The organism is Pseudonocardia sp. 2-7 (assembly GCF_056341085.1).
Genome location: NZ_CP094508.1, coordinates 1 through 56,953, shown reverse-complemented (window position 1 = coordinate 56,953; position 56,953 = coordinate 1). Strand labels below are relative to the sequence as shown.

Sequence of the window (56,953 nt, the reverse complement as noted above, 5' to 3'; positions counted from 1 at the left end):
AGGGTCTGAACTGCGGCGATGAGCGCTGCGGCCTGGTTCGGGCTGGAGCGGATCTTGCGCAGGACCTTCCAGGTCTTCAGCTCGGCGTTGACCCGCTCGCCCGGCCCGCGACGGCGGGCGTGCGCGGCGTTGACCGCCTTCTGGTTCACCGACAAGGGTCGGTAACGACCGGTGTCGGGGTCGAGGCGCCGACGGCGCTGCGGGACCGCGACCGTAGGCCCGGCACCCTGGTAGGCGGTGTCGCCGGCGGCCGGGATCGCGTACTCGGTGAGCGCGTCGATGATGCCGTGCTCGCGGGCTGCGCCCATGTCGTGACGGGCCCCGGGCAGCGGCGGGGAGATCCACACCAACCGGCCGACCGGGTCGGCGATGACCTGCACGTTCAGCCCGTGGCATTTGTGCTTGCCCGAGTAGAACCCCCGGTCATAGCCGCTCGCCATGCCGACCCGGTCGATGCGCAGCAGGGTCCCGTCGATGATCACGAACGCTTTGCGCGCCGCGACCTGCATCGCTTGCTCCAGGGTCGGGGCCATCGCAGCGAGCAGGTCGATGGCCTCGCGCAGGTAGCGGTACACCGTGGAGGTCCCGACCTTGAATCCGCAGGCCAGCTGGGCGTAGGTGTCACCGGTGCGCAGGTGCGCCACGACCAGCAGGGCTTGACGGCCCGGGGTGAGCCTGCGCCAGCGGGTCGCGCGTTCGCGGCGGTGACGACGCAACAGCGTGCTGACCATCTTCAGCGTGTGGGTGGACACGGTCATCCCGGACGGGGGGTCCTGACCCCGTTCCGTGGACACGTTGATCCCCGCACGGTCGGGGAAAGCGAGATGATGTCTGACCATGGCCCGCAAGAACTACTCCGACGAGTTCCGTCGGCAGGCCGTCGAGTTGTACGAGTCCACGCCCGGGGCGACGGTGAAGGGCATCGCCGCTGACCTGGGGATTGAGCGCACGACGCTGCGCTTGTGGCTCGACCGGCACGGCAGCGGCACCCGCACCACCGCGGACGGCACCACGACCCGAGACCCGCGATCGGGCCGTGACCGGACACCGAACCGCGCGGCGGCCCCGGGCCGCGATGAGACACCCGAGCAGCGCCTGGCCCGTCTCGAGGCCGAGAACAAGGCGTTGCGGGCGGAGAAGACCAAGCTCGAGACCGAGCGGGAGATCCTCCGCCAGGCGGCCAAGTATTTCGCCGGGGAGACGCGCTGGTGACCCGCTTCCAGTTCGTCGCCGACCACCGTGAGACCACCTCCAGGCCCCGTGCGGGCTGGACGGTGAAGCGGCTGTGCGCCCTGCTCGATGTGCGGCGCTCCTCGTTCTACGCCTGGCTCGCGGCTGCGCCCGCGCGGGCGCAACGCGAAGCGGCCGACATCGCCCTGGCCGAGCGGATCCGTGTCGTGCACGAGGGCGACCGCACCTGCGGACGGCCACGGATCACCGCTGAGCTCAACGACGGGGTCGCACCCGAGCAGCGGGTGAACCACAAGCGCGTCGCCCGCGTCATGCGCGAGTACGGCATCACCGGCTACCGCCGACGCCGCCGGGTGCGCACCACCATCCCCGAGCCCGCCCAGAGCCCGGTGCCCGACCTGCTCGGACGCGACTTCACCGCCGCCGCCCCGAACACCGTCTACGTCGGTGACATCACCTACCTGCCGCTGGCCGACGGGCGCAATCTCTACCTGGCCACCGTGATCGACTGCTACTCCCGGCGGCTGGCCGGGTGGGCCTTGGCCGACCACATGCGCACCGAGCTCGTCGCCGACGCTCTGCGCGCAGCGTCCGCGGACCGCGCAAGCCTTGCCGGGGCGATCTTCCACTCCGACCACGGCTCGACCTACACCAGCCGCGCCTACGCCGAGCTCTGTGACCGGCTCGGCGTCCGCCAGTCCATGGGCGCGGTCGGGTCCAGCGCCGACAACGCCCTGGCCGAGTCGTTCAACGCCACCCTGAAACGGGAAGTGTTGCAGGACAACCCGTTCTGGCCCGACGAAATGACCTGCCGCCGAGAACTGTTCCGATGGATGACCCGCTACAACACCCGACGGCGACACTCCTACTGCCGCTACCAGACCCCGAACAACTACGAGGCGAGCTACGCAACTACCGTCCCAGCAGCCGCGTAATCCACCCCGTGTCCACTATCCGGGGTCAAGGCCCGGGTAGGACAGCACCTTGAAGCTCCTGGTCGGACGGATTGGTCTCAGCAACCGCTCGTCTACCAGGAGCTTCACCCCTTCGAGGTCACGCCACGCCGCACACGCTCTGACCTGCCCGTCCGTCAGGTTGGCAAAGGCTCAGTGCCTGCACCTCGAAAGTTCGATGCGGAGACGCGTGAGCGCGCTGTGCGCCTGTACGCCGACCGTCTGCGTGATCACGGTGAGTCCAAGCTGGCTGCGCGCCGGCACGTGGGTGAGTTGTTGGGGATCAATCCGGCGACGATCCGGAATTGGGTCGAGGCCGAAGAGGGCCCGTCAGTGACGGCGGCACCGGTGGGTGCGGGCGTCGATGCTGAGGAAGTGCGGCGGCTGCGGCAGGAGAATGCGGAGTTGCGGCGGGCGAACGAGATCCTGAAGACGGCGAGCTTGGACTCAACCCGTCAGCGCAACAGTGCTTCGAATCTATCAGCCGGGGTGTCGAAGTCGAGGGTCTTACGGGGGCGCGTGTTGAGTCGGTGGGCAATCTCGTCGAGCTGGGCCTGGGTGACGTCGCCGAGGCTGGTGCCCTTCGGGAAGTACTGCCGGAGCAGCCGGTTGGTGTTCTCGTTCGTGCCGCGCTGCCAGGGGCTGGCCGGGTCGGCGAAGTAGACCTCCAGCCCGGTCCGCTCAGTGACGATCTTGTGTCGGGCCAGTTCCATCCCGCGGTCCCAGGTCAGCGTGCGGCGCAGCTGCTCGGGCAGCCGGCACATCTGCTGCGACAGCGCCCAGGTGACGGTGTCCATGTCGCGTCCCTGCAGGGCGACGAGCACGGTGAACCGGGTGGTGCGCTCGACCACGGTGGCGATCTGGGTCGTGCCGCGCCCGAGCAGCAGGTCGCCCTCCCAGTGCCCGGGCACCGCCCGATCGGCGACCTCGGCGGGGCGCTCGCGGATCGAGACCGCGTCGGTGATCTGCGAGCGCCACTGCCCGGTGGTGGTGTTGTGCACGTTGCGCCGGATCGGCCGCCCCGACCGCAAGTGCTTCTGCAGGGTCTTGGCCAGTACGCCGCGGGTCTGCACGAACAGCGACTTGTAGATCGTCTCGTGCGACACCCGCATCCCTGAGCCCGGCTCGAAGTGCTTGGCCAGGTGCCCGGCGATCTGCTCGGGCGACCAGTCCTCGCCGAGTCTGTCAGCGACAAACCCGCGCAGCAGCGGACGCCGCGCGAGCAGGCACACCTTCGGGCGCCGTGCCCGGCGCCAGGCACGATCCTCGGCGTCGACCGCCCGGTACTTGCGCCGGCCCTTGTTGCGGGCGATCTCGCGGCTCACCGTCGAGGCGGGTCGGCCGATCTCGGCCGCGATCGCGCGCATCGACTTGTTCTGGCCCAGCCCGCGCGAGATCTCCTCGCGCTCGGCGGCAGTCAGCGTCCCCGGTCGGCGCCGGCGTGGCGGCGGAACATAGCCCCCGCTCGACTTGAGCACCGTGAACACTGAACCCGGGGGCCGCTCGATCGCCCGAGCGATGTCACTGATCGACTCCCCGCGCCCCCAACGGACCCACAGATCAGTGCGGTCCTCATCGGACATCCCCGGCCTGCCCAAGCGTGCCATCGCCCACCCCTATCATGATCAACTACCTGTGGGGTGTTGCGCTGACCGGTTGAGTCCAAGAGCGCGTTTTTCGCCCAGGCGGAGCTCGACCGCAAACTTCGCTGATCTGTGAGTACGTTGGCGGTCACCGTGACCGTTTCGGAGTCGAGCCGATTTGCGCCGTCCTGAGCGAGTACGGGGTGCAGATCGCTCCGAGTACCTACTACAAGTGGCGGGTGTGTCCGGTGCGGCCGACTGAACTCGAGGAAGCGTACCTGGTGAACGCGATCGTCGATCTGTTCCGGAAGAACAAGCGAGTGTACGGGGTACGGAAGTTGTGGCGTGCCGCCCGCCGCGCCGGCTTGGACGTCGGACGGGACCAGGTCGGCCGACTGATGCGGATCGCGGGCGTTCAAGGGGTGCGGCGCGGGTCGCACCGGGTGGCAACCACGACCCGAGACCCGCGGGCACCGCGACACCCTGATCTGGTCGGACGCGGCTGGAGCACGCCGACGCGGCCGGATGCGATCTGGGTCGCGGATTTCACGTATGTGTGGACCGCGGCCGGTTTCTGTTATGTGTCGTTCGTGACTGACGTGTACTCGCGTCGAATTCTCGGATGGAAGGTGTCGACGGCGAAGACGACACCACTGGTGCAGGGCGCGCTCGGTCAGGCATTGGCGACCCGACGTCGCGAGTCGGCCGAGTTCACCGCTGACGGCTTGATTCATCATTCGGATGCGGGATCGCAATATACTGCACTGGCGTTTACCGAGGAACTTCGCGAGGCGGGTATCGCCGGCTCGATCGGGACGGTCGGTGATGCGCTCGACAACGCGTTGATGGAGTCGACGATCGGTCTGTACAAGACCGAGCTGGTCGGACCGTACGCGGTCGACCGGAACTGGGACGGACTGCGCGAGCTCGAACGCGAGACAGCCGAGTGGGTTCGATGGTACAACCATGAGCGACTTCACTCATCCATCGATTACGATTCGCCTATCGAACGTGAAATGCTGTACGCTGACACGATCGCCCAACGGGGCGTGGCGGCCTGAACCTCAGCCTCTCGCGAACCCAGGACGGTTCACCTCAGCGGTAGGGTTGGGGCGGTCGAGCTTCACGAAAGATCTGATGCTCCAGCTCTGTTAGGTGCTCGGTTAGCTCAACCGTTGTGTCGAGCAGCACGGCAGTGCGTACCTGATCGTGAGTCCAGCCTGCGGCGAGTGCGCACTCGATAAACATCATCTCCTGCTGTTGAGCCAGACGACGCGAGCTGTCGATGAACCACGGCCACAGGCGTAGCGCTTCAGCCGATTCCGTTCCGGGTGGCCCTCGTCGAATGGCCAGGCGCGCGGCGAGGACGACCGCGACCTGTGGATCGACATGCTGTGCTACGTCGATGCCAACTTCGGCGACGATCCAATGCCACAGGTCCGCAGGTACATTTCCCGGTCGACGTGGCAACGAGTCCGCATCCTCGAGCACAGACACCTCCGAAACAACAGGATCAGCGGGCCACAATCATTTGATACCGCCTCGGATACTCAAACGAGCGACTGCACGGACGGGGGTACCACATCCAGCGGTTCGGCACCCGGTCGCCGACGTTGGGCGGTAGCCCCCCAATCGCGGATCGTCGAATCGGGCGCGTTCGACATCTGCGTGCTGACGACTGCCGCGGTCGATAGCGTGGCTGGCGGGGACCGTCCGCGTTCGACAATTTGTTAGCTCGGGGGCGATGACGCCGGGACGGGTTGCGCCTCGCCTGCTCCTACGGCTCGGCATGGATCAGACGACCAGCAGGCCGCCCGCGACGGTGACCGCCACGGCGCTTGCCACGACAATGATGGCACGGCCGTATCGGGTGTTCCGCGGTAGTGATCGCAGGGGAAACACGAGCTGGCGTGCGAGTAGGTAGGCCGCAAGTGTGGCGACGAACAGGGCGCCGACCGGCGCCGGTCGTGCTGACCAAGCCACTGTTGCGGCCGCCAGTCCGATCCCGGCAGCGGCGCTTGCTTCGATCAACTGCGCAGGGACTCGCCGCATCCCGAGGCGGCGATCAGAGGACCACAGACCCCAGCGCGACGCTGTCGGTCGCCCAGCGCAGCAGCCCCCGAACCAGCATCCGAGCCGGCCGATGCCTGCACCGATGACGAGGGCGGGAGCGCTCAGATCGAGGACAGCGAGGACCGGCACTTCGCCGACGACACTACCGATGATCATCGTTGCCATCGCGGCGAGCACGAACCCCTGCAGGCACATGCCCGTCCATCGAGCCGGCCCTGTGCGTGGCCGATCTCGGTGTTCGACCAGATAGTAGACCTTGGCGCCGACGAGCCCGACGAAGCAGGCGAGCAACGACGTGCTCAGCACCGCCACCATCGGCAAACCGCTGCGCAGCACCAACGCCGACTGCAGCCCCAGGGCCACGACCGCACCGAGCCCAACCAGCCCCGGCCAGGAGCCCAAGCGTGTCCCGGGCGCCTTCGCCGAGACGACCGGGGCGTAGCCCGTGCGGCCGGACGCTGTGGCGGACGAGGCCCGTCGCAGGTCTGCGGGCCCCGCGACGATGGAGGCTGTCACGTCCCATTCACCGGAAGGGATGTTCTCGACACGGCGGGTGAGCGTGATGGGCCCGGCGCTGGGCAGGACCGGGTCGATGACGTCGTGTGTGGTGAAGGTGTCTGGCGCCCCGGCGGTCGAGGAGCGGTGAACACCGTCGAACTGGACCGTGACCGGTCCGGGCGCACCGCTGGACGGGGCGCGGAAGGTGTAGCTCAGGCCCAACGACTGAGGGTCTGTGTCATGCAGTTCTTCGCACCCGACTCTCGTGACCTCGAGCGCGCTGGGCCCGCGGCTCGGACTGCCGTCGTCGACGTCGAGTGCGGCCGCTCCTGACGCGCTGGCGGCCTCGACACCACTGCCGTCGGTCACCTTCGGCGCTGCTACTGGACGGCGGCGCGGGCCACCTGTCGACGGTCGGGCCGAGCTGATCAGCTCCGACGACGGAGCAACGCTGCCAGATTGGAAGCCAGGAGCCAGGTCGACCGCCGTCGCCCCAGCGCGACCGGACTGCTTCGCCCGCCGAGCGGCACGACGCTTCTGTTTACGTCCCATGCTGATCATGCCTCCAAGCCCCAACTCCTACGCACCATAGTAGTTGGAGGTGCACTTGGGCGTGAGAGCGGAGAAGTCGAGGGCGTTGACCAGGGCGTGGCGCCGAGTACCTGCTCGAAGACTGCATCGTTCGGGCCGACCCGCCTGCAGGGCGCCGCGACGCGATCTACTACGCTCCGTAGGATACGCTGGCATGGGCACACCATTTCGATGCGCTGCCGAGGGGCGGTGCTGCCCGCGTTGCCGGCACCGACCACAGTGCACACAGAGGAGTACTCGGCGATGGACGCGGCCGACATGCCGTCGAAGGATCCTGCGGACTGTCCACGGAGACAGCCAGGCCAGGGGGCTCGGCGATGAACCACGACGCCGGGAGCAACGGTCGGCGCAGTGCTACCACCTGGAGTCGCCGGCGATTCTTGGGCACCACCGGCGGTGTTGGAGCGGGCCTGCTACTGACCGGCTGTGGCGAGTCGGTGGCGAGCCCCCGAACCGTCGCGCTGACCGATCGCATCGGCCCGGGCGGTCTAGAGGTCGAGGCTACCGAGCAGGCGCGGCGAGCCACGGCTGGCCGAACTCTGGCACGCACCCTTCAGGCGCAGCCCAGCACGGTCGACATCGGCGGACGCACGGTGTCGACGTGGACCTACAACGGCGCTCTGCCCGGCCCGGAGATCCGTGCTCGGGTGGGAGATACGCTGAAGGTGCGCCTGGAGAACCAGCTGCCCCAGCCGACAACCGTCCACTGGCACGGTATTGCCCTGCGCAATGACATGGATGGCGTCCCCGTGTTGACCCAGCCCGAGATTCCCCCCGGCGGCTCGTTCGAGTATCTCTTCACGCTGCCTCATGCGGGTACCTACATGTTCCACCCGCACGTCGGTACCCAGCTCGACCGTGGGTTGTATGCGCCACTCATCATCGACGACCCGGCTGAGCCCGGGGACTATGACCTCGAGCACGTCGTGATCTTCGACGATTGGATTGACGGCACGGGACAAGATCCTGACCAGGTTCTGGCCGGGCTGCTCCGCAACGGCATGGGCGGGATGGGGGGAATGGGTGGGGACCATGGTGGGATGCAGATGCCGACGTCGTCCGTCCTCGGCGGGGATGCCGGCGACACCACCTATCCGCACTACGTCGCCAACGGCCGCACACGTTCCGCGCCGACCACCCTCGACGTCCGTCCCGGTCAACGTGTGCGCTTCCGGATGATCAATATGGGCGGCGACACGGCTTTCCGTGTCGGTGTCCCTGGCGCTCCAATGACGGTGACCCACACCGACGGATTTCCCGTTGCCCCTACCGACGTCGAGGCAGTGGTGATCGGAATGGGCGAGCGAATCGACGCTGTCGTCACCATTCCCGAGGCCCCGGCTGTGCTGATCGGGATCGCCGAAGGCAAGAACGACCATGCTGCGGTGAGGCTGTCGACTCCGCAGAAATCGCCGGTGGACACCGAAGCTGCGGCCTCCGCACTGATGTCCCGGTCAGCGGTTCTGTCACAGACCTTCGCTTCCGCCGAGCCGGTGACGCTACAGCGGCGCTCGCCCGATGTGGTGCACGATCTGGTGTTGGCCGGCCCCGGGGACCTCTACGATTGGACGATCAACGGAGAGCGATACGATCCGGCTCGCGGCCTGCCGATCTCAAGTGGCCAACGTGTGCGCCTTCGCATGGTCAACACGACCACGATGTTCCATCCGATGCATCTGCATGGACACACCTTCCAAGTGGTCGGCCCCGACGGCCGGGGTCCCCGAAAAGACACTGTGTTGGTGCTACCCAACCAGACTGTCGAGGTGGACTTCGATGCGGACAATCCCGGTCAGTGGCTGACGCACTGCCACAATATCTACCACGGAGAAGCAGGCATGATGACCGTCGTCTCTTACGTCGCCTGACTGGACCGTGAGTACCTCGGCAGGCACGTGCAAGTTCCAGCCTGCCCATTCGTTCATCAAGGAAAAAAACTTGGTTCCGGGTACTGCTCGCCGAGCAACCACCATGGGTTGCCGAGCGTCATAGCAACTGAGCCCCTACTCCTGGTCTCAGAAAAGAGGGATCCATGACGCGCCACTTTCGTAACGGCACCAAGTTGATGGCGCTCGCCGCCACTGCCGCGGCTGCGCTCGCGGTGGTGGTGACTGCAGGTAGCGCCGGCGCCGATGCGGCGCCCGACTCGAACACCGCGGCTGCCCAGGCACATCAAGAGCCTGCCGCCCCTGGTACGCCGTGTTCGGTCTCGACCCGCGCCTGCGTCGATCTCGAATCACAACAGGCCTGGCTCATCGGTGACGGGAAGGTGATCCGCGGGCCGGTACGCATCGCTACCGGTGGTGCTGGACAGGAATCGCCAATCGGGCACTCGTTCCGGGTGTACCGCAAGGAAAAGGACCACGTAAGCGGCGAGTTCAACGGTCCGGACGGCCGTCCTGCACCGATGCCGTTCTCGGTGTTCTTCGCAGACGGTGGCGTCGCCTTCCACGGTGGAGACCGTTCCCGGTCATCTGCGGGATGCATCAAACTCGAGCTCGGGGACGCCGAGGCCTGGTTCAATGAGTTGCAGACCGGGGACAAGGTGCAAGTGGTCAACGCGTCCGAGGAGAACAAGGAGCGTGCACGGGCGCGCCAAACCGCAGGAGTCTGACCAGAGTAGCCGCACCATTCCTGGGGAGCGCCTTCCACGTCCGTAGGACGGACAAATCGTCGGCTGCCCGAAACGGACAGCCGACGGTCGTGCCCGTATAAACCGTACGCCCCGCGGCCGTCCGACACGTGTTACGTCAGCTATGACGGCTCGATCAGTGCTGTCCGGTCAGACACCGTGCTGACCGGGCAGTACCGGTCCATACGCGTGTCTATCTGGTTCGAGGGGAGTCACCCGGACCCCGGGCCCGTGCCTGTTCCAACGCATTGTCGGGTCAGCGATCCCGCCTGCGCGATCGTCGGGTGCTCATGACACTTCAGCCCAGCAATCGATAAAAGGCGGCTGCGTTAACGGTGCGCACGGGAGCGCCGAGAACGGCGCCTCAACACGGCTACCGACCAGATTGCTCCGAATAGAACCACCACAGCAATCCCGGCTCCACGTAGATCAATATCAGCCAGGAAGGTGAGAGTTTCGGTGGAAGCGTCAAGCTGGTCACGAAGCAGGCCGGCCAGTACGATGGTTCCCACGACAAGAGCCACGACGACCGAGAGCACCGTCACGGTCAAATTGTAGGCGAGTTTCCGCATCGGATCTGTGAACGACCAGCCGTAGGCCCGAGCCATGAATGTGCCGTCCGCGGTGTCGCACAGAGTCATACCAGCGGCGAATAGGACAGGTAGCACCAGAATCGCGTACCACGGCACCGTCCAGGCTGCGGTGCCAGCGGCGAGCACCAAGAGCGCAACCTGGGATGCGGTATCGAATCCCAGCCCCATGAGTAGTCCGACTGGATAAAGCTGCCGTGGCGAGCGGATCCGATCGATCACGCCGCCGAGCAAGGGAGCTACGAGGCCCCGGTGACGGAGGTGCTCCTCCAGTCGGTTGTCTTCGAGCCGGCCCCGGCGCGCAGCCCTGTACATGCGGGCGATGCGGATCGCTGCGCTGAGGTTGGTCACGCCGAGGAGAATCAGAAAGACCGCAGCGGCGACCGTGCCGATGAACTCGAAGGTCGCGATCGTGCTGGAGCCGCCGTCCTGAACGGCACCGCCGATCCCACGCAGGCCGAAGGCAAGCGCAATGCTCAAGCCGAACACGACGCTCGAGTGGCCCAGCGCGAACCAGAACCCGGCGGTCTCGGCGCGCCGACCGTCCCCAACGAGTTTGCGTGTGGTGTTGTCGATCACCGCGATGTGATCGGCGTCGAAGGCATGTCGAACGCCGAGCAAGTAGGCGGTGAGTCCCACCCCGATATCGAACACTCCCTCCGATCCGAGGCTGAGGTTCTGCGGAACCACCGCGACGATCAGCACCCCCCACCCCACCAGGTGGAGACCTCCCACCACGTAGACGGAACCGAGAAGTGAACCCCGCGCCCGGCGCGGTGCTGCAACGGCCCACCGGCCACCCTGCGTGTCGATCATGCCTGCAAGCATGAGCCATCATTGGGCTATTGCAAGGCACATGCGTCTGCGGCCTGGGCGTCCGGAGGGGCCGCAGGCGTGAGGACGAATCGCACCACCCGCTCGCCGACGTCCCTTCGGAGTCGGTGCGGTGGTGGTCGCTAGCATGTGGGGGTCAGTCGGCCCAGTCGCCGACGATCCAGGGCAGGGAGCGTGGTGTGACGACGTCGATTCTGCTGGTCGCCGGAGCCCTGCTGACCGCCACGTTCGCACCACGTGTTCTGACGCGTCTGGAGTCGACCAACAGCGACCCGCTGTGCTTGCTGTGGCTGTGGTGGTCGATGGTCCTCGGCAACCTCACCAGCGCCGGTCTCGCAGTCGCCGTGCTGCTCATACCGGGCCATGCCGGGCCCGCACCGGTGATGTGGTTGGTCGAGCAGTGCCGCATGATCTTGCGCCTGACCAGTGCACACCAGGACACGGGCGTGGGGATCGGCCTACTGGGGGCGCTGACACTTCTCACCTTCCGCTTTGGGCAGCGCGTCCGGCGCGGGACCGTGGCCAGCCGCGATCGCTCGACCACGACCATGCAGACGCTCGATCTGCTCGGACATCGTGAGCATGATGTGTTGTGGGTGAAACATGCCGGCGCGGTTGCTTTCAGCGTGGGTGGTCGGGCCAATGCGATTGTTGCGACCACGGGGCTACGCACCAGGTTGACAGTGGCTGAGGTCGATGCGGTACTGGAACACGAGCGGGCGCACCTGGCGGGCCGCCACCACCTGCACGTCGTTCTCGCCGACGCCGTGGGAGCCGTCGCCCGATTCGTGCCGCTGTATCGGCAACTACCCGTCGCGGTCAGGCGTCTGGTCGAGTTGGTCGCAGACGAGGAGGCCGCCCGGGTCAGCGGGCGGTCCGTCCTGCGGGGCGCGCTGCTGAAGGTCGCCGCCGCATCGGCGATGGCAGCACCGCCACGAGCGCTGTACGCGTCGGAGACGGCCGTGGAAGCTCGATTGCGACGCCTGTCGTCGAATCCTCGGCAGCGCAGTTGGGTGCTACGAACAGCAGGTCGGGTCACCGTGGCCGTCGGTGGCGTGGCGTCATCGACGGTCGCTGCTGGCGTTACCACGGTGGCGCTGCTTCTCGCCTGTGTGTGGGGCGTCTAGCGGTGGCCTCTGGAGCCGGGTGACGCCGTGCTGATCAGGTGTGGTCGTCGTCGGTGAGTGCTTGCCGCAGGACCTCCTGTTCTCGGTCCGAGGACAGTCCCACGAAATGAAGCAGCGCCGCGTCGACCTCGTCGGCTGAGCGCAGCAGCGAATGCAGTAGCCGTGCCGCGGTCTGCTCCCTGCTGGTCGAGGCGATGTAGGCGAAACCACGACCCGACCGCTGGCGGCGGGCCCATCCCTTACGGACCAGCTTCTCGAGCACCGTTTGCACCGTGGTGTAGGCCAACGGCCGATCGGCGTCGCTGAGGGTCGCCAGCACGTCCCGCACGAGTTGCGGGGATTCGGCGTCCCAGAGGGCGTCGAGAACGGCGCGCTCCAAGTTGCCGAGTCCGATGGAGACGTGCGCCGCTGCAGGATCAGTGTTCACTCGGCCCCGCCTCTCCCCATCGCCTGCCTACCACTGCCGCAGCACGTGCTGACCGTCCTGGTGACGACGGTTCAGGATAGCCGCCCACAGCGTGGGCTCGATCGCCACGCGCGATGGGCTTCCCGGAGAGAGGGCCGCCGTCCAGTCGGTCACCGCTGTCCTGTCACTGGGTTGGGGCTCCGATCCTTGATCATCACCAACGTGATCAGTAGGCCGGCCGACATGATGCCGGCCGAGACAAGGAATCCGAGTGACCAGCCTTGCGTGATTGCACTGCGGGACGGACCCGCGTCCTCGGGCGTCAGGCTCGCGGTGCGGGCGGTGCTGACGGCGGTGAGGACTGCAAGTCCGATCGCCCCGCCGACCTGCTGCCCTGCGTTGAACAAGGCCGCGGCGACGCCACTGTCCCCCGGCGTGGCAGAGCCGACGGCCGCGGTGGTGAGTGCCACGAAGGCGAGGCCGAGGCCGCATCCGGCGAGGACGAAGGCGGGCAGCAGTGTGCTCAGGTAGGTGCTGTCGGGCGCGATGCGGGACAGGCTCGCGAGCGCGGCGGTGACGAGCAGCGCCGAGGCGACGAGCAGCGATCGCGCGCCGGTGCGGGCGAGCAGCTTGCCCGCGGCGGTCGAGGCGACCGCGATGGCGGCCGTCATCGGTAGGAAGGCCAGCCCCACGGCGACCGGCCCGTAGCCGAGGGTGCCGCCCATGAACAGGCTGAGAAAGTAGAACAGTGCGTAGATCGCGGCGCCGAGGATGAGCCCGACGAGGTTTCCGCCGAGCACCGTCGGGTTGCGGATCAGTCGCAGGGGAACCAGCGCGTGCGGGCGCACGGCCTGCACCCGCGCGAACGCGAGCAGAGCCAGGACCGACAGGACCAGAACGAGCAGCGCCGGCACCGACGTCCAACCCGACTCGGCACCCTGCACGAGCCCGTAGACGAGTCCGGCGAGCCCGGCGGTGGCGAGCACGCCGCCCGCGAGGTCGAACCGCTCGGTCTGCTCGGGAGGACTGTCGGGCAGGACGACCCTGGCACCGGCGACGGCGATCGCGGCGATCGGAACGTTGACCCAGAACACCCACTCCCACGACAGCGCCTCGGTCAGGACCCCGCCGAGGATCAGCCCGACGGCGGTGCCGCTGGCGGACACTCCTCCCCACACGCCCAGTGCCAGGTTCCGGTCGCGGCCGGGCGGGAACACGGTCATCAGCAGGGAGAGGGCGGCGGGCGCCAGCACGGCCGCGGCGAGACCCTGTATCACCCGGCCGCCGAACAGCACGACGGCGGTCTCGGCCAGTCCGGCGAGTAGCGATCCGGTGCCGAACACCGTGGCACCGACGATGAACATGCGGCGGCGGCCGACGCGGTCGGCGAGCCGCCCGCCCAGCAGCAGGAAGCCTCCGAAGGCCAGCACGTACCCGGTGACCACCCAGTGCAGGGCGGTGGGGGCGAGGTCGAGGTCGTCCTGCATGTCGGTGAGCGCGACGTTGACGATCGTCGCGTCCAGCACGATCAACAGCTGGCTTCCGGCGAGCACCGCGAGCGCGAACCAGCGCCGAGCGCTCCTACCTGAGGCCGCAAGGGGCGGGGTCATCAGTCTCCTTCACGAGCTCGACTCAACGACCGTAGAGTGAACTTCCTCCTTCGGTCAACGTCTGTAGAGTGAGAGCCGTGAGTGGCGATGCGGGAGATGCGGGGCCTGCGACGAGGGCCGAGCGACGACGACGCAGCGAGACGGTGATCCGCGATGCGGCCAGGGCGTTGTTCGCCGAGCACGGCTACGAGCGCACGACCATCCGCGCGGTGGCGGATCGGGCGGGCGTGGATCCCGCGCTGGTCATGCAGAACTTCGGCAGTAAGGAGGCCTTGTTCGCCGCGGCCGCGCGGTGGAGCACGCCGGTCGACGAGCTCGTCGGCGCAACTCGTACCGAGCTGCCGCAGGCTGCGCTGGACCACGTACTCGTTGCCTTCGAGGATCCTGAGCGGCGTGCGGCGGCGGAGGCGCTGCTGCGGAGCTGCCTCACTCACCCTGCGGCGCAGGCGGTACTGCGCGATGAGGTGATGGGCGCCGCGCAGGAACGGGTTGCCTCCACGATCGGCGGACCGGATGCCGCCCTGCGCGCGGCTCTGCTGAATGCGTGCGTGCTGGGACTGACGATCAGCCGCTACCTGGTGGGGGTTCCGGCGGTGGCGGATGCCACGGCTGCCGACCTGGAGCGCGTCCTGCGGCCCGCCCTCGAGCGGCTCGTCGAGCCGACATGAATCGTGCTGACGAAGGGACACAAGTCCATTCGATCGGCGCGGGACGCCGTCGATGAAGGCCGATCGATCGCAGCGGACACCGTGCTGATGCGCTATGCGGCGGGCTCTCGCCCACCGGGGCGTGCAGCGGGTGGTGACGGCGCTGTTCTGCTATCTGGCTGCCGGAATTGTCAGCCACGCGCTGCTGGGCAGTCGGGGCCAGTTGACGCCCTTACATCATCACGGACGTCGATGGCCTCGGCGTGGACGGCCTCGACAGCCGGCGCAGCCTGCTCGCGCTGACCGGCCTGTTGCCGAGGTCGCCTTCGTCCTCGGTCCGCTGATCATCGGCTTTGCCGCGGGTGTGATCGCCGGCCGCCGCGATGGCGGTCGCGGGTACGACCTCGTTGCTGGGCGCTTGGTGGCTGCACGGCGCGCCTGCGTTGCGGAGCGGCCGGGTGGAAACTCCTCGTCACCGGGTACGGCCCTGCCCGCATCAGCTCACCGGACACGTGAATCCGCACGTCTCGCCCGGTCGCGGAACGCATTTTCCAGGCCTGTGAGCGATCGGCGGCGGGCCCTCGACACGAGGAGGTGGTGCAGCCGGGCCGGCCGCACCACCTCTGTCGGGAGTGCTGTGATCAGGTAGCGCGTGCTCGGAAGCGGCGCAGTCGCAGGCTGTTGCCGACGACAAAGACGGAGCTGAACGCCATGGCCGCGCCGGCGATCATCGGGTTGAGCAGGCCGACCGCGGCCAGCGGGATGGCGGCCGTGTTGTAGGCGAAGGCCCAGAACAGGTTGGTCTTGATCGTGGTCAGGGTCCTGCGGGAGAGCCGGACCGCGTCGGCGGCGGCGCGGAGGTCGCCGCGGACCAGGGTGATGTCGGAGGCCTCGATGGCGACGTCGGTACCGGTGCCCATGGCCAGACCGAGATCGGCCCGGGCGAGTGCGGCGGCGTCGTTGACGCCGTCGCCGACCATGGCCACGACCTTGCCCTGGCTCTGCAGCCGCTCGATGACCGCCAGCTTGTCGGCCGGCATGACGTCGGCGATCACCGTGTTCGGGCCGGCCGCGATCCCGACCTCGGCGGCCACCGACTCGGCGACGGCCTGGTTGTCGCCGGTCAGTAGCACCGGCGTCAGCCCGAGGCGGCGGAACTCGACGATCGCCTCGGCGGAGGTGTCCTTGATCGTGTCGGCGACGACGAGCACGGCGCGGGGCTGACCGTCCCAGGCGACGGCGACCGCGGTCCGTCCCTGCGCGGCCTCGGTCGCGGCGGCGTGGGCGAGTGCGCCGGACAGCGGGGTCGACCACTGCTCGAGTAGCCGGGGCCGGCCGACGAGCACGGCGTGGCCGTCGACCACGCCCTGCACGCCGAGGCCTTCGTGGTTGGTGAAGTCCTCGACGCCCGGCAGGTCCCCGGTGCGCTCGGTCGCGCCGTCGGCGATCGCCGCGGCGATGGGGTGCTCGGAGGCCTTCTCCAGAGCCCCGGCCAGCCGCAGCGCGGTGGCCTCGTCGACCCCGTCGGCGGTGTGGACTCCGGCCAGTGCCATCTTGCCGGTGGTCACAGTGCCGGTCTTGTCCAGCACGACGGTGTCCACCCGTCGGGTGGACTCCAGCACCTCCGGACCCTTGATCAGGATGCCCATCTGGGCGCCGCGACCGGTGCCCACCAGCAACGCGGTGGGTGTGGCCAGGCCCAGCGCGCACGGGCAGGCGATGATCAGGACGGCGACGGCGGCGGTGAACGCGGCCGTCGCGCCGACACCGGCGCCGAGCCAGAAGCCCAGCGTCACCACGGCGACGGCGATCACGATCGGCACGAACACCCCGGAGATGCGGTCGGCGAGGCGCTGCACGGCGGCCTTGCCGTTCTGGGCGTCCTCGACCAGCTTCGCCATCTGCGCGAGCTGGGTGTCGGAGCCGACCCGGGTGGCCCGCACGACCAGCCGGCCCCCGGCGTTGACGCAGGCGCCGACGACGGTGTCGCCGACGGCGACCTCGACCGGCACGGACTCGCCGGTCAGCATGGACGCGTCGACCGCGGAGCGGCCTTCGACGACCTCGCCGTCGGTGGCGATCTTCTCGCCGGGGCGGACGACGAACCGGTCACCGACCGCGAGCTCGGAGGTGGGGATGCGCTTCTCGATGGTGCGCCCGTCCTCGTCGCGCAGGACCGTGACGTCCTTCGCGCCGAGTTCGAGAAGCGCGCGCAGCGCGGCGCCGGCGCGGCGCTTGGAGCGCATCTCGAAGTAGCGCCCGGCCAGGACGAAGGTGATGACGCCGGCCACGACCTCGAGGTAGATATTCCCGGCGCCGTCGGTCGGGGAGACCGACAAGGTGAAGGGGTGGGTCATGCCAGGGATCCCGGCGGTGCCGAAGAACAGGGCGTAGACCGACCAGGCCATCGCCGCGGTGGTCCCCATGGAGATCAGCGTGTCCATGGTGGCGGCGCCGTGGCGCAGGTTCGTCCAGGCCGCCCGGTGGAACATCGCACCCGCCCAGGCCCAGACCGGGACGGTGAGAACCAGCGACAACCACTGCCAGTTCACGAACTGCAGTGCTGGCGCCATCGCCATGGCGATGACCGGCACCGCGAGCACGGCGGAGACCACCAGCCGGTGCCGCAGGCTGCGCAGCGCCTCGTTCTCCCCGCCACCGGCATCGCCACCGGCATCGGCATCGGCGGCCGGATCGGTCGGCAGCGTGGCCGTGTAGCCGGCGGAGGCGACGGCCGCGACCAGCCGGTCGGCGTCGACCCCGGTCGGGGCCGAGACCTTGGCCTTCTCGGTGGCGTAGTTGACGGTGGCGGTGACGCCGTCGAGCTTGTTGAGCTTGCGCTCGACCCGGTTCGCGCAGGAGGCACACGTCATGCCACCGATCGCGAACTCGATCTCCTGGACGTCCTGGCCGGGCTGCGGCAGTGTCGCGGTCACTGGTGTCCCCCCTCGCTGTGCGCGGGTGAGTTGATGTCCGCGATGGCAGGAGCGCTGTAGCCGCCCGCGTGACCGGCGGCGCCGCTGGGAGCGGGCTGCAGGTGTGCGGTCGGGACATCGACAGCGGATCCGGTCGCAAAGGCTCCTGCGCCGAGCAGGACAGCGACCGCACCGTAGGCAGAAAGTCGCGCGACGGTATTCATGGGATCGTTCCCTCTTGTCGGACCCGATCCGGGTGGACGTCGGTGGCGCCGCTGGGGCAGCGCGTGCCTCGGTGACCCGTACCGGGTAGGTGGTCAGGTCGTGATCAGGAGTCGGATACGACCTGGTAGCCGGCCTCGGTGACTGCGGCGCGCACGGAGTCAGGGGAGACCTCGCCCTCGCCGGTGACGGTGACCGCGCCGGTCGGCAGATCCACGGCCACATCGGTCACGCCGACGATCTCACTGATCTCCTCGGTGACCGAGGCGATGCAGTGGCCGCAGGTCATGCCGGTGACGGTGTAGGTGGCGGTACTCATGGCTCGGATACCTCTCTCGTGACGGCCCGCGGCGCGGGCCGCGGTTGGCTTCGGCGCCCGGGGCGGTGATGCCACACCCTGCGCCGGGGCTGTGAAGGGCCGGTCAGGACCGGACCAGGCGCGCGATGGCCGCGCTGGCCTCCTCGATCTTCTCCTCGGCGACCGCCCCGCCCTCGGCGGCGGCATCGGTGACGCAGTGCTTGAGGTGCTCGTCGAGCAGGCCGAGCGCGACGGCCTCGAGTGCCTTGTTGACCGCGGAGACCTGGGTGAGGATGTCGATGCAGTACTTGTCCGACTCGATCATCTTGCTGATCCCGCGGACCTGGCCCTCGATCCGGCGCATCCGCTTGACGTGCGCTTCCTTGTTGTCGGCGTAACCGTGCTGCATCGCCTACCTCCTCGTTTCATTTGCACTGTACCCCTAGGGGGTACCCGCATCAAGGTGGTCGAGTGCCCGGCCCAGCTGTGTCGGGTTACGGTCAGCGTGGCCTCGGGCACGGCGCGGGTGGCCCCCCACCCCCTGGTCCCCACGCCGCGAGTACCGGCAACGCCAACGGGTAAGGACCACGACAGTGTGACTTGCACAGATGCTGTGCCCGGGTAGGGTACGCGCCTGTTGCCGCTGATCAGGGGGTGCGAGGTGGAGTCATTTGTGCCGCTGGCGGTCCTTGCGGGCGCAGTCGTCCTGGTCGTGTCAGTAGTCGTTGGAATGTCTCAACTGGTCTCGGTCGGGCCCGTCCTGAAGGGCCGCCTGCCACATCTGGGGGGCCTGCCGCCGGTGGAGCATGCGGTCTCGCGCTTTCACGTCCGCTGGTACGCGGTGACGATGATCTTCCTGGCCTTCGACATGGAGATGATCTTCATGTACCCGTGGGCCGTCGTCGTCGCGACGATGGGGACGGCGGCGGTCGTCGAAATGTTCCTGTTTCTCGCGATCCTGCTCGCCGGCGTCGTCTACGCGTGGCGCGAAGGGGCCCTGCGATGGACCTGACTGCCGTCCTGCTGAGGTTCGCGGCTGGGGTGCCGCACGTCCTGCTCGTTGCGGTGCCCGGTCGCCCCGGGCTGCGCATGGATACCGAACTCCTGATCAGGCGGCGTGGGTGGCCGGAGGCGACGAGCCCAGCTGAGGCCGATGTGCTGCTCGTCGCCGGGCATCCGGGACCTGAGCTGGGTGAGGTCGTCGAGAGCCTCTGGCGGGGGATCCCCGCGCCACGGGTTCGGCTCGACCTCGGCGACGACGCTACGACCGCGCACCTCGAGCGGCTGCTCGATCGGCTCCCCACACGGCTGGCGGATGTTCGACTTGCTCGCGAGGAAGCCATAGCTGCCGCTGCCGTCTCCGACGTGGCGGACGAATCACACGCCGCCCCCGCGCAGCACGGCGAGCACGGCGAGCACGGCGAGCACGGCGAGCACGGCGAGCACGGCGAGCACGGCGAGCACGGCGAGCACGGCGAGCACGGCGAGCACGGCGAGCACGGCGAGCACGGCGAGCACGGCGAGGATACGCACGCAGCTGGTCACGAAGCCCACCTCAACGAGCACTCAGGCCATGCCGGCGACGGTGAGCCGCCCGACCAGGGCGGGGATACCGCTCATGGCCGGCACGAGCACCACGAACGCGATCACGCCGAGCACGCGGACAGCGGCTCCGGCCACGAGGACGACTCGGGCCACGCCGGCGACCACCAGCATCACCACATGGACATGCCGCTGCCCGGGGGCCTGGCCATGGCCGACGTCGCGGAGGATCGGGACGGTCTGGCACTCGACGTGCTCCATCTGCCGCTCGGTCCGGTGCTCCCGGACTGGCCGGCCGGCCTGGTCATCGACGTCGAGTTGCAGGGCGACGTGATCTCCTCGGCCGAGGCCCGCGTCCTCGACGTCGCCGAGCTGCGACCCTCGGCGCCGGTCGCTGCGGCGGTACGTGACCTCGATGTGGTCGCCCGCGTCCTCGCCGTCGCCGGTTGGCCGGGCCCGGCCGCCCGGGCACGCGACCTCCGTGACCGTGCCCGGGCCGGTGAACCGGCCGACGGCCTCTCTGGGCTGCTGCGCCTGGTCCGGCGGTCCCGCGTACTGCGGCTGATGCTGCGCAGGGTGGAGTTCGGTGACGGCGTGGACGTGGCCGAGCTGCTCGAGCGTCGCCTCGCCCGGATCGAGGCGCACGCCGCGGGGCGGACGGTCGGGGAGCCGGAGCGTCCGGTCCTCGCCGAGCTCGGCGGGCGTCTCGCGGGAGCGGAGTTCACCGCCGCCCGGCTGCTGGTCGCGGCACTCGATCCCGACGTCGACGGCGCAGCGACCCCCGCCGGCCTCCGCGACCGGGAGCCGGGCGAACGATGAGTGCCACGACCCTGCTGCTCCCGGCCCTGATGATCGCCGCCGTCTGGTTCCTCGCCGCACTCGACGGCGCCCTGGCGGGCCGGGCCGCCGGGCGACCCGTCGGGCCCGCCGCGGCCGCCGTCGAACCGGTCCGCGCCACGGTGCGGCTGCTGGTCGGCCAGCGGCGCAGCACGCTCGCCGCCGATGGTCTGCTGCGGTGGGCAGGGATCGTGTCGTTGATCGTCGCCGCGGTGCTGGCGGCAGCGGTCGTCCCGCTCGGTGAACGTCCGCTGGTCGACCTGTCGGTCGGCGTCGTGTGGTTCAACGCGATGGAGGTCGTCGCGTGGGCGGCGGTGTGGCTGGTCGGGTGGGGGCCCAACGGGGCGTTGTCGCTGGTCGGCGGGTACCGGTTCGTCGCCCAGGGCCTGTCCTACGAGCTCCCGCACATGTTCGCGATCATCACCGCAGCCCTGGCCGCGGGCAGCCTGCGGATCACCGACATCGTCGACGCCCAGGCCGGCCTGTGGTTCGTCGTCCTGATGCCGGCGGCGTTCGTCGCCTATCTGCTCAGCGCGGCCGCGATGGCGTTCTGGGGGCCGTTCGATGCCCCGGTCGCCCGCGACACCGCGGGGGGCGCGGGCTCGGAGCTCGCGGGTGTGGACCGGCTGCTGTTCGCCGGGGGGCGCCGGCTGCTGCTCGTGGCCGCGGCGGCGATGGCGGTCCCGCTGTTCCTCGGCGGCGGTCACGGGCCGTGGCTACCTGCGTGGGCGTGGGTGCTACTCAAGACCGCCGCGGTGCTGGTCGTGCTGGTCTGGCTGCGCCACCGGCTCCCGACGATCCGGATGGACCGCTGGGCCGAGATCTCCTGGATCGTGCTCGTACCGCTGACGATCGTGCAGGCGCTCGTGGTCGCACTTGTCGTGCTGGCCAGGGGAGGGATGTAGATGGTTCTCGCCGTGTTCTGCGTGCTGAGCCTCCTGGCGATCTCCTCCGGTGTGCTGGTGTTCGTCGTCGACTCGATGGCGCGCGCAACGTTCTGCCTGCTGGTGTCGTTCCTCGCGGTCGCCGCGATGGTGCTGATGACCGGGCTGGCCTACCTCGGTGTCGTCATCATCCTGATGATGATCATCGAGATGGTGATCATGGCCGTGTTCATGGTCATGTTCATGATGAACCCGGCCGGGCTGATGCCGATGTCGATGTTTCACAACACCCGCGGCGCGGCCGTCATCTCGGGCCTGGTGTTCACCGGACTGGCCGCGGGGATCCTCGTCGTGGACTGGCCGCAGCGCCGTGGTGTGCCTGCGCCGGATCCGACCGTCGCGCTGGGCGAGGCCCTGATGGGCGGCCACATGCTGACCATGATGACCCTCGGCGTGACGCTGTTCGCCACCATCGTGGCCACCGTGGTCCTGTCCACCGGGCGTGGCCGCTACGACCGGCTCGGCGACGACCTCGACGCCGAGCGAGCCGATGACCCGGCCGGTGGGGGTGTCGGTCGATGATCCTCGAGGCGTTCCTGCTCGTGGCCGCCGCACTGTTGTGTATCGGGCTGTTCGGCGCACTGACCCAGCAGTCGATCGTGATGCTGATGATGGGCCTGGAGCTGATGATCAACGGGATCATCCTGGCCGCGGCCGCGTTCTGGTACTTCCTCGCCCCGGCCTCCGACGGCCAGGTGATCGTGGTGGCGGTGGTGACCGCGATGGCGATCGAGATGGCGATGGGGTTCGCCGTGGTCACCGCCATCTACCGTGCCCAGCGGATCGACATGACCGACTCGGCCACCGAGCTGGAGGGCTGAGCGGTGCTGCTCGCGGTGCTCATCGGCCTCCCGGCTGTCGCCGGCGCGGTGCTGCTGCTGGCCCACCCGGCCCGCGGCGCGACCGCGGCCGGTGTCGCCACGGCGGCGGCCACCCTGGCGCTCGCCGTGGCCGCCGCGGCGACGCGGCCTGCGTCCGAGGTGTCGTTGCTGGCCGGTATTCGGGCCGGGTTTGCCGTCGACGGGCTCTCGGCGGTACTGGTCGTCCTGGTCGCCGCGGTGCTGCTGGCCGCGCTGGTCGTCGCTGCTGCCGAGCCGGGCCTGCGGACCGGCCGGTTCCACGGCCTGATGCTGGTCTTCGCGGCCGCGATGCTGGTCACCGTCACCGCCACGACATTGCCGGCGCTGCTGATGGCCTGGGAGGTGATGGGCGCGACGAGCTGGGCGCTGATCGGCTACCGGCTCGACGACCGGGTGGCCGCCCGCGCCGGCACGGTCGCGTTCCTGACCACACGGGCCGCCGACCTGGGCCTCTACGTCGCGGCCGGGGCGATGCTCGCCGGCGGCGCGGGCGCGATGGCGCTGACGGATCTGGCCGGTCTCGACGGCGTCTGGGGCGACGTCGCGGTCGCCGGTGTCGTCGTCGCCGCGCTGGGGAAATCCGCGCAGCTGCCGTTCAGTTTCTGGCTGTCCGGGGCGATGCACGGACCCAGCCCGACCTCGGCGCTGCTGCACTCCGCGACGATGGTCGCGGCCGGTGGCTACCTGCTGCTGCGGATCGCCCCATCCCTGGAAGCCGCCGGCTGGGCGGCCCCGCTCGTGGCGTGGATCGGGGTGGCGACCGCGCTGCTGCTCGGCCTGGTCGCCGCGGTCCAGGACGATCTCAAGCAGCTGCTCGCCGCCTCCACCTGCTCACAGATCGGGTTCATCGTGCTCGCGGCCGGGACGGCCGGTGTGTCGGCCGGGGCGCTGCAGACCGTGGCGCACGCCGCGGCGAAGAGCCTGTTGTTCCTGGTCGCCGGCCTGTGGCTGGCCACACTCGGCACCCGCAGCCTGACCGGCGGTCTGCGCGGGGCCGCGCGGCGGCACCCCGTGGTCGGGGCCGCATTCACCGTCGGTGCGCTCACGCTGGCCGGGCTGCCGCCGTTCGGGCTCTGGGTCGGCAAGGACGCCGTGCTGGCCGCCGCCCTGGGCTCCTCGCCCGCGCTGTACCTGGTCGGACTGGTCGCCGGGTGGACCGCGGCGTTCTACAGCGGACGCGCACTGTGGTTCGCCTGGCAACCCGCCGACCGCCCGGCCACCGGTGCTGCTCCGGTCCGGATACCGCTCCCGGCGGTGACCACGACTGTCGTGCTCGCCCTCGCCGCCGCGGGGGCCGGAATCCTGGCACTGGGCCCTGTGCGGCCGGACCCGGCTCCGCAGGTCTGGGAGCTCGTGCTTTCCGGCGTCCTGGCCGGTGCCGGCGTGCTGCTGGTGTGGCGGTTCGCCGAGCGCGTCCCGACGCCAGGCCTGCTGGACCGGTGGCTCGGCCTCGAGGCGTTCGCGCTCCGCTACGTCGTCGGCCCGGTCGTGACCTTGGGAGCAGCTCTGGCCGTGGTCGACGACCGCGTGCTCGCCCGTGTCCCGGCGGGCGCGGCGAGTGCCACCTCGCGGCTGGCCGCGGTCGTGGCCGGGCACGGTGAGCGCGGCGTCGACCGGGCCGTAGCCGGGCTCGCCGACGGCGCCCGCGCGCTGGGCCGAGCCGCCCGTCGTCCGCAGACCGGGCAGATCCACCAGTACTACGCGCAGGCCTCGGTCGGGTTCGCCCTGCTCGCGGCGCTGGCCGTCCTCGTGATCGTCGTGAGGTGACCCCGGAATGCTCTCGCTGATCGTCTTCCTGCCCGCGCTGGTCGCGGTCGCGCTGTGCGCGGTTCCGGCGCGGGCGGGCACGACGGTGTTCGCCAGTGCGTGGCTCGCGGCGGGGCTCGCGCAGCTCGGGCTGATCGCCGTGGTCTGGGCGGGCCTGCCCGCGTCGGGGTACGGCTTCGTCGAGCGCTACGCGTGGATCCCCAGCGCCGGGATCTCCTACCACGTCGGCGTGGACGGGCTGTCGCTGCCGCTGCTGGCGCTGACCGCGGTGCTGTTCACCGCGACCGCGGTCTACACGCTGCGCGGCATCGCCCGCCCGAAGGGCTTCGTGCTCCTGTTCCTGGCGTTGCAGGCGGTCAGCGCGGGCCTGTTCGTCGCGCTCGACCTGATCCTGTTCTTCCTGTTCTTCGACCTGTCGATCGTGTTCATGTACTTCGTGATCGCCGGGTGGGGCACCGGCGCGCCGGCGCGGCGGGCGGCGCTGACGTTCTTCCTCTACACCTTCCTGGGCTCACTCGCGCTGCTGCTCGGGTTCATCCTGCTCGCCCTGGCCGGACCGCAGGTCACCTTCGACATCCCGACCCTGGCAGCGCAGAACCCCCTCGCCGGCGGCGGCGGGTACGCCGGGCTGACCCTGCTGGTGATCGGGATCGGGCTGGCGGTCAAGACCCCGCTGTTCCCGTTCCACACCTGGCTGCCGCCCGCGCACACCGAGGCGCCCGCGGCCGGGTCGGCGATCCTGGCCGCGATCCTGCTCAAGATGGGCACCTACGGCTTCGTCCGGATCGCGATGCCGCTGCTGCCCGCGAGCTGGCGCCAGTTCGCGCTGGTCGCCGTCGTGGCCGGGGTGGTCTCGGTGCTCTGGGGTGCCCTGGTCGCGCTCGCCCAGACCGACCTCAAACGCATGATCGCCTACACCTCGGTCAACCACATGGGCTACGTCCTGCTCGGCCTCGGCGCAGCCGGCCTGATCACCGCCGACGACGAGCAGGCCCGCCAGCTCGCCACCTCGGGCGCGACCTACCAGATGGTCAGCCACGGCCTGATCACCGCGGCGCTGTTCCTGCTCGCCGGGTCGCTGCACGAGCGCGGCCACACCTACGAGATGAGCGCCTACGGTGGGCTCGCGACCCGCACACCGCGCTTCGCCGGGCTGTTCGCCGTCGCCGCGTTCGCCTCACTCGGCCTTCCCGGGTTCTCCGGGTTCATCGCCGAGTTCCAGATCTTCGCCGGAGCGCTGGGCGCCGTCCCGGTCGCGACCGTCGTCGCGGTGACCGGTGTCCTGCTCACCGCCGCGTTGTTCCTGGTCGCCATGGGGCGGATGCTCTCCGGCGATGTCCGCGTCCCGGACGCCCCCGGCACCCCGCGCCCGTTCCCCGACCTCGACGCCCGGGAGCTGCTGGCCATCGGCGCGCTACTGGTCCTGGCGACCGTGCTCGGGCTGCTGCCGCGGGTCCTGCTCGACGTGATCGAACCCGCCGCCCGCACCCTGGGCGACCTGGTGACGCGGTGATTCGGCCGTGACAGTCCACAGTGACCCGTCCGCTCTGATCCCGGAGATCGCGTTGCTGCTCGGCGCGGTCGCCGGGCTGCTGCTCGGTGCCTGGACCCCACGCCGACGCCAGTGGACGATCCGGGTACTGGCCGCACTGGCCTGCACCGTCGGCCTGGCCGCGACCGCCGTCGCCGCGACCCGACCGGTCGACGTGGTGTTCGGGACCTACGTCCTCGACACCGCGACCCACGCCACCCGGGCGATCGTGCTCGTCGCGACGCTGCTGCTGCTCGCCCTGTGCGGCGACACCGTGGCCGGGCACCGCCGCGAGACCGAGTTCGTCGTCCTCGTGCAGCTCGGGGCGCTGGGTTCGATCCTGCTCGGCGGCGCCGCCGATCTGATTTTGCTGTTCGCTGCGTTCCTGCTCGCCAGCGTCCCGCTCTACGCCCTGGCCGGCTGGGCCAAGCAGGGCACCGCACCCGAAGCGGCGCTCAAGTACTACCTCGCCGGCGCGCTCGCCGGGGTCACCACCGTGGCCGGGGTGACCCTGCTGTTCGGCACAGCGGGAGCAACCGGCTACGACGCGGTTGCCGACGGGATCGCCTCCGGACCGGGCGGCGCCGCTGCGGTCGGACTGATCGCCGTGCTGGTCGGGCTGGCGTTCAAGGCTGGAGCGGTTCCCGCCCACTTCTGGGTGCCTGACGTCGCCGACGGCACACCGCCGGCGGTCGCCGCTGTGATCACCACGCTGCCGAAGATCGGCGCCCTGGTCGCCACCTACCGGCTGCTCGACACCGCGGTCCCGGCCGACGTCGTCGACTGGCCTCTGATCATCGCGATCCTGGCTGCGGTGAGCATGACACTCGGCAACCTCGCCGCGTTCGCCCAGACCTCGGTGCTGCGGCTGCTCGGCTACTCGACCATCTCGCAGGTCGGCTACATGCTCATGGCCCTCGCCGTCGCCGGACGCGCCCCGCTGGCGCAGCCGGCGCTGCTGTTCTACCTGGCCGCTTACGCCATCACCAACATCGCCGCGTTCGCCGTCGTCGCCGCCACCGGGCAGCGCACCCTCGCCGGCCACCGGGGACTGTTCCGCCGGGACCCGCCACTCGCGATCGCGCTGGTGGTCGCGCTGCTGGGGTTGGTCGGGACTCCGCCGACCGCGGTGTTCCTCGGCAAGCTCGTCGTGTTCACCGCGACCGTGGACGGGGGGCTGGTCTGGTTGGTCGCGCTCGCCGTGGTCAACACCGTCGCGTCGCTGTTCTACTACCTGCGCTGGATCGCGCCCGCCTTCGGCGAACCGGGCCCCGACCACGAGCGGCCGGTGACCCGGGCTCGTGGCTGGGCGCGTGGGACCGCGCTCGGTGCCGCCGCGCTGTCGCTGCTGCTCGGCCTCGGCGGTGGGGTGGTGTTGAACACCGTTGTGTGAGCCCCCGAAGTCGACATGCTTCACCGTCGGTACCGTGGCCGGGGTGAGTAATCAACGGGTTGAGCTGCGGTTGCTGCTCATCGTGCCCGTGTTGCTCGCGCTGCTGGGCATGCACGCGTTCGTGGCCGCCCCGCCGGGCGAGACCGGGCACGCCGCGACCACGGCCGCCGTCCCGTCGGATGGTGCTGCCGGGATCCCTGCGATCTCCGACCTGACGTTACCCGGCCACGACCCGGCTGACGTGCCCGGCGACCATGGCGCCCGGTCGGATCCGGAGCACGCCTTGCACTTGTGCCTGGCCATCCTGACCTCCCTCGGTGTGCTCCTTCTCGCTGCCGGGCTCCGCCTCGGTGGCCCCATGCTCGGTTCGCTGGTCGCACCCGTCCGGAGCTCACTTCGACGGTGGTCTGTTGCCAGACCGCCACCTATGTCTCGTCGTCTTGCCCAGCTGTGCGTGATGCGGAGCTGATCGGCCCCCAGCGCGGAAGAGCGCTGGATTCCACCAGCTCACGACCGGTCACATGCAAGGGAGTCCACCATGAAGATCAAGAAGATGGCGCTCGCCACGACGGCGGTCACCGCGGCCCTCGCCCTGTCCGCGTGCGGCGGTGGGGAGGCCACCGGCTCGGCCGGCCAGGCACCGCCCGCGCCGACCTCGTCCGCGGCGGGCCAGCAGGTTTCCGCCGATCACAACGAGGCCGACATCGCTTTCGCCCAGGGCATGATCCCGCACCACCGGCAGGCGGTCGACATGGCCAATCTGGCGGCCGACCGTGCCGAGAGCGACCAGGTCAAGCAGCTCGCCACCGCGATCCAGCAGGCGCAGGGTCCCGAGATCCAGCAGCTGCAGGGCTTCCTCGCCGCATGGGGCGCGCCCGAGTCCGGCGGCATGCCGAACATGAGCCAGGAACACAACATGCCCGGGATGGAGCAGAACGGCATGTCCGGGATGTCGGGCATGATGAGTGATCAGCAGATGCAGCAGCTCGAGCAGGCATCCGGTGTCGAGTTCGACCGGATGTGGCTGCAGATGATGATCGCTCACCACGAGGGTGCCGTGCAGATGGCGCAGACGGAGCTGCGCGACGGGCGCAACCCGGAGGCGAAGGCGCTCGCCCAGACGATCATCGATGCCCAGCAGACCGAGATCACTCAGATGCAGGAGATGCTCGGCTAACAGCGCGACTCGGCGGCGGTGCGTCCGTCATCGGCGACGGCCGCCCACCGCCCGACCCATGCGCACGTGCGACGGCGTGATGGGGCCGGTGTGGCTCGGTGCGTCGCCGTACGTTCTGTGGTGCCCACTGGGGCCGCTCAGCGGCGCGGGCCCTCGTCCCGCGCCGTAGCCGGGAACGGCACGGCCGGAACACCACCTCAGGTTGTTCGCGTCGACTTCCCGGCACGGTCTCTCAGCGTTGTCACAGGGCCCAGAGGGAGAGTGGTGGGCATGGCAGCGGTCGCGCAGTCCCGAACGAGGACCGCGTGCGTCGGCGGCGTACCGCAGTCGCGAGGCGCCATGACCTGTGGTGTGATCGCCACGGTCGGGGCGGCACTGGTGGTTGATGTGCTCGCCGGCGAACACCCGATCCACACCCTTGCCCTCGTGGTACTGGTCGGGGCCGTCACCGGGCTGCGCCGGTGGATCGCGCCGCGATTCCGCGGTCTGTTGAGCCTTCTCAACGCGACCATCGTCGCCCAGCCCGCCCTGCATCTCGCGGGCAAGTGGCTGGGGCGCTCGGCTGAAGGATCTGGGCTTGAGTGGCCGGCACCGGCTGGTGTCTGGCACGGCCTCGTTCCGGATGGGGTGACCGGAACCCAGCTCGCCGCCACTGTGCTGATCGTCGCGATGGTCCTGATCTGCGGCGCTGCCGCGGACCTGGTGGTCGGCTACTTGCGAGCGCGATTTCCCCGCCTGGCCCAGCGCAGCCGATCGGTGCGACGCCCCGGCGTGCGCCTGCCCCGGGTGCGCCGACACGGATCGATGCTGCGTTGGTGCGGTTGGAGGTTGCAGTCAGCTCGTCGGGGGCCCCCGGGCGCTGGGGCTCCCGGCTGCTGAGTGCTCTCGCGACGCTCGGTCGCCGCCCGGGGCTCAGTGGCCGGACGGGCTCTGCACCGACTGCGCCTTCGACACCCTCTGAGCAGCGACCACGCGGGAACCGGGTAACGCCGCTCAGAACCGCGGCTACCGGCCGGCATCATCCTTCGCCAGAGTCGAACGGGTCGCGACCCGCACTCCGCAGCCGAGGCTGAGGCACACCTCGACGCCATCGCTGACTGCCTCGCCCCAGCCCATCGCACACGTCGCTGTCGTCCGACCGACTCGCAAATGGCTAGGCCGGACAGCCACGACCCCACCTGAGATCACGGGCCACGTCGCAACGGTCGCCGGTATCGGCAGCCACGAGGCCGTCGCGGATCACCGCCTGCCTCTCAACCTTCGCCCGCTGCTGCCCCATCCTCCTCGGATCCGGCGGCCGCTCGCGGGTATCGACATCATGGAGCAGCATTCATGCACGACGACTCTGACCGCTTCCGCTGGATACGAGACACCGTGCTCTCGGTCCTGCGGAGCGATTCACTGCTGAACGGACAAGGTCGCCGGCAGGTTCTCAGCCGGGCAGGTCGCACATCGACGCCCCAGACGACGTCACTGCTGGTGACCTGGACCGGTGCTCCCGGCTTCAGTCCCGACATGCTTCTCGACCGGTTCCTCCTCAGCCTCCACGACACCGGCATGCCAACCGGCTCCCTCGGGTCCCGACATGTCCTCGACCACGCCACCGCCGTCCTCCGCGGCGCGGCGCTCACCGCGGACAACGGCATCACCTTCTCCGTGGTTCGCACGGGCCGCTGGCTGGAGCAGTCCGCCGTCGTCGAGCACGGCCTCGAGCTCGTCGCGTTCGACGCTCGAGTGCCGCGCGCGGAACTCGACGGCCGGCTGCCAGCCGAGAGAGGCGTCCCTGCCACGCCAGGCTCGACTGCCAGTACTGGAACCGAGCCGGCCCATCTCCGCTCGGCTGACCAGTCCGCACCGGTCAGGGACGAGGTCACGCCACGCGAGCCCGTTGCGCCGTCGGTGTCGAGCAGCACAACTGGACGAGCTGGGTCTGAGCATCGCGCGGCGCGGCTGCTGCGGCGGCGTATCGGCTCTACCAACGCACACGATCCGCGAGGTACATCGTGACCGGAACACAGCGACTCCCGGCCCTGTGCGGAGACGCGCTCGGCCGATGGCGACGGGCTACGGCACGCACCCAGCAGCAACGATCGCGACTCCAGGTTCGCAGGCGCGCAGACGGCCGCATCGTGCGGCCCGTCCGATTCCGCGGCGACACGTACTACCAGGTTCTGCGCGGAGCCGACAAGTCTGGAGCCAACGGGTCTCGGCAATACCCGTGATCGGACCACCGCACCCCTTGTCCGGCGGAGGATCGGGCTTCGACCCGCGCCGCGGGCACAGCATCAGCGACACCACGCCTGTTCAATACCCTGAGGGGGTATGACACTTTGGGGTCCTGCCGTATCTCCTTGGAGATAGGACTGTGTCTCGATCAGCTGCAGTGCGGTGACCCCGCTGTCGGGATCGACGCTGAGCGCCACGAGCTCGCCGCTGCCCGGAGTGGGGGAGACGACCTGCGCGGGGCGGCCCAGCACGGTGGGGAAGATCAGGGTGTCCAGGGCGCACCAGGTGTAGAGCGCCTGGCCAGCGACGGTGAACTGGTGCGGGGTCTCGCGCAGGGTGATGCCGTGCCCGACCACCGCGCCGTGCTCGTCGTACTCGGTGTCCGAGAGCCCGGCCAGTCCGTCGCGGACCTCCCCGGCGCCGCGCCCGGTGGTGTGGGCGAGGTCGTCGACGGTGACCGGATGCCCGCGGGCCAGCTCACGCAGCAGCGCCGGCCACAGCCAGCCCATCGCGTCCCCGGCGGCGCCGGGAGTGGAGCAGATGGTCTCGCTGAGCCGGGTGGCGAGATGCTCGGCGTCGATGGGGTCCTGACCCCGTTCCGTGGACACGTTGATCCCCGCACGGTCGGGGAAAGCGAGATGATGTCTGACCATGGCCCGCAAGAACTACTCCGACGAGTTCCGTCGGCAGGCCGTCGAGTTGTACGAGTCCACGCCCGGGGCGACGGTGAAGGGCATCGCCGCTGACCTGGGGATTGAGCGCACGACGCTGCGCTTGTGGCTCGACCGGCACGGCAGCGGCACCCGCACCACCGCGGACGGCACCACGACCCGAGACCCGCGATCGGGCCGTGACCGGACACCGAACCGCGCGGCGGCCCCGGGCCGCGATGAGACACCCGAGCAGCGCCTGGCCCGTCTCGAGGCCGAGAACAAGGCGTTGCGGGCGGAGAAGACCAAGCTCGAGACCGAGCGGGAGATCCTCCGCCAGGCGGCCAAGTATTTCGCCGGGGAGACGCGCTGGTGACCCGCTTCCAGTTCGTCGCCGACCACCGTGAGACCACCTCCAGGCCCCGTGCGGGCTGGACGGTGAAGCGGCTGTGCGCCCTGCTCGATGTGCGGCGCTCCTCGTTCTACGCCTGGCTCGCGGCTGCGCCCGCGCGGGCGCAACGCGAAGCGGCCGACATCGCCCTGGCCGAGCGGATCCGTGTCGTGCACGAGGGCGACCGCACCTGCGGACGGCCACGGATCACCGCTGAGCTCAACGACGGGGTCGCACCCGAGCAGCGGGTGAACCACAAGCGCGTCGCCCGCGTCATGCGCGAGTACGGCATCACCGGCTACCGCCGACGCCGCCGGGTGCGCACCACCATCCCCGAGCCCGCCCAGAGCCCGGTGCCCGACCTGCTCGGACGTGACTTCACCGCCGCCGCCCCGAACACCGTCTACGTCGGTGACATCACCTACCTGCCGCTGGCCGACGGGCGCAATCTCTACCTGGCCACCGTGATCGACTGCTACTCCCGGCGGCTGGCCGGGTGGGCCTTGGCCGACCACATGCGCACCGAGCTCGTCGCCGACGCTCTGCGCGCAGCGTCCGCGGACCGCGCAAGCCTTGCCGGGGCGATCTTCCACTCCGACCACGGCTCGACCTACACCAGCCGCGCCTACGCCGAGCTCTGTGACCGGCTCGGCGTCCGCCAGTCCATGGGCGCGGTCGGGTCCAGCGCCGACAACGCCCTGGCCGAGTCGTTCAACGCCACCCTGAAACGGGAAGTGTTGCAGGACAACCCGTTCTGGCCCGACGAAATGACCTGCCGCCGAGAACTGTTCCGATGGATGACCCGCTACAACACCCGACGGCGACACTCCTACTGCCGCTACCAGACCCCGAACAACTACGAGGCGAGCTACGCAACTACCGTCCCAGCAGCCGCGTAATCCACCCCGTGTCCACTATCCGGGGTCAAGGCCCGTCTTCGCCCGGGAGCTCGCCGCGCTGCGTACCGAATCCGACTCGCAGCAGCGCGCAGACCGGATCCGGTGGTTACTCGAGGACGCCTTCGTCGGGTCGGCCGTCGCCGAGGCGTTTACCCGCTCCGGGATTCGACCTCAGTTCGGGCGGGCCCCGGACTCCTGGGGCAGCTCGACCGAGCTGACCTTTTTGGACCGACTGGTCGCCAACCTGGACCAGCTGCGTCTGTTCCACGAGCCGAAGCCCTACTGGCCCCGTCGCGGCGCAACCGCCCGGCTCCAGCTTGACGAGCACCAGGTACGAGACCGGTTCGTCAAGGTGGCCGACCGCCTGCATGGCGTCGGGTTCTTCCAACGCGAGACCGGTGCGCAGGACTGCCCGGATGAACAACCCACAGCCGAGCTGAGCGCCCTGATCGCCGATCGCCTCCACATCGCTGACCTGTGGCCGCTGCTGCCCCACACCTGGGACCAGGACACTTTCTTGGCGCTGATCGAGGTCCTGCACGACCTCGTCGCCCGCCCGCGCGCCCGCTGGTGGCACGACTACGGCAACTGCGGCTGGCACTTCGGGGAGTTCTCCAGCGACACCGGTCGCGCGCTCTACCGGTGGCAGATCAACACCCAGGTCCTCGCCGCCGGCGCACTCGGGCTGCAGCTGGCGGAGACAGGTCCGGATGCCGGCCGGCTCGTGCGTGTCACCGACGACTCCCGGACCGATCTCGTCGAGCGGGTGCTCGCCACTCCGGACGCCGGGGCCGTCGGGCGGGTCGAGCACGCCATCGCTTCATTCCGGGGCCGGACTGCTACCGAGCACGACAAGCGCTCCGCGGTCATCACCCTGGCCGGTCTTCTCGAGGAACGACGAGACCTCATCCGCACCGACCTCGGTCGCAAGGACGAAGGGGCCCTGTTCCAGTTGGCCAACGAGTTCTCCGTCCGTCATCAGCGTCGAGGTCAGCACAGCGACTACGACCCGGCGTTCCTCAACTGGATGTTCTGGTGGTACTTGGCCACCATCGAACTCACCGACCGGATCATCGAGCGTCAGTCCGATCGCGACGGCGCGGCCACACCGTGAACGGCGTCTTCGGTCACAACGCCCCACCAACGTCCCGCCCGACCGTCCCGGTGCCGGGATCGGTGAGCACGGCCGGGACCGCAGCGCGAGCCCGGGCCGCGGCCCCGTCAGGAGTGTCACCCAGCGTGCGCCACCGACCTTCCTAGTCGTCGCCGCTACCGGTGGGCGAGGCGTCCTTGGAGCGCGAGTCATGCCGGGCTCCCTCCGCTGGGCTGGGCGGGGTGGGCGGCGACTTGTCTCGGTGTGCGTGCGGGGTGGCCCGCACCGCCATGTCGTCGTTACGGGCCTGGATGAGCCAGGGCGCCCAGTCCTGGGTACGCAACGGTTCGGCGTTCTCGACCCGGTCGCAGCGATGCTCACTGGTGGAGCAGTAGCCGGCGCGGGCGGCGTGTTTGGTGTCGATCATGGCGTAGGCGGTCGGGACCCAACGGGTGTGCCAGTCCGCGACCAGGACCGGGGAGCCTTCGGGGCCGTAGGCATGGACGTGGGTCTGGTGGAGCCAGGACAGGGTTTCGCGGCCCCAGTGGTGCATGGGCCAGCAAGGCGGGATCTGGCGGCAGGTCGGGGCGAGAGTAGGGATGGCGATGGTGTCCATCCAGCGGGCCAGCTCGTCCCACGCGGCTGCAGCTTCCTGGGCGGACAGTCGTGCCCACACCACTGGCCCGGCCCCGTTGCGGTCGGGCGGGCCTGGGGCAGTCGCGGCCGCGAGTTCGTCGATCTGGGGTGCGAGCTCTGCCAGGACCGCGGCCTGCTCCCGGCTGTATTGATCGAGCTCGCCGAGTCTGCGCTCGGTGTAGGAGTGGCGTTCGTCGTGAGCGCGCAGTGTGGCGCGCAGTGCGGTCACCGCTTCGCGCAGCTCCTCGATCCGAGGATCACCCGCCTGCGGGCCGGTCATGACCGTCGCCCTCGGTGCGCGGTGGGGTCCTCGACCGCGGTCCACACCGCCTGGGGCCCGGCCATGGTGATCATGAGGCGCGGGGTGGGGCGAGCGGTGACCGTACTGGGTGCGGTTCTGGTCATGGCTGCCTTCCTGTACTGGGGGTGTGCGAAGAGTGGCCGGCGAGGGCGTAGGGATCTCACGGGTTTCCCTCGAGCAGCGCGATGATCCGGTCGTTGAGCGCGTCGGCGTCGTCGGCGATGCTGTCGAGGAGGGTGAGGACCTGGTCCAGACTGGGTGTTTCTCGCCCCGCGGCCGCCCGGGTGCGCACGGTGGGGACGTCCGGCGGCGAGTCGTGCTCGCCGGGCTGTGATGCGCGGGCGGCGGTGAGTGCGAGCCGGGTACGGATGGTGCGCGCGGTGATGGGGCGGTAGTCGTCGTGCCAGCCGTAGCGGTCGATGGCCGGCAGGAGTGTGGCGGCGGCGCACCACCGCTGGGGGGCCCGGCACTGGTGACGGTGCGGGCCGGTGGCGGTCGGGGCGTGGGCGCGGGTGAGGTCCATGCGGGCCGATCCGCGGCCCAGCCCGTCGAGGACGCCGAGGAGCTCCAGCCAGCGCACGACGGCACACGTCGGGCAGCGCCGCGGGTCGACGTCGACAGGCACCGGCTGTGCCCCGACCCGCACGCCCTCGTCGTCGACGATGACCGCGGCGGGGACCAGCTCCCGCACCCGTGCCTGCGGCAGGTCCAGGACCACGGTGGCGACGACGAGGAAGGCGTCGCGGCGGCCGTGGAGCCCGTGGGGCCAGCCGCGGGTCGCGCAGGCAGCGATCATCTCGCCCGGATCAGGGACGCCCGCGCGAGCAGCCCGCGGCCGCGGAAGCGCGGCGGGCCCGGTCTCGGGGCGAGGGAGTAGATACCCGGTCTGGCGGTGAACGGCGGCGATCGCGCGCACCCGCCGAGCCTGGGTGGCCGGGCGGGCCGGCAGCGCGGCGAAGAACCCGACCAGTGTGGGCACCGTGGTCGGCAGAGCTGGTTGCCCGGTCGCGGCGGCGTAGTCGCAGAACAACGCCCACTCCCGGCCGTAGCCGGCACCGGCGGCGTCCCGGGGCGGTGATGCGGCAGGCGCCGGACTCGCACGATCGGTCGTCGATCGATTCGCCGGGTCACTCATGGTTCAGGACCCGGTCCAGTGCCTTCCGGCCGGCCGGTCCCCAGGCCGGTTTGCCGCCGGGTAGGCCCCGGTCGCCGTTCTGGCCCATCAGCATCAGGAACAGGCTCTTGAGCAGAGCCAGCCCCCGAGCACGCCGCATCGTCGCCTCGTCGACCTCTGCGTAGGCGGAGAAGAAGTGCTCGGCCATGCCCGCTGGGAGCACCACCCAGGCGGCCGCGAGATCCACCGCGGGGGCGCCGGCGAACAGGGCCCCGAAATCGACCACCCCGGCCAGCGTCCCGTCCGCGATGACGACGTTCGCGGGGTGCAGGTCGCCGTGCACCCACATCCGCGGCCCGGCCCACCCGGGGGTGGCGACGGCGTCCTGCCAGACCGCGCGAGCTCCGGCGGTATCGACATCGAACGCGGCTGTGTCGATCGAGCCCAGGAAGTGCTCGAAGCCTCCGGTGCTCTCGCGAGGGTGGGCTCCGATTCCCATGTCATCACCGGGTGCGTCGCCCGGTGCTGGGACGTGCAGGGCCTGGAGGAACGCGGCGAGGGTGTCGGCGGCGTGCTCGGGCCGGGCGATCACCCCGTGGTCCAGCGGGCAACCGGGCACCCAGGTCATGACGGTCCACAGCTTCCCGAAGCGCTCGCACGGTGTGCCGGCGCGGACCGGGACGGGGATCGGTAACGGCAGTCGTGGCGCGAGCTGGGGTAGCCAACGCCTCTCTTTGAGCTGTGGCTCCGGGGTGGTGTCCATGCGTTGGATCCGCACCGCGAGTTCGTCCCCGAGGCGCCACATCTGGTTACCCCAGCCGCCCTCGACCTCGCTGAGGGGCAGCCCTGCCAGGTCTGGGTGCTGGTCCTGCAGCAGCTCGCGGACCAGGCCCTCGGTGATCTCCGGCTCGGTCTGGGACACACCTCAGACCGTAGCGGGGGGCGCCGACGGCGAACCCGGGTCAGCCGGTGCCGACACAGGAGATGGTCGCCCGGTGATCGTTACGCTCGAGGTCGTGACGACCCGGCGTGTCCGTAGGGCGAGGGCACACGACGTTGAGGCCGTTGTACGGCTTCGTGTCGAGATGTTCCGGGCGATGGGGGTCCCGCAGCATGGCTCCGCCGATTGGCAGGCCGCGGCGACGGAGTGGTTCACGCGGCGGCTGGAGGACCCACGCTTCTGCATCGTGGTCGTCGAGGTGGATGGCGCGGTCGTCGCGACCGCCTTGGGCACACTCCGAGAAGCGCCCCCATCACCGCACTCGACCGAGGGCGATGTGCTGATCAGCAACGTATGCACTGATCCTGGGGCTCGGGGTCGGGGTCACGGCCGCGCAGCCTTCGACGCCGTGCTCGCTTGGAGTCACACCGTTGATGCGGGCCGCGCGGAGTTGCTCGCCACCGATGACGGTCGTCGAATGTACGAGGAATCCGGTTTCAGCGTTTCACGCACACCGGTGATGCGCGCGCCCCTGCATCCGCGGCGCGGACGCCTCATCAGGTAGCCGCTCACCGCGGCCGATTGGGCCGGTGCCGGGTCGTGGTGCGCCTGGATGCGCACACCGAGACCCTGCACCTATGGGACGTCGCGGCCGGCGGCCTGATCGCGACCCAGGCAGGTGCTATGCGCACGCTCGGGGTCACCGCTGGCACTGGGTACGTCCCTACGACTATCGCCGGTGCTCAACGGTATGAGGTAGTCCCGTGGACCGGTGGAGATCAGGCTGTGTGGGGATGAGGGCGTGCTACCTGTTGGGGTTCTTTACTCTGCGGGAGACGGCGTCATCAAACTCTCGTCGCAGGATTGAACGTGAATCTGCGGACCCCCAAACCCGGCGACCGAGGTATCGCCACTCGGCTTTTTCGTCCTGGTTTGAATCATCTGTCTCGGTCATGTACTGCTGAAACCCCACATCGAATGCGCGTTGTCCCTTTTCGGTTCCGTCGTGCGTGAGGCCCGCTCTAGCCAACGGGAAATCCGTATCTGGAAGTAGCACTATTAGTGCGGCAGTTTCAAGTGGGTCAGCTTTTGGGTGTAGGCGACTCCCGATCTGACGCAAGATTTCTAACTCGTGAAGGTTGGTGCGTTCGCGGGTTAGATCTAGGTTCGACTTATACAGAGCGTAGAGTGCGACGATGAGGGCGACTAGGCTTAGTGCAGCTCCGACAACCTGGGACAAGTCGACAACAAAAGACCACATGAGCAGACCTTAGTGTCCCGTTCTCCACGGCTTCCGACCCGACTCCTGAGTGAACTGTCATAATTCGTTATCGGCTAGGCCGGACAGGGCACCATCCGGCCTCAGGGCGGTTGCCTGATCGCGGAGGGGCGTAGACCCACCGGTCGGCGTGCGCCGGCCGTGGCGAGCATCGACGGGATCCAGTTCGGTAAGCCACCTGAGCATCGTCGTCCGCGAGCGGATGACTGGCGCTGGGGCGGTCGATGATGCGCTCGACCGAGCCGCCTCCTCGCGGCCGTGCCCGGTCAGAGCTCTGCTGGAGAGTCGTCGAGCAGCTTGGAGAAGAAGTCGTCCAGCACAGTCCGGCCGCGCTGGGGATCAGCGAGCTCGGCGCCGCCAAAGCGATAGACCTCGTAGCCGGCCAGGCGCAGGCGGCGGTCTTCTGCAGCCATGACGGCATAGCGCCTGGGGCTCGGGCGTCCGTCGTCGGTGGCGTAGTGGTGCTGGCCGTCCACCTCGAGCACGACGCGCCGCCGTCCGGGCAGCAGCAGCAGGAAATCCATCCGCTGACGGACCACCGAGCCGGGGCGCAGCAGCGGATCCGGCCGAAGGTACGGGTCGTAGTGCAGGTACACCTGCGGCAGCAGCGCGGGGACAGACCGATCGGTGTAGCGGTGTGCGTAGGCGCGCAGCAGGAGGCTTTCCGGAGGGCTGCTGCTGGTGGCGGTCGACTGCGCGAGTCGCCGGTAGAGGTGGCGGCCGGCGACGTCGAGGTTGGTCTCGTGCAGGATCTCGGTGGCCCACCACTCCACGAGGGCTCCCCAGGTGAGCCCGTCGTCAGGCAGGGGGCGGTCGTAGACCAGGCACGTCCCGGCGCCCTTGGTGATCTCGATGGTGTTGTTCAACGCGTCCCGCAGGACGATCTCGGGTTTCGGACCGGTTGAGGCGAAGATCAGATTCTTCAGCTCACCCGCGACACCGGTCACGCCGAGCAGATCGACGGTTGCCTGCAACTGCGGGTCGTCCCACTCCGACAGCACCACGCGAGCGACCGGCAGCAGCTCCGGCAGGCCGTGGCCCTGCAGGCGGGCCTGGACGTAGAGCCGTTTGCTGCGGGACGGATCGTCATCCTTGCCCTGAGCCGCCAGCCCGAGCCGCTCGCAGAACGCGGCCACGTTGTAGGACTTCAGGTTCGCCGCGATGGAGTCCGCGATCGCCTCGCGGACGGCATTGGGCTTCGGAGCCCCAGCCACCTCAGACGCCTCCGTGGCGCTCGGTCCATGAGGCGAGGGACGCGTCATCGAGCCCTTCGCCGTCGAGTTGCCGCCGTAGTGCGTCGATCGCCGCGCTGACGCCGTCGTCGGTGAGGCGCTCCAGATCGACGCGGAAGGTCATCTCGTTGACCGGCCGTACTCCCAGGGTGTTGTCCGCCCCGTCGGGCATCGTGCCGTCCTGGTTGCGAAGATCGCTGCGATCGGCGCTGATCAGGCCCATCCGGTGCAGCCGTCGGTAGGCCTCCCGCTGCGCTCGGGGCCGCTCGAAGGCCAGTCCCCACAGGTCGTCGTTCACGCTCAGCCCGTCGTCGTTGCTCTCCTGGCTCAACTGGTTCCGGTAGAGCAGGAACAAGTACGCGACCGTCTCGTCCGGGCCGAGGGCATGAACCCACCCGCAGGTGAAGAACTCTGGAGGCACGTCGATCACCAGCTCGCGCGCCGGCGCCGGGACCTTGTAAGGCTGGATCGGAGCACCACGCAGGACGCTCTCGTCGCGCACCGTGAACTCCTCGTACCGCGGACGGGATTCCTTTAGATCGACCTTGCCGAAGTCGTGGAGCCTGTCCAGCGCGGCGCGTAGTTGGTCGAGCTGGCTGTTCGCCAGGCCGCGAGACGTGCCCGTACGGCGCCCCGGCCGGCGTTCGGTCGGGAGCGCGATCAGGTGCCGCCAGCAGGGGTCGCCGGCCACCACCGGGTACGCCAGCGGGATCGGGGTCGGTGTGCCGATGGTGTTGGTCGGCTTGCGGCACTGCTCGACGAACAGCGCGACGAGCAGCATCTGCACCGCCACCCCCTTCGATGTGGCGAGCTCCCGCAGCGGGCTGATCTCCCGGCCTCCGCGCAGTACAAGACGTGCCCGGAGGCGGACGACCGGTGGGGCCGACTGCGGGCGCTGCGCCCAGAGGCGCTGCCTGACAGCTCGGGCAACGGCGTCGGCGGAGCCCTCGCGGCCCGTCCCGTACTGCAGGCGGGCCAGGAGGTCGAGGCGCTTCGACAACCGATCGTCGACCGTCCGCGCCATGAGACCTACTATCTCAAATCCGACTTTTGAGCGATTGCCTGTACGCGATTGACTGCTCGTTTGACGCTTCGCTCCAGGTGCGATGCGCGTTAAGGGGGCAGTCTATCCCGTGTCGAGCCGGCGTTGCAGGGGGGTCGCGCTCCTCGGCACTCTTCGTCTCGTACCGGGTGTGACCAGGAGGTTCACTCGCCGGTTCGATCCGGAGGAGCGAAGATGATCATCATGTTGCCGACGGCGGCGGAGCTCGCCGCGGGGGTGCTGCACAACGTCGTCCCGATCACGGGTTTGCTGATGACCGTGCTGGTGGTGCTGGTGGTGCTGACCGCGGTGTGGTCGCGGCACCCGGAGCGGCAGTGTCGGAGTGCGCAGCTGCTCGACCGAGTGCTGACCGCCATCAGCTCGGTGGCCACTGCCGCGGTGTCGATGTTCTGCACGATCCTGGTGGTGGTGGCCGCGGGCGTGGCACGACCGGCGGCCTGAACCCGTTGACGACACGAACGGTCCCGGCGGCGCGCCGGGGCCGTTCGTGTCGCTTGTGGGGTTTAGCGGTGCGAGATCCTGCCGCCCATGTCGGACTGGTGAGCTGCCAGCCGGCGGCTCCAGCGCAAGCGGCGGATAGCAGCGTGCCGGTCACGGTCCCTGGCCCCAGCGCCGACACCACTAGGGCGTGTCTCCTAAAGCGCGGAGCCAGGTGACGATCGCCTTCAGGACGGCGCCGCCGCGGAAGGTCAGCGCGAGCTTGTCGTAACGGGTGGCCAGCCCGCGCCACTGCTTGACGTGGCAGAACCCGCGTTCGACGACGTTGCGATTGCGGTAATCGGCGCGGTCGAACGCGGGCGGGCGGCCGCCGCGTGCCCCTCGCCGTTTGCGGTGTCCTTGCTGGTCGGCGGGCTCGGGAATGACGGCGACGATCCGCCGCTCGCGTAGATGGCGGCGGATCGCGCGCGAGGAGTAGGCCTTGTCAGCGCGCAGTCGTTCCGGCCGTGTTCGGGGACGTCCCGGGCCCGCTCGCGCGATGCTCAGATGCGCCATCAGGTGCGGGAACATCGGCGAGTCCCCGCCTTGGCCCGGTCCGAGCAGGACCACCAGCGGCCGGCCGTGACCATCGACGAGCTGGTGGATCTTCGTCGACAGCCCGCCGCGAGACCGACCCAAGGCGTGATCGCCGGGCTCGGCGAGCAGATTCGTGTAATTCGATCCTGCCCCCTGTGTCGCGGGCCAGGGTCGCGGCGTGTTGGTGGGCGCGGAGGATCGTGGAGTCCACACTGACCGCCCAGTCCACGATCCCGGCGGTGTCGGCGTCGGTCAGCAGAGCCGCGAGAACGTGGTCCCAGGTGCCATCGCCGGAGTGGCCCGTGAGGAACAACGGAACGGGATCCATCGGTAGAGCGGCGCCAGCCCGGGGCTCGCGGTAGCGTCGCCGCGTTCGGGGAACGGTCTGGGCTCGACGTTCGAGTCCGTGGCGTGCTGGGGGTTCTCCGTGCCCGTCGAGTTCCTCACCGACGCGCAGGCCGCGACGTACGGCTGCTACGCGAGACCGCCGTCGACGGCGGAGCTGGACCGCTGCTTCCTGCTCGATGACAAGGCCCGCGCTCTGGTCGAGGCGAAGCGGCTGCCGCACACCCGGCTGGGGTTCGCGGTGCAGCTCACGACGTTGTTGTTCATCGGCCGGTTCCTGGCCGATCCGACCGATGTTCCGACCGAGGTCGTGGACTACCTGGCCGAGCAGCTCGACATCGTTGATCCGTCGTGTGTGAAGGACTACCGGGTCCGGGAGATGACCCGGCTCGAGCACGCAGCGCAGATCCGCGAGGCGTACGGGTTCGTCGAGTTCACCGCGGCGGCCGAGGAGCTTGCGCGGTGGGTGGATGACCGGGCGTGGACCACCGGGGATGGCCCGAAGGCGCTGTTCGACGGCGCGGTGGTCTGGCTTCGGGAGCACCGGGTGCTGCTGCCCGGGGTGTCCACCCTGGCTCGGTTGGTGGCCCGGGTCCGGGACGCGGCGATGGCGCGGCTGTGGGACACCCTGGCCGCCCCGCTGACTGCGTCGCAGGCCGCTGCGTTGGATCTGTTGTTGGAGATCCCTGACGGGGCACGAACCTCGGAGCTGGAACGGCTGCGCCGGGGCCCGACCCGGGCGTCGGGCCGCGCGATGGCAGCGGCGTTGGATCGGGTCAGCGAGCTGTCCGCGATCGGCGTCGGTCAGATCGAGCTGGGGGCGGTCCCACGGCGGCGGGTGATCGAGCTGGCCCGCTACGGCATGGCGGGGAAGGCGCCGGCGTTGCGCCGCCACCCTTACGCCCGCCGGCTGGCGACGCTGCTGGCCACGGTGGTGGGGCTGCAGGCTAGGGCCACCGACGATGCGGTGGAGCTGTTCGACGTGCTGATGACCACGGAGCTGTTGGCCCGTGCGCAACGCCAGACCCGTGACGAGCAGGCCCGGCGGTATCCGCGGGTCAGCCGCGACGCCGGGAAGTTGGCCGCCGCGGTCGGGGTACTACTCGAGGCCACGACATGGGGCCCGGAGATCACGCTGGAGCTGGTCTGGGACGCGATCGAGAACGTGGTCTCCCGGGCCGAGCTGCGCACCGCGGTCGCGAACATCACCGACGTCGTGCCGGCCCCGGGCACAGATCCCGACACGGAGTGGCGGGCGACCCTGGCCGACCGCTATGCGGTGGTGCGCCCGTTCCTGCCGATGCTGTGCACGGCCATTCGGTTCGACGCCACCGCCGAGGCCACCCCCGTCCTCGACGCGCTGCGCGCCCTGCCGGACCTGCTCGATGCCCGCCCGACGGCGCGGGTACCGGCGGGGTACCTCGACGCCCGCAAGGTCGCGGTGGACCTGGTCCCGCCAGGCTGGGCGCGGGTGGTGTTCACCCCCGGGCGACCGGAGACCACGGTGAACCGGGCCGGCTACGTATTCTGCGTACTAGAGCTATTTCACCATCGGCTGCGCCGCCGCGACATCTTCGCGCTTGCCTCCGGTCGCTGGGCCGACCCGCGCGCGCAGCTGCTGGACGGCCCGGCGTGGGAGGCCGCCCGCGGCCCGGTGCTCAACGCCCTGCAGCTCCCGCACGATTCCGACCCGCTGCTGGCCGAGCACGCGAGCGACCTCGACGCCGCGCTGCGCCACGTCGCGGGGCGCCTGATCGCCAACACCGAGGTCTCCATCGACGAGCAAGGCCGGTTGCACGCCGGGAAGATCGACGCCGTCTCCGATCCGCCGAGCCTGACCGACCTGCGGCGCCGGTGCGAGGCGATGCTCCCGCGGGTCGACATCGGCGAGGTGGTGCTGGAGGTGATGTCCTGGCACCCGGAGTTCGCGGCGGCGTTCACTCCGGCCTCGGGCGGCCAGGCCCGCCTGGACGACCTGTCGGTGAGCGTGGCGGCCGCGCTGACCGCGCACGCGCTCAACGTCGGGTTCACGCCGGTCCTCAGCCCCGGAGTGGCGGCGCTGACCCGGCACCGGATCAGCCACGTCGACCAGAACTACCTGCGCGCGGAGACCTACGCCGCAGCGAACGCCCCGCTCATCACCGCTCAGGCCGACATTCCGCTGGCCCAGGCGTGGGGTGGTGGGCTGCTCGCGGCGGTGGACGGTGTCCGGTTCGTGGTGCCGGTGCGCAGCATCGACGCCCGTCCCAACCCGCGCTACTTCGGGCGCAGGCGCGGGGTGACGCTGCTCAATCTGGTCAACGACCAGGCCGTCGGGCTGGCCGGGCTGGTCGTGTCGGGCACCCCGCGTGACTCGCTGCACGTGATCGACCTGATCTACCGCCAGGACGGCGGCCGCCGCCCGGAGGTCATCATCAGCGACACCGGCTCGTACAGCGACATGGTGTGCGGGCTGATGCGGCTGCTCGGGTTCGACTACCGCCCCCAGCTGGCCGACCTGCCCGACGCGAAGCTGTGGCGGATCAACCCGGGCGCGGACTATGGCCCGCTCGCCACCGCCGCCCGCGGGAAGATCGACCTCGGTCGGGTCAGGGCGCACTGGCCCGACCTGTTGCGCTTGGCCGGGTCCATCCACACCGGCGCGGTCAGCGCGCACGACGTGCTGCGGATGCTCGCCCACGGCGGCAACCCGACCCAGCTCGGTGAGGCCCTGGCCCACTACGGGCGGATCTTCAAGACCCTGCACGTGCTGTCGTATGTCGATCAAGCCCCGTACCGGGCGGAGATCAAGGGCATGCGCAACCTGCAAGAAGGCCGCCACGACCTGGCCCGGCACGTCTTCCACGGCCGCCGCGGCGATCTGCGCCGCGCCTACCACGAGGGCATGGAGGACCAGCTCGGCGCGCTCGGGCTGGTCCTGAACTGCATCACGCTGTGGAACACCGTCTACCTCGATGCCGCCCTCGCCCAACTGCGCCAGGAGGGCTGCCCAGTGCGCGGCGAGGACGTTGTACGGCTCTCGCCCTACATGCGCCGTCACCTCAACGTGCACGGGCACTACTCGTTCCAGCTCCCCGACCTCGCCGGGACCCGCCGTACGCTGCGCGATCCCGACACCGGCGACGAGGACGAGGACCGTTGACCGCCGCTCTACCGGGCGTCGAGCCGCCGACATCGCGCCGCGCAGTGCTGACGTGATGGCGGCTCCGGCAGGTCGACCCCAGGTCCACATCGTCGCCGCCGCTCATGCTGCTGATCGTGCTGTGCACCGGAGGACACTAAACCGCTGTGACCGACCGTCACCGGTTCTCGGTGACGGTGGTCCGCAGGCGCCGACCTACGATCGCGCCTTGACCTGTCACGCCGCTGTCCACGCTGCAGCGCGAGGTACCCGGCGGCCGGTCGACGCCGGCAAAGCGCGGCGAGAATTTGCATCGGCTATTGACTATGACAGCGGCGGACGATGATAGCATCGTCGTATGACGATGCTGCGTGCCCGACCAAGCGTCTTCAGCGTATTCACGGCTCGTCTGCCGTTTCTGGGTCACACGAGCACGCCCGCGCTGCGTCACGTGCCCGGAACGCTGACAGCGTGTCGGACCGCGCGCGAGCGCCGGCGCCGCCGTAGCGGTCCTCACCCCGCTCGCGGTGCCCCACCGCTCGGTCGGCATGTCATGTCGTAGCTCACCGGGACCACGCTCCGCTGGAGCGGCGTGCCCGAACCGCCGTACCGCCCGCTCCCCGGCGGCCGACTCTCGCCGACCGAACGATGTCGGCGACCACCAAGAAGGCAGCAGCCATGGAACCCCTCACGTGGACCCTGCAGGCCATCGGCCTGTTCATGGTCACCAACATCGACGACGTCATCGTGCTGTCGCTGTTCTATGCCCGAGGTGCCGGCGTCCCGGGGACCACGGCCAGGATCCTCGGTGGTCAGTACCTCGGTTTCGGCGCCATCCTGGCCGCGGCGGTGCTCGTCGCCCTGGGCGCGCGCAGTTTCCTGCCCGAGGAGGTCATCCCGTACTTCGGCCTGATCCCGCTGGTCCTGGGCCTGCTCGCGGCCTGGCGGTCCTGGCGGTCCTGGTGTGACGGTGACGACGATGACGACGAGGGCAAGCTCAGCGGCAAGGCGCTCAGCGTGCCCGCCATCGCCGCGATCACCTTCGCCAACGGCGGGGACAACATCGGCGTCTACGTACCGGTCTTCGCCACCGTCGGCACCGGCGGCATCATCGCCTACTCGATCGTGTTCCTCGCCCTGGTCGCCGTGCTGGTCGCCGCGGCGCGCTTCGTCGCCACCCGCAAACCGATCGCCGAGGTGCTGGAGCGCTGGGAGCAGGTGCTGTTCCCGATCGTGCTGATCGGTCTGGGCATCGTCATCCTGGTCGAGGGCGGCGCCTTCGGCCTGTAGGTGCCGGCGTGCCGCGGCTGCGGTCTGTTGAGGCGGCGCATCCGCGTACTGCTGGCGGCACCGCCTCTCCGCGGCGAGACGGAGCCGGTGCGCTGTCATCGGCTCCGCCGTTTATCATCGCCTTATGCCGATTGCTGTCGCTGGTGCGAGGTCGGACGGGGACCCGAGCGATCGGGCGGAGTCGCGCCGATGAGTGCCTGGCCGAGATCACGCTCGGTCGCCACGGCCGGTGTCACGGCGGCGGTCGCTGTCCTGGTCGATGTGGTGACCAAGTGGCTGGCCGATACCCGACTGCCCGGCGCGCCGGTAGACCTCGGGATCGGGCGCCTACAGCTCAGCTACAACACCGGGGTGGCGTTCAGTCTGGGCGACGGGCTGCCGACCTGGGCCGTGCTCGCGCTGGCCGGGGTGATCACCAGTGGCGTGCTGGTCGCGATCGTCGCCGGCTGGCTGCGCCCGCCGGTGCCGGCGGGCCTCGTGCTGGGCGGTGCGATGGCCAACATCGTGGACCGGGCCGGGGACGGCGCGGTCACCGACTTCCTGTGGCTGGGCTGGTTCCCGACGTTCAACCTGGCCGACACCGCGATCACCCTCGGGGTGCTCGCCCTGCTGTGGGCGTCGTGGCGCACCGAGAACCGCAGCGTCGCAGGACACGCCACGGAGCAGGAATCGGCAGACCAGGGCCGCCCCCCTCGGACGGCACCTCGTGAACCCCACGGCACCTCGTGAGCGGCGGCCCTGGCGACCGCGCACCCGAACCAGCCGCCGACACTGCGGCGACCAGGGTGATGCGCGGGCCGGGTGCGATGCGTCAGCGGGCGGTGGGGGTGAGGAGCACGCCGCTGCGGGGGCGGGTCGGGACCCGGGACAGGTCGACCTCGAGGTCCTGGGGTGGCAGCGTGTAGTCCAGCCGGGCGAGCGTGCGGGTGGCGACGGCGATCATGGTGAGCACGACGTCCTCGCCGGGGCAGCGGTGCCCGGTGGCCACGTCGCCACCGCCCTGCGGTACCAGGGTGTCCGGGTCGACCGGGCCGGCGAGAAAGCGGTCGGGGTCGAAGCGGTCGGGGTCGGGCCAGTGCGTCGGGTCGTGGTCGGTGCCGTGCACGTCGAGCACCACCAGCCCGCCGCGCGGGACCGGGACGCCGAGGACGTCCTGGTCCTCGCGGGCCACGGCGGCGAGCACCGGCACGAACGGGTAGCGCCGGCGCACCTCCTGGGCGAACGCGGCGACAGCGCCCTGGTCGGGCTCGGTGTCGGCGAGGCGGTGGCGCCATTCGGGGTGCTCGTGCAGGGCCATGCCGGCGAAGGCCACGTACCAGGCCGCGGCCACGGTTGGGCGCACGAAGTTGAGCAGTGCGACGCCGGCGACGCGGGCGGGCAACGGCCGCCCGCGCAGGTCCCGGGCCGTCGCGACCGCGTGCAGCGCGGTACCGGGCGCCGGGTGGATCTGTCCGAGGCGGGCCCGGCGGACGAGCCCGGCCGCCCACCGGCCCAGCCGCGCGCGGGCGAGGGCGGCCCGGGCGAAGGGCCGCCCCGGCGTGCCGAACCCGTCGACGATGTCGGCGAGCTGCCGCGCCCGCCGGGGCAGCTCCGCGGACGCCATCGGGATCCCGGCCCACGGCAGCACGGCCGCGCCCAGGACCTGCACGGCCTCGTCGAACAGCCGCACCGGCGCCCCGCCCGCCCAGCGCCGGGTGACCGCCTGCCACTCCTGCTCGGCACACCGACCGAGGTCGGCCACCGCGTCGGCGGTGAGCACCCGCAGGTACAGCGCCTTGCGGTGGTGGTGCTCGGCATTGTCGAGGCCGTGCACCGTGTCCCGGCCGAACAGCACCAGCTTCAATGGGGCCGGCAGCGACCCGCGGCGGCGTAGCCGCGGATCGTAGAAGCGACGCACCCCGGCCGGGCCGCCGATCAGCACCGCGCGGCGGCCCAGCAGCCGGGTCGGTACCGCCCACGGGGCCGTCGGGGGGTCTGGCCGCAGCCCGCCGGCCCAGCGGTACCCCTGACGGAGCAGCTGCAGCGTCTGGTCCCTCACCACGTCCTGCACCTACCCCTCAACCTCGGGAATCCGTCCGGTGTTCACCGGCATCAGCCGCGATGTGCGGCGTCGAGCGGTTGCGGGCGCGTCGGCGCCGACGGCGGGAGCACCGTGGCGGCGGTGGGAGACAGCGCGCGGGTGCGGCCGGCGCGCACCCCGTTGGCGATGACCAGGATCTCGGCGAGCTCGTGCACGGCGACGACCGCGGCCAGGCCGAGCACGCCGAGCAGGGCCAGCGGCATCAGTCCGACGATGATGGCCAGCGACAGCCCGACGTTCTGCAGCATGATCCGCCGGGCTCGTCGGGCGTGGTCGAGGGCCTGGGGCAGGTGGCGCAGGTCCTCACCCATCAGGGCGACGTCGGCGGTTTCGATGGCCACGTCGGTGCCCATCGCGCCCATGGCGATGCCCAGATCCGCGGTGGCCAGCGCGGGGGCGTCGTTGACGCCGTCGCCGACCATCGCGGTGGGCCGTTCGGCGCGCATCGTCGCGATGAGTGCAGCCTTGTCCTCAGGTCGCAGCTCGGCGTGCACGTCACGGATGCCGGCCTGCGCGGCGAGCGCGGCGGCGGTGGCGTGGTTGTCCCCGGTGAGCATCGCGACCCGGTAGCCGTCGCGCTGCAGGTGGGCGACGACCTCGGCGGCCTCGGGCCGCAGCTCGTCGCGCACGGCGACCGCGCCGAGGACCGTCCCGTCGGCTTCGACGAGCACCGCGGTCGCCCCGGCCTCCTGCATGCCGCGCACCGGCCCGGCCAGGTCACCGGGGTCGATCCAGCCCGGCCGGCCCAGCCGCAGCGCACGCCCGTCCAGGCGGCCGGTGAGCCCGGCGCCGGGCACGGCCTCGACGTCGGCGGCCGGGGTGGGCTGGTCGACCGCGGCCAGGATCGCGCGGGCCAGGGGGTGCTCGCTGCGCGCCTCCAGCGCGGCGGCCAGCGCGAGGACCTGCTCGCGGGTGGCGCCACCGGTGGTGGCGACCTCGATCACGACGGGCCGGTTGCGGGTCAGGGTGCCGGTCTTGTCCAGGGCGACCTGGCGCACGGCGCCCAGGGCCTCGAGCGCGGCGCCGCCCTTGACCAGCACCCCCATCTTGCTCGCCGCGCCGACCGCGGCGACCACGGTCACCGGGATCGAGATCGCCAGCGCGCACGGTGACGCGGCGACCAGCACGACCAGCGCGCGTTCGATCCACACCAGCGGGTCACCGAACACGCTGCCCACCACGGCGATCAGTGCGGCGGCGACCAGCACGCCCGGGACCAGTGGACGCGCGATCCGGTCGGCGAGGCGCTGCGCGGCGCCCTTGCGGGACTGCTCGGCCTCCACGATCGCCACGATCCGGGCCAGCGAGTTGTCCGCGGCGGTGCTGGTGACCTGCACCTCCAGCACGCCGGTGCCGTTGATCGACCCGGCGTACACCTCGTCGCCGGGGCCGGCCTCGACCGGCACCGACTCCCCGGTGATCGCCGAGACGTCCAGCGCGGTCCGCCCGGTCCCGACGGTCCCGTCGGTGGCCAGGCGCTCCCCGGGGCGCACCAGCATGGTGTCCCCGACCCGCAGCTCGCCCGGAGCGACCACGATCTCCAGGCCGCCGCGCAGCACGGTGGCCTGCTCGGGGACCAGCGAGAGCAGCGCGCGCAGGCCGCGGCGGGTCCGGGCGATCGAGTACTCCTCCAGGCCCTCGCTGATGGAGAACAGGAACGCCAGCATCGCGGCCTCGCCGACCTCGCCGAGCGCGACGGCGCCGACCGCGGCGATGGTCATCAGGGTGCCTACCCCGATCTTGCCCTTGGCCAGGCGGCGCAGTGTGGACGGCACGAACGTCCACGCCCCCACCGCTAGCGCGAGGACCTGCAGGGCGAGCTCCACCGGCGCCGGCCCACCGGACCAGCCCACGACCAGCGACGCGCCGAGCAGCACCCCGGCCACCGCGGCGGCGCGCAGCTCGGAGACCTCCCACAACCGCTCCGGCTCCCGCTCCGCCACGACCTCACCGGTCTCGGCGTCGACGCGGGGCTCATCGGGGCCGCACCCGCACGCGTCACTCACCGCGCACCCCCACGGTGCCGGTACCGAAGTTCGGGCACAGCGCCACGGCCGACCCGGTCGCCCCCAACAACCTCTCCGCGGCGGCGAGCAGGTCCAGCAGCTCCGGGCGGGTCAGCGAGTAGAACATCTGCCGGCCCTCCGGACGGCCCATCACCAGGCCGCAGTCGCGCAGGCACGCCAGGTGCGCCGACACCGTCGACTGCGCCGACCCGAGCCGCTCGGTCAGATCCACCACCCGCGCCTCGCCCCGGGCGAGGTGCTGCACGATCGCGAGCCGGGTCGGGTCGGACAGGCTGTGGAACAACGCCGCAGCCGGCATCAACTCCTGGCGCGGGGACACCGCCACCGCATCTGGCATCGTCATGCGGCGATGATAACGCATGTGGCCCATGTTCGGCGCCAGCTTTTCGACGCCCTCGATCGTCGCAGCCCTGGACACCGCCGCGACACCTCTGGTATCCATCGCTAGCCAACGATGTAACCGCATATCGTCGATAACTGGGAGGTCTGTCGTGTTGATGAACCGGGTGGAAACGGCCCTGGTGAACAGCCCGCCGCGGCGCGCGTTGCAGCGGTTCTACGAGACCCCGACGCTGCTGCGGCTGGGCGGGGCACTATCCCCGGACGCGCGGGTGCTCGAGGTGGGGTGCGGGGCGGGGTACGGCACCGAGCTGATCCTGCGCCGGTTCGCCGCGGCTCGTGTGGACGCGATCGACCTGGACCCGGCCATGGTCACTCGGGCGAAGCGCCGGCTGGCTGGTTACGGGGAGCGGGTGCGGCTGGCCACCGGCGACATGACCGACCTGCGCACCGCCCTGGACGCCGAGGACAACAGCTACGACGCGGTGTTCGACTTCGCGATCGTGCACCACGTCCCGGACTGGCGAGCGGCGCTGGCGGAGATCGTTCGGGTGCTCAAGCCGGGCGGGCGGTTCTACTTCGACGAGGTCACCGCCGCCGCGCTGGCCACCCGCGGCTACCGGTGGCTGTTCGACCACCCCACCGAGGACCGGTTCACCGCGAGCGAGTTCGTCGCCGAACTGGAGCGCCAGGGACTGCAGGTCGGGTCCCGGTGGCGCACCCGGGTTCGCGGGCACTACCTGCTCGGGGTGGCCCAGCGCCCGTACAGCGACGCCGCACCGCGGTGAGCCCCGCCGGCGAGGACGGGGCGTTGCGGCTGCTGCTCGACGCCCGCCGGACCTACCGACACGGCCCGGAGGCGATCGACGCCCGCCAACGCGCCCGCCTGGCCGAGCTCGTGGACTTCGCCCGCGGCCACGGCAGCGTGTACCGCGAGCTCTACCAGGACCTGCCCGGCCGGGTGGAGGACCCGCGCCTGCTGCCGGTCACCAGCAAGGCGGCACTGATGGCACGGTTCGACGACTGGGTCACCGACCCGCGCGCGAGCAGGGAGCGGGTGCAGGCGTTCGTGGCCGACCCCGCCCAGATCGGCCAGCCGTTCCTCGCCATCCCACCCGGCTACCGCGGCGGTTCCCGAGCCGGCTACACGGTGGCGACCACGTCGGGTACCACCGGCACGCGGGGGATGTTCCTGCTCGACGAGCGGGCACTCGCGGTGACCACCGCGCTGAGCTCGCGCATGCTCAGCACCTGGCTGAACGCGAGCGCGCTGCCCCGGCTGATCGCCGGGCGGGGACGACTGGCGATGGTCACCGCCACCGGCGGGCACTTCGCCTCCACCGCCGCGGCCGCCCGCCTGCGCCGCACCAGACGCGGCCGCCGCCGGGTCCAGGCGCTGTCGGTACACACCCCGCTGCCGGAACTGGTGACCCAGCTCAACGCGTTCCCACCCGCCGTGCTCGCCCCCTACGCCACCACCGCGGCGCTGCTGGCCACCGAACAACAGGCCGGGCGGCTGCGGATCCGCCCCGCCCTGGTCGCGCTCGCCGCCGAAGGCCTGCCCGACCCAGAGATCGCGCGGATCGCCACCGCGTTCGGCTCCGCGGTGGGCAACTCCTACGCCGCGACCGAGTGCCCGTTCCTGTCCTACAGCTGCCACCACGGCTGGCTGCACGTCAACGCCGACTGGGCCATCCTCGAACCCGTCGACGCCGACCACCGGCCCACCCCGCCCGGCCAGCAGTCCCACACCGTGCTGCTGACCAACCTGGCCAACCGGGCCCAGTCGATCCTGCGCTACGACCTCGGCGACAGCGTCCTGGCCCGCCCCGACCCCTGCGACTGCGGCAGCCCACTGCCCGCGATCCGGGTGCAGGGCCGCACCGCGGACCTACTCACCCTCCCCACCACCCACGGCACCACCGTGACACTCACCCCGCTGACCCTCTCGACCCGCCTGGACCGGCTGCCCTCCGTGGCGCTGTTCCAGATCCTGCAGATCTCCCCGACCGAGCTCTCGGTGCGAATCCAGCCCGCACCCGGCGCCACCCCGCAGCAGGCCTGGGCCCACGTGCACCGCGAACTCACCGACCTGCTCGCCGCCCACGGCCTCGCCCAGATCACCGTTCGACGCGCCGAGCAGCTCCCCCAACCCGCCACCGGCGGCAAGTACCGACTGGTTCAACCGCTGGCCGACACACCGGGCTGACCACGCCACACGTGGCGTCGACCGACCATGCGCTGTCGGCTGCTCGGCCGTACCCTCTCACGATCTTCTCTCCGGTCGACGACGCAGGCGTCGCGGCGCACGGATCGCGACCTCGTCTCGTAGACCGAACCCCCACCGGGACACCCCGGCCCCGCCCGCGAACCGAAGATCGCTGCTGCTCGGCGATTCCCGTAAGACCCGCCCGATGAAATGCCCGATGAAGGGGCGCTTACTGGGACACTCGCACGGTGAGCGGACTACTGATCGGCTACGCCCGGGTCTCCACCGACGAACAAGACCTCACCGCCCAACGCGACGCCCTCACCACCCTCGGCGTTGCGCCCGAGCGGATCTACGTCGATCACGGCCTGACCGGAACCAACCGGGCCCGGCCCGGGCTGCGCGAGGCGATGGCCGCGTGCCGCGGCGGCGACGTGCTGGTCGTGACCAAACTCGACCGGCTCGCCCGGTCGCTGCCCGACGCCCGCGACATCGTCGCCGAGCTCACCGCCCGCGAGGTCAAGCTCAGCCTCGGCGGGTCGGTCCACGACCCGACCGACCCGGTCGGCAGATTGTTGTTCAACGTGCTGGCCATGGTCGCCGAGTTCGAGTCAGACCTGATCAAGATGAGGACCCGGGAGGGCATGAAGGTCGCCCGCGCCAAGGGCCGGCTGCGTGGCAAGAAGCCCAAGCTCAGCCCGCGCCAGGAGTCCCACCTCGTCGAGCTGCACCACGCCGGCGCGCATACCTGTCAACGGTTCGTCAAAGTTGACCCCCTCCGGGACTCCGAAAAATGACTCTGGGGTGGCCTGGCAGCTCAGTGAGACAGTGCATGGATGCTTGCCGACGAGGTGCCGGCCTGGATCGTGGCGTGGTGTCGAGATCACCTCGGCGGCGAACCTGTAGAGGTTCTGTTCGACCTCGTGCAGATGTCGTCAGTGCTGGGGATGCGTCTGACGGACGGATCCGAGGCAGTCGTGAAGGTCCGTGAGGACGACGGCCGCGGGGCTGGCTGTGTGCGCGTGCAGGCGCAGCTCGCTGAGCGCGGGTTTCCGTGCCCGAGACCGTTGACGAGGGCAGTCACCTCGGACGGGATGGTCGTTCATGCCGAGGAGTTCCGGCCTGGCGGGGAGGTGTGGGGCGGCGATTCCCCCGAGGTCGCAGGGCGCTATGGACAGGTGTTCGGCTGGTTGCTTGAGGAGCTGCAGAACGTGCAGGCCGGCCCGCTGCTGCCGAATCCGCGCTGGGTCCGGTGGGACCACCCCGGGCCCGGCGTCTGGCCGAGCATCGCTTTCCTCGATGAGAAGGACCAGAGCCTCGTGCCGCAGTTCGTCAGCGAGGTCGCCCAGCGAGCGCGGTCGCGGCTGCGAGCGGCGGACGCGCCCTGTGTCCTGGGCCATGCCGACTTCGAGGCGCAGAACCTGCGCTGGAAGGGCCCGACGTTGTGGGCGATTCACGACTGGGACAGCGTGGCCTGGCAACCCGAGGCTGCGCTGGTCGGTGCTGCGAGCGGAGCGTTCCCCAGACTGCCTGGTGAACCGCCGTCGCTGGCGACGATCGCCAGCTCAGAGGCGTTCGTGGAGGCATATCAGCAGGTGCGCGGCCGATCGTTCACCGCCGAGGAGCAGGAGCTCGTCTGGGCAGCGAGCCTGTGGCCGGTCGCCCATAACGCCCGCTGGGACGCACTGCATCGAACAACGACGTCGCCCTCGACAGCGGCGCTGGTCGGGCAGGCGACCGATCGCCTCGCTTGGGCTGGTGCATGACGGGCCGAGGTCAGTCGCTGGTGGCTCGATCCTTCGCGAGGAGCTCGCGGCGCGCCCGGGTCCGGTAAGACTCCCCGGACAGGGTCAGGACTTCGGCGTGGTGGACGAGACGGTCGATCATGGCTGCGGCGACGACGTCGTCGGAGAACGTCTCGCCCCACCGCCCGAACGGCAGGTTCGAGGTGACCATGACGCTGCCTTGTTCGTAACGCGAGGCGATGAGCTGGAAGAACAGGTTCGCCGCGTCCTGGTCGAACGGGATGTAACCGACCTCGTCGACGATGATCAGCCGGTAACGACGGATCTTCTTCAGTTCCGCCTCCAGAGTGCCGGTGTGGTGGGCGGCGCCGAGCCGGGCGATCCAGTTGGAAGCGGTGTCGAACAGGACAGAGTGCCCAGCCTGCGCGGCTTTGACCCCGATCCCGATCGCCAGATGCGTCTTCCCGATCCCGGGCGGACCCAGCAGGATCACGTTCTCCGCCTTCGACACGAACGTCCCCGTCGCCAGGTGAGCGAGCAAGTCCCGGCGTAACGAGGGCAGATGGTCGAGGTTGAAGTCCTCCAACGTCTTGACCTGCGGGAAGTGCGCGGTCCGGATCCGCATCGTGGTCCCGGCGGCCTCGCGGTCGGCGACCTGGCGGGCCAGCAACGCGGCCAAGAACTCCTCGTGCGACCAGTTCTGGTCCCGCGCCTGCTCGGCCATCTTCTCCCAGCAGGCCGCGATCGTGGGGACCTTCAACGCCCGGGTCAGATAAGCCAGCTGCGCGCCCAGCCCGTCCGAGCCAGCCGTCTTCGTCGCGGTGGTGCGGGTCCCGTTCGTAGCCGGGCTGGTGCTGGTGCTGGTGGGACTCATAACGGTGTGGCCTCCGCAGACTGGGGAGTGGAATGGAGATCAGGGGTGGGGTCGAAGTCGACGCCGAACAAGGCGTCGTAGTCCGGCAGCGCCCGCAGGACCACGGTGTGGCCGTCGGCGTGCTGACGTGCCGTGCGGGCGCCGGCCTCACGTCGGGCGGCGAACTCGCGGCGCAAGACCTGCGCCGCCGCCAGGTGGGCCGGGTCGTTGACCACCGCCCGCTGTGCCCAGGACCGGCGGTGGCGGGCCACGACCTGCTCGTCGCAGACCACGATCACCGTCGAGAGCGAGGCATAGACCTCGACGAACCGGCCGATCACCCGCGGGTCCACCGAGTAGTCACAGGTGTCGACCCGGACGTAGTGATCACGGGCCAGCCGGGTCCGATGGCGCAGCCCGACCGCCGGGGCGACCGGTGACAGCCCGAGCATCGCAGCATGGTCGGCCTCGAACAGATCCACCGGGCGCCCGCCGACCGAGCGGACCGCCCGCTGGTTCGCCCGGGACAGCCAGCCCTCGAGCTGAGCGGTGAAGTCCGCCGGTGAGGTGAACGAGCGCCCCGGCAGGAACGAGGTCTCCAGATAGCCGTTGGCGCGTTCGACGATGCCCTTGAACTCCGGGTCCCGCGGCGGAGCGAGCTGGATGCGCGTGGCCAGCGTTCCGGCGAACGCGGCGACCGGGGCATTGACCCGGCCCTTGATCGCGATACCTGCCTCGCGGTCCCAGACCAGCGTCCTCGGCACCCGCCCCAGCGCGGTGATCAGCTGCCACATGCCTGAGAGCAGGTCACCGGTCTGACGCGACGGCAGCAACGTCGCTGACAGGAACCGCGAGTAGCCCTGGGCCATCACCAGCACCGGCAGAATCCGCGCCTGACCGGCGCCGACAGGGATCTTCGTCGGCGGGAACCACAGGTCGCACTGGGCGAGCTCCCCGGGCCGGTAGGACATCCGGGTGACCGGATCGACTCCGACGTACTCGGGGCGGATCTTGGCCAGGCGCTTCTTCAACGGCCCCTCGGAGTGAGTCGCTCTGGGGCTGATGGAGACTCGCGCTATGGGATTCCGACCGGGTGTTGGTCGTCCCGGTGGGCAGCGTAGAACGCCTGCTCGTACTCGTGCGGAGGCCGGTCTCCGAGGTAGCCGTGCAGGCGCTGGTGGTTGTGCCAGTGCACCCAGCCCAGCGTCGCGAGCTCGACGTCCTCCACTGTCTTCCATGGACCGTCTCGGGCGGGTCCGCGGATCAGCTCGGCCTTGTAGTAGCCGTTCACGGTCTCGGCCAGCGCATTGTCGAACGAGTCCCCGACGCTGCCGATCGACGGAACCGCGCCGATCTCAGCGAGCCGCTCGCCGTAGCGCACCGACGTGAATTGCGACCCGGCATCGCTGTGACAGCGCAGGTCCGGCAGCCGGGTGCCGCGCGACCAGCGCGCCATCTCTAGCGCATCGAGCACCATGCTGGTGCGCATGTGCCCGGCGACCCGCCAGCCCACGATCATCCGCGAGAAGGCGTCGACGATGAAACACACGTAGGCGACCCCGGCCCAGGTCGGCACGTAGGTCAGGTCGGTAACCCACAGCTGATTCGGCGCGTCGGCCCGGAACTGGCGCTGCACCAGGTCCGGATGGCGCGCCGCGACTGGATCCGCCCGAGTGGTGCGCAGGCGCTTGGTCCGTCGGGCGCCCTCGATACCCGCCGCGCGCATCAAGCGGGCGACCTGGTCACGGCCGACGTCCAAGCCGTCGCGGCGGGCGGCCTTCCACAACTTGCGTGCCCCGTAGACGCGGTAGTTGTTCTCCCACAACCCGACCAGCCGCGGGGTCAGCTCGGCGTCCCGCCTGGCCCGCGCCGAGGCCGGGCGGGT

At 70.2% G+C, this 56,953-nt stretch carries 51 protein-coding genes, 4 pseudogenes and 1 other annotated feature (1 of these 56 cut by a window edge); of the genes and pseudogenes, 30 read left to right on the top strand and 25 right to left on the bottom strand.

Annotation, left to right across the window (positions count from 1 at the left end; translation table 11 throughout):
- Positions 1 to 758, bottom strand: the 5' portion of a protein-coding gene (locus MTO91_RS27115) for a transposase family protein (protein ID WP_202417631.1). Its footprint begins 19 nt before the window's first position; 758 of the gene's 777 nt are visible here — the first part of the coding sequence; it begins with the start codon at positions 756 to 758; its stop codon lies off the left edge, out of view.
- 79 nt (positions 759 to 837) lie between these two features.
- On the opposite strand from MTO91_RS27115, the gene MTO91_RS27110 reads away from it, so the two are divergent.
- A protein-coding gene (locus MTO91_RS27110) for an IS3 family transposase (RefSeq protein ID WP_281010833.1) occupies positions 838 to 2,126 on the top strand; the annotation gives its coding sequence in 2 pieces (ribosomal slippage) (positions 838 to 1,192 and positions 1,192 to 2,126; 1,290 coding nt in all).
- A gap of 174 nt (positions 2,127 to 2,300) precedes the next feature.
- Positions 2,301 to 2,585 (top strand): annotated as a pseudogene (locus tag MTO91_RS27105) (transposase); the annotation flags it as partial.
- Positions 2,586 to 2,599: 14 nt separating this feature from the next.
- Here MTO91_RS27105 and MTO91_RS27100 read toward each other — a convergent pair.
- Positions 2,600 to 3,751 carry an IS30 family transposase gene (locus MTO91_RS27100; protein ID WP_405422007.1) on the bottom strand — a complete coding sequence of 384 codons (1,152 nt, stop codon included), beginning with the start codon at positions 3,749 to 3,751 and terminating at the stop codon, positions 2,600 to 2,602.
- A gap of 62 nt (positions 3,752 to 3,813) precedes the next feature.
- Positions 3,814 to 3,945: a sequence feature (AL1L pseudoknot), on the top strand.
- On the opposite strand from MTO91_RS27100, the pseudogene MTO91_RS27095 reads away from it, so the two are divergent.
- Positions 3,820 to 4,788: pseudogene (locus MTO91_RS27095) on the top strand (IS3 family transposase); the annotation flags it as partial. (Overlaps the previous feature by 126 nt.)
- Before the next feature lie 34 nt (positions 4,789 to 4,822).
- Here MTO91_RS27095 and MTO91_RS27090 read toward each other — a convergent pair.
- Positions 4,823 to 5,224 (bottom strand): hypothetical protein, encoded by a 402-nt coding sequence (locus MTO91_RS27090; protein WP_143105614.1) that lies wholly within the window; start codon positions 5,222 to 5,224, stop codon positions 4,823 to 4,825.
- Between the two features lie 297 nt (positions 5,225 to 5,521).
- Positions 5,522 to 6,667, bottom strand: coding sequence for a prolipoprotein diacylglyceryl transferase family protein (locus tag MTO91_RS27085; protein ID WP_253066756.1), 1,146 nt, complete (start codon positions 6,665 to 6,667; stop codon positions 5,522 to 5,524).
- A gap of 539 nt (positions 6,668 to 7,206) precedes the next feature.
- Here MTO91_RS27085 and MTO91_RS27080 point away from each other — a divergent pair.
- The gene (locus tag MTO91_RS27080; RefSeq protein ID WP_253066755.1) at positions 7,207 to 8,757 is read left to right on the top strand and encodes a multicopper oxidase family protein; all 1,551 of its coding nucleotides are present in this window, start codon (positions 7,207 to 7,209) and stop codon (positions 8,755 to 8,757) included.
- Between the two features lie 164 nt (positions 8,758 to 8,921).
- The gene (locus MTO91_RS27075) at positions 8,922 to 9,503 is read left to right on the top strand and encodes a L,D-transpeptidase (protein WP_246354005.1); all 582 of its coding nucleotides are present in this window, start codon (positions 8,922 to 8,924) and stop codon (positions 9,501 to 9,503) included.
- A gap of 347 nt (positions 9,504 to 9,850) precedes the next feature.
- Here the strand turns inward: MTO91_RS27075 and MTO91_RS27070 are convergent, their stop codons facing one another.
- Positions 9,851 to 10,927, bottom strand: a complete 1,077-nt coding sequence (locus tag MTO91_RS27070) for a HoxN/HupN/NixA family nickel/cobalt transporter (RefSeq protein WP_405422010.1) — start codon at positions 10,925 to 10,927, stop codon at positions 9,851 to 9,853.
- Positions 10,928 to 11,124: 197 nt separating this feature from the next.
- On the opposite strand from MTO91_RS27070, the gene MTO91_RS27065 reads away from it, so the two are divergent.
- Positions 11,125 to 12,072: a M56 family metallopeptidase gene (locus MTO91_RS27065; protein WP_179763242.1), complete on the top strand. Its 948-nt coding sequence runs from the start codon at positions 11,125 to 11,127 to the stop codon at positions 12,070 to 12,072.
- A 34-nt stretch (positions 12,073 to 12,106) separates the two neighbouring features.
- On the opposite strand, the gene MTO91_RS27060 is transcribed toward MTO91_RS27065, so the two are convergent.
- On the bottom strand, positions 12,107 to 12,499 hold the full coding sequence (locus MTO91_RS27060) for a BlaI/MecI/CopY family transcriptional regulator (RefSeq protein ID WP_232021794.1): 393 nt from the start codon (positions 12,497 to 12,499) through the stop codon (positions 12,107 to 12,109).
- A gap of 149 nt (positions 12,500 to 12,648) precedes the next feature.
- The gene (locus MTO91_RS27055; protein ID WP_281010825.1) at positions 12,649 to 14,088 is read right to left on the bottom strand and encodes an MFS transporter; all 1,440 of its coding nucleotides are present in this window, start codon (positions 14,086 to 14,088) and stop codon (positions 12,649 to 12,651) included.
- 77 nt (positions 14,089 to 14,165) lie between these two features.
- On the opposite strand from MTO91_RS27055, the gene MTO91_RS27050 reads away from it, so the two are divergent.
- The gene (locus MTO91_RS27050; RefSeq protein ID WP_405422013.1) at positions 14,166 to 14,756 is read left to right on the top strand and encodes a TetR/AcrR family transcriptional regulator; all 591 of its coding nucleotides are present in this window, start codon (positions 14,166 to 14,168) and stop codon (positions 14,754 to 14,756) included.
- A gap of 620 nt (positions 14,757 to 15,376) precedes the next feature.
- On the opposite strand, the gene MTO91_RS27045 is transcribed toward MTO91_RS27050, so the two are convergent.
- The 3 genes from MTO91_RS27045 to MTO91_RS27035 form a co-directional block, all read right to left on the bottom strand.
- Positions 15,377 to 17,671, bottom strand: a complete 2,295-nt coding sequence (locus MTO91_RS27045) for a heavy metal translocating P-type ATPase (RefSeq protein ID WP_281010826.1) — start codon at positions 17,669 to 17,671, stop codon at positions 15,377 to 15,379.
- 307 nt (positions 17,672 to 17,978) lie between these two features.
- Positions 17,979 to 18,191 carry a heavy-metal-associated domain-containing protein gene (locus MTO91_RS27040; RefSeq protein ID WP_179763239.1) on the bottom strand — a complete coding sequence of 71 codons (213 nt, stop codon included), beginning with the start codon at positions 18,189 to 18,191 and terminating at the stop codon, positions 17,979 to 17,981.
- Between the two features lie 103 nt (positions 18,192 to 18,294).
- On the bottom strand, positions 18,295 to 18,579 hold the full coding sequence (locus MTO91_RS27035; RefSeq protein WP_093357462.1) for a metal-sensitive transcriptional regulator: 285 nt from the start codon (positions 18,577 to 18,579) through the stop codon (positions 18,295 to 18,297).
- A 321-nt stretch (positions 18,580 to 18,900) separates the two neighbouring features.
- On the opposite strand from MTO91_RS27035, the gene MTO91_RS27030 reads away from it, so the two are divergent.
- On the top strand, positions 18,901 to 19,182 hold the full coding sequence (locus MTO91_RS27030) for an NADH-quinone oxidoreductase subunit A (RefSeq protein WP_179763283.1): 282 nt from the start codon (positions 18,901 to 18,903) through the stop codon (positions 19,180 to 19,182).
- A gap of 365 nt (positions 19,183 to 19,547) precedes the next feature.
- Here MTO91_RS27030 and MTO91_RS27025 read toward each other — a convergent pair whose 3' ends face one another.
- Together MTO91_RS27025 and MTO91_RS27020 are read right to left on the bottom strand one after the other, a co-directional pair.
- Positions 19,548 to 19,715 (bottom strand): hypothetical protein, encoded by a 168-nt coding sequence (locus MTO91_RS27025; protein ID WP_476655045.1) that lies wholly within the window; start codon positions 19,713 to 19,715, stop codon positions 19,548 to 19,550.
- 21 nt (positions 19,716 to 19,736) lie between these two features.
- Positions 19,737 to 19,892, bottom strand: a complete 156-nt coding sequence (locus tag MTO91_RS27020; protein ID WP_281010828.1) for a hypothetical protein — start codon at positions 19,890 to 19,892, stop codon at positions 19,737 to 19,739.
- Here MTO91_RS27020 and MTO91_RS27015 point away from each other — a divergent pair, their 5' ends adjacent.
- From MTO91_RS27015 to MTO91_RS26965, 11 genes are all read left to right on the top strand, one after another.
- On the top strand, positions 19,893 to 20,531 hold the full coding sequence (locus MTO91_RS27015) for a hypothetical protein (RefSeq protein WP_179763168.1): 639 nt from the start codon (positions 19,893 to 19,895) through the stop codon (positions 20,529 to 20,531). It abuts the gene before it with no gap.
- Positions 20,528 to 21,454 carry a complex I subunit 1 family protein gene (locus MTO91_RS27010; protein ID WP_253066751.1) on the top strand — a complete coding sequence of 309 codons (927 nt, stop codon included), beginning with the start codon at positions 20,528 to 20,530 and terminating at the stop codon, positions 21,452 to 21,454. Before MTO91_RS27015 ends, MTO91_RS27010 begins: the two co-directional genes overlap by 4 nt.
- Positions 21,455 to 22,015: an NADH-quinone oxidoreductase subunit J gene (locus MTO91_RS27005; RefSeq protein ID WP_179763237.1), complete on the top strand. Its 561-nt coding sequence runs from the start codon at positions 21,455 to 21,457 to the stop codon at positions 22,013 to 22,015.
- On the top strand, positions 22,012 to 22,314 hold the full coding sequence (locus MTO91_RS27000) for an NADH-quinone oxidoreductase subunit NuoK (RefSeq protein WP_253066750.1): 303 nt from the start codon (positions 22,012 to 22,014) through the stop codon (positions 22,312 to 22,314). The genes MTO91_RS27005 and MTO91_RS27000 overlap by 4 nt, the downstream gene beginning before the upstream one ends.
- A gap of 3 nt (positions 22,315 to 22,317) precedes the next feature.
- Complete coding sequence (locus MTO91_RS26995) at positions 22,318 to 24,120, top strand: proton-conducting transporter transmembrane domain-containing protein (RefSeq protein WP_253066749.1); 1,803 nt, start codon at positions 22,318 to 22,320, stop codon at positions 24,118 to 24,120.
- 7 nt (positions 24,121 to 24,127) lie between these two features.
- Positions 24,128 to 25,633: a complex I subunit 4 family protein gene (locus MTO91_RS26990; RefSeq protein ID WP_179763234.1), complete on the top strand. Its 1,506-nt coding sequence runs from the start codon at positions 24,128 to 24,130 to the stop codon at positions 25,631 to 25,633.
- 7 nt (positions 25,634 to 25,640) lie between these two features.
- A complete protein-coding gene (locus tag MTO91_RS26985) occupies positions 25,641 to 27,044 on the top strand; it encodes an NADH-quinone oxidoreductase subunit N (protein WP_253066747.1) in 1,404 nt (467 codons plus the stop codon).
- Positions 27,045 to 27,078: 34 nt separating this feature from the next.
- A complete protein-coding gene (locus MTO91_RS26980; protein ID WP_374210109.1) occupies positions 27,079 to 27,513 on the top strand; it encodes a DUF6153 family protein in 435 nt (144 codons plus the stop codon).
- Between the two features lie 69 nt (positions 27,514 to 27,582).
- The gene (locus MTO91_RS26975; RefSeq protein ID WP_281010830.1) at positions 27,583 to 28,221 is read left to right on the top strand and encodes a DUF305 domain-containing protein; all 639 of its coding nucleotides are present in this window, start codon (positions 27,583 to 27,585) and stop codon (positions 28,219 to 28,221) included.
- 351 nt (positions 28,222 to 28,572) lie between these two features.
- Entirely contained in the window at positions 28,573 to 29,100 is a 528-nt protein-coding gene (locus tag MTO91_RS26970) for a hypothetical protein (protein ID WP_179763231.1), read from the top strand.
- Between the two features lie 453 nt (positions 29,101 to 29,553).
- Positions 29,554 to 30,228 (top strand): hypothetical protein, encoded by a 675-nt coding sequence (locus MTO91_RS26965; protein ID WP_179763230.1) that lies wholly within the window; start codon positions 29,554 to 29,556, stop codon positions 30,226 to 30,228.
- Positions 30,229 to 30,506: 278 nt separating this feature from the next.
- Here the strand turns inward: MTO91_RS26965 and merB are convergent, their stop codons facing one another.
- Positions 30,507 to 31,055 (bottom strand): organomercurial lyase, encoded by a 549-nt coding sequence (merB, locus tag MTO91_RS26960; RefSeq protein WP_357440408.1) that lies wholly within the window; start codon positions 31,053 to 31,055, stop codon positions 30,507 to 30,509.
- A 43-nt stretch (positions 31,056 to 31,098) separates the two neighbouring features.
- Here merB and MTO91_RS26955 point away from each other — a divergent pair.
- Together MTO91_RS26955 and MTO91_RS26950 are read left to right on the top strand one after the other, a co-directional pair.
- A protein-coding gene (locus MTO91_RS26955) for an IS3 family transposase (protein WP_281010833.1) occupies positions 31,099 to 32,387 on the top strand; the annotation gives its coding sequence in 2 pieces (ribosomal slippage) (positions 31,099 to 31,453 and positions 31,453 to 32,387; 1,290 coding nt in all).
- A 223-nt stretch (positions 32,388 to 32,610) separates the two neighbouring features.
- On the top strand, positions 32,611 to 33,501 hold the full coding sequence (locus tag MTO91_RS26950) for a hypothetical protein (protein ID WP_281010834.1): 891 nt from the start codon (positions 32,611 to 32,613) through the stop codon (positions 33,499 to 33,501).
- Positions 33,502 to 33,643: 142 nt separating this feature from the next.
- On the opposite strand, the gene MTO91_RS26945 is transcribed toward MTO91_RS26950, so the two are convergent.
- The 3 genes from MTO91_RS26945 to MTO91_RS26935 all read right to left on the bottom strand — a co-directional run bounded on the left by MTO91_RS26945 (position 33,644) and on the right by MTO91_RS26935 (position 36,453).
- A complete protein-coding gene (locus MTO91_RS26945) occupies positions 33,644 to 34,396 on the bottom strand; it encodes a hypothetical protein (RefSeq protein ID WP_281010835.1) in 753 nt (250 codons plus the stop codon).
- 181 nt (positions 34,397 to 34,577) lie between these two features.
- The gene (locus MTO91_RS26940) at positions 34,578 to 35,213 is read right to left on the bottom strand and encodes a hypothetical protein (protein WP_405422021.1); all 636 of its coding nucleotides are present in this window, start codon (positions 35,211 to 35,213) and stop codon (positions 34,578 to 34,580) included.
- 331 nt (positions 35,214 to 35,544) lie between these two features.
- Positions 35,545 to 36,453 carry an aminoglycoside phosphotransferase family protein gene (locus tag MTO91_RS26935; protein WP_281010838.1) on the bottom strand — a complete coding sequence of 303 codons (909 nt, stop codon included), beginning with the start codon at positions 36,451 to 36,453 and terminating at the stop codon, positions 35,545 to 35,547.
- A gap of 175 nt (positions 36,454 to 36,628) precedes the next feature.
- Between MTO91_RS26935 and MTO91_RS26930 the strand changes: the two genes are divergently transcribed.
- Positions 36,629 to 37,036 (top strand): GNAT family N-acetyltransferase, encoded by a 408-nt coding sequence (locus MTO91_RS26930; RefSeq protein ID WP_253066741.1) that lies wholly within the window; start codon positions 36,629 to 36,631, stop codon positions 37,034 to 37,036.
- 980 nt (positions 37,037 to 38,016) lie between these two features.
- On the opposite strand, the gene MTO91_RS26925 is transcribed toward MTO91_RS26930, so the two are convergent.
- Positions 38,017 to 38,964 (bottom strand): hypothetical protein, encoded by a 948-nt coding sequence (locus tag MTO91_RS26925; protein WP_253066742.1) that lies wholly within the window; start codon positions 38,962 to 38,964, stop codon positions 38,017 to 38,019.
- 1 nt (position 38,965) lies between these two features.
- Positions 38,966 to 40,006, bottom strand: coding sequence for a hypothetical protein (locus tag MTO91_RS26920; RefSeq protein WP_253066743.1), 1,041 nt, complete (start codon positions 40,004 to 40,006; stop codon positions 38,966 to 38,968).
- A 213-nt stretch (positions 40,007 to 40,219) separates the two neighbouring features.
- Between MTO91_RS26920 and MTO91_RS26915 the strand changes: the two genes are divergently transcribed.
- Entirely contained in the window at positions 40,220 to 40,486 is a 267-nt protein-coding gene (locus tag MTO91_RS26915) for a hypothetical protein (protein WP_253066744.1), read from the top strand.
- 180 nt (positions 40,487 to 40,666) lie between these two features.
- Here MTO91_RS26915 and MTO91_RS26910 read toward each other — a convergent pair.
- A pseudogene (locus MTO91_RS26910) lies at positions 40,667 to 41,348 on the bottom strand (IS5 family transposase); the annotation flags it as partial.
- Between the two features lie 138 nt (positions 41,349 to 41,486).
- Between MTO91_RS26910 and MTO91_RS26905 the strand changes: the two are divergent.
- The 3 genes from MTO91_RS26905 (at position 41,487) to MTO91_RS26895 (ending at position 46,544) form a co-directional block, all read left to right on the top strand.
- Entirely contained in the window at positions 41,487 to 44,546 is a 3,060-nt protein-coding gene (locus MTO91_RS26905; protein ID WP_100877390.1) for a Tn3 family transposase, read from the top strand.
- 657 nt (positions 44,547 to 45,203) lie between these two features.
- Positions 45,204 to 45,815, top strand: coding sequence for a cadmium resistance transporter (locus MTO91_RS26900; RefSeq protein ID WP_100877368.1), 612 nt, complete (start codon positions 45,204 to 45,206; stop codon positions 45,813 to 45,815).
- A gap of 189 nt (positions 45,816 to 46,004) precedes the next feature.
- Positions 46,005 to 46,544 (top strand): signal peptidase II, encoded by a 540-nt coding sequence (locus MTO91_RS26895; RefSeq protein WP_100877369.1) that lies wholly within the window; start codon positions 46,005 to 46,007, stop codon positions 46,542 to 46,544.
- 82 nt (positions 46,545 to 46,626) lie between these two features.
- On the opposite strand, the gene MTO91_RS26890 is transcribed toward MTO91_RS26895, so the two are convergent.
- The 3 genes from MTO91_RS26890 to MTO91_RS26880 are packed head-to-tail and all read right to left on the bottom strand — an operon-like array spanning position 46,627 to position 50,265.
- Complete coding sequence (locus tag MTO91_RS26890) at positions 46,627 to 47,856, bottom strand: cytochrome P450 (protein WP_100877391.1); 1,230 nt, start codon at positions 47,854 to 47,856, stop codon at positions 46,627 to 46,629.
- Between the two features lie 50 nt (positions 47,857 to 47,906).
- Complete coding sequence (locus MTO91_RS26885) at positions 47,907 to 49,901, bottom strand: heavy metal translocating P-type ATPase (RefSeq protein WP_100877370.1); 1,995 nt, start codon at positions 49,899 to 49,901, stop codon at positions 47,907 to 47,909.
- Positions 49,894 to 50,265 carry an ArsR/SmtB family transcription factor gene (locus tag MTO91_RS26880; RefSeq protein WP_208622880.1) on the bottom strand — a complete coding sequence of 124 codons (372 nt, stop codon included), beginning with the start codon at positions 50,263 to 50,265 and terminating at the stop codon, positions 49,894 to 49,896. The genes MTO91_RS26885 and MTO91_RS26880 overlap by 8 nt, the downstream gene beginning before the upstream one ends.
- A 154-nt stretch (positions 50,266 to 50,419) precedes the next feature.
- On the opposite strand from MTO91_RS26880, the gene MTO91_RS26875 reads away from it, so the two are divergent.
- From MTO91_RS26875 to MTO91_RS26860, 4 genes are all read left to right on the top strand, one after another.
- Positions 50,420 to 51,049: a class I SAM-dependent methyltransferase gene (locus tag MTO91_RS26875; RefSeq protein ID WP_100877393.1), complete on the top strand. Its 630-nt coding sequence runs from the start codon at positions 50,420 to 50,422 to the stop codon at positions 51,047 to 51,049.
- Complete coding sequence (locus MTO91_RS26870) at positions 51,046 to 52,470, top strand: phenylacetate--CoA ligase family protein (protein WP_281010845.1); 1,425 nt, start codon at positions 51,046 to 51,048, stop codon at positions 52,468 to 52,470. Before MTO91_RS26875 ends, MTO91_RS26870 begins: the two co-directional genes overlap by 4 nt.
- Before the next feature lie 248 nt (positions 52,471 to 52,718).
- Positions 52,719 to 53,267 carry a recombinase family protein gene (locus MTO91_RS26865; RefSeq protein WP_100877232.1) on the top strand — a complete coding sequence of 183 codons (549 nt, stop codon included), beginning with the start codon at positions 52,719 to 52,721 and terminating at the stop codon, positions 53,265 to 53,267.
- Positions 53,268 to 53,306: 39 nt separating this feature from the next.
- A complete protein-coding gene (locus tag MTO91_RS26860; protein ID WP_281010846.1) occupies positions 53,307 to 54,236 on the top strand; it encodes a phosphotransferase in 930 nt (309 codons plus the stop codon).
- Between the two features lie 10 nt (positions 54,237 to 54,246).
- Here MTO91_RS26860 and istB read toward each other — a convergent pair whose 3' ends face one another.
- From istB to MTO91_RS26845, 3 genes and pseudogenes are all read right to left on the bottom strand, one after another.
- Positions 54,247 to 55,089 (bottom strand): IS21-like element helper ATPase IstB, encoded by an 843-nt coding sequence (istB, locus tag MTO91_RS26855; RefSeq protein WP_281010848.1) that lies wholly within the window; start codon positions 55,087 to 55,089, stop codon positions 54,247 to 54,249.
- Positions 55,086 to 56,111 (bottom strand): annotated as a pseudogene (locus MTO91_RS26850) (Mu transposase domain-containing protein); the annotation flags it as partial. The gene istB and the pseudogene MTO91_RS26850, both read right to left, overlap by 4 nt.
- Positions 56,112 to 56,143: 32 nt before the next feature.
- Positions 56,144 to 56,953: IS3 family transposase (locus MTO91_RS26845; RefSeq protein WP_476655035.1), on the bottom strand; the 810-nt coding region annotated here is incomplete at its 5' end.

Bases quoted from the DNA above. Each gene is read 5' to 3' on its own strand.
- MTO91_RS27100 (WP_405422007.1), bottom strand. From the start codon at position 3,751: ATGGCACGCTTGGGCAGGCCGGGGATGTCCGATGAGGACCGCACTGAT.
- MTO91_RS27080 (WP_253066755.1), top strand. From the start codon at position 7,207: ATGAACCACGACGCCGGGAGCAACGGTCGGCGCAGTGCTACCACCTGG.
- MTO91_RS27075 (WP_246354005.1), top strand. From the start codon at position 8,922: ATGACGCGCCACTTTCGTAACGGCACCAAGTTGATGGCGCTCGCCGCC.
- MTO91_RS27070 (WP_405422010.1), bottom strand. From the start codon at position 10,927: ATGATCGACACGCAGGGTGGCCGGTGGGCCGTTGCAGCACCGCGCCGG.
- MTO91_RS27055 (WP_281010825.1), bottom strand. From the start codon at position 14,088: ATGACCCCGCCCCTTGCGGCCTCAGGTAGGAGCGCTCGGCGCTGGTTC.
- MTO91_RS27040 (WP_179763239.1), bottom strand. From the start codon at position 18,191: ATGAGTACCGCCACCTACACCGTCACCGGCATGACCTGCGGCCACTGC.
- MTO91_RS27035 (WP_093357462.1), bottom strand. From the start codon at position 18,579: ATGCAGCACGGTTACGCCGACAACAAGGAAGCGCACGTCAAGCGGATG.
- MTO91_RS27030 (WP_179763283.1), top strand. From the start codon at position 18,901: ATGTCTCAACTGGTCTCGGTCGGGCCCGTCCTGAAGGGCCGCCTGCCA.
- MTO91_RS27015 (WP_179763168.1), top strand. From the start codon at position 19,893: ATGGACATGCCGCTGCCCGGGGGCCTGGCCATGGCCGACGTCGCGGAG.
- MTO91_RS27010 (WP_253066751.1), top strand. From the start codon at position 20,528: ATGAGTGCCACGACCCTGCTGCTCCCGGCCCTGATGATCGCCGCCGTC.
- MTO91_RS27005 (WP_179763237.1), top strand. From the start codon at position 21,455: ATGGTTCTCGCCGTGTTCTGCGTGCTGAGCCTCCTGGCGATCTCCTCC.
- MTO91_RS27000 (WP_253066750.1), top strand. From the start codon at position 22,012: ATGATCCTCGAGGCGTTCCTGCTCGTGGCCGCCGCACTGTTGTGTATC.
- MTO91_RS26990 (WP_179763234.1), top strand. From the start codon at position 24,128: ATGCTCTCGCTGATCGTCTTCCTGCCCGCGCTGGTCGCGGTCGCGCTG.
- MTO91_RS26975 (WP_281010830.1), top strand. From the start codon at position 27,583: ATGAAGATCAAGAAGATGGCGCTCGCCACGACGGCGGTCACCGCGGCC.
- MTO91_RS26965 (WP_179763230.1), top strand. From the start codon at position 29,554: ATGCACGACGACTCTGACCGCTTCCGCTGGATACGAGACACCGTGCTC.
- MTO91_RS26945 (WP_281010835.1), bottom strand. From the start codon at position 34,396: ATGACCGGCCCGCAGGCGGGTGATCCTCGGATCGAGGAGCTGCGCGAA.
- MTO91_RS26940 (WP_405422021.1), bottom strand. From the start codon at position 35,213: ATGATCGCTGCCTGCGCGACCCGCGGCTGGCCCCACGGGCTCCACGGC.
- MTO91_RS26930 (WP_253066741.1), top strand. From the start codon at position 36,629: ATGGGGGTCCCGCAGCATGGCTCCGCCGATTGGCAGGCCGCGGCGACG.
- MTO91_RS26920 (WP_253066743.1), bottom strand. From the start codon at position 40,006: ATGGCGCGGACGGTCGACGATCGGTTGTCGAAGCGCCTCGACCTCCTG.
- MTO91_RS26915 (WP_253066744.1), top strand. From the start codon at position 40,220: ATGATCATCATGTTGCCGACGGCGGCGGAGCTCGCCGCGGGGGTGCTG.
- MTO91_RS26900 (WP_100877368.1), top strand. From the start codon at position 45,204: ATGGAACCCCTCACGTGGACCCTGCAGGCCATCGGCCTGTTCATGGTC.
- MTO91_RS26895 (WP_100877369.1), top strand. From the start codon at position 46,005: ATGAGTGCCTGGCCGAGATCACGCTCGGTCGCCACGGCCGGTGTCACG.
- MTO91_RS26880 (WP_208622880.1), bottom strand. From the start codon at position 50,265: ATGACGATGCCAGATGCGGTGGCGGTGTCCCCGCGCCAGGAGTTGATG.
- MTO91_RS26875 (WP_100877393.1), top strand. From the start codon at position 50,420: ATGAACCGGGTGGAAACGGCCCTGGTGAACAGCCCGCCGCGGCGCGCG.
- MTO91_RS26860 (WP_281010846.1), top strand. From the start codon at position 53,307: ATGCTTGCCGACGAGGTGCCGGCCTGGATCGTGGCGTGGTGTCGAGAT.
- istB (WP_281010848.1), bottom strand. From the start codon at position 55,089: ATGAGTCCCACCAGCACCAGCACCAGCCCGGCTACGAACGGGACCCGC.